At 72.5% G+C, this 56,933-nt stretch carries 49 protein-coding genes (2 of these 49 only partly in view); 22 read left to right on the top strand and 27 right to left on the bottom strand.

Features of this window, described 5'->3' with window-relative positions:
• The 6 genes from GTY47_RS13295 to GTY47_RS13320 all read right to left on the bottom strand — a co-directional run.
• On the bottom strand, positions 1-1,398 hold the 5' portion of the coding sequence (locus GTY47_RS13295) for a polysaccharide deacetylase family protein (protein WP_231911110.1). Its footprint begins 87 nt before the window's first position; 1,398 of the gene's 1,485 nt are visible here — the first part of the coding sequence; its start codon is at positions 1,396-1,398; its stop codon lies off the left edge, out of view.
• A complete protein-coding gene (locus GTY47_RS13300) occupies positions 1,395-2,846 on the bottom strand; it encodes a cellulose binding domain-containing protein (RefSeq protein ID WP_010033992.1) in 1,452 nt (483 codons plus the stop codon). The genes GTY47_RS13295 and GTY47_RS13300 overlap by 4 nt, the downstream gene beginning before the upstream one ends.
• A gap of 162 nt (positions 2,847-3,008) precedes the next feature.
• Positions 3,009-5,138 carry a 3-hydroxyacyl-CoA dehydrogenase NAD-binding domain-containing protein gene (locus tag GTY47_RS13305; RefSeq protein ID WP_010033994.1) on the bottom strand — a complete coding sequence of 710 codons (2,130 nt, stop codon included), beginning with the start codon at positions 5,136-5,138 and terminating at the stop codon, positions 3,009-3,011.
• Positions 5,135-6,352, bottom strand: a complete 1,218-nt coding sequence (locus GTY47_RS13310) for an acetyl-CoA C-acyltransferase (protein ID WP_010033996.1) — start codon at positions 6,350-6,352, stop codon at positions 5,135-5,137. The genes GTY47_RS13305 and GTY47_RS13310 overlap by 4 nt, the downstream gene beginning before the upstream one ends.
• Before the next feature lie 107 nt (positions 6,353-6,459).
• On the bottom strand, positions 6,460-7,497 hold the full coding sequence (locus GTY47_RS13315) for a LacI family DNA-binding transcriptional regulator (protein WP_010033998.1): 1,038 nt from the start codon (positions 7,495-7,497) through the stop codon (positions 6,460-6,462).
• Positions 7,494-10,157, bottom strand: coding sequence for a glycoside hydrolase family 2 protein (locus tag GTY47_RS13320; RefSeq protein WP_010034002.1), 2,664 nt, complete (start codon positions 10,155-10,157; stop codon positions 7,494-7,496). Before GTY47_RS13320 ends, GTY47_RS13315 begins: the two co-directional genes overlap by 4 nt.
• 163 nt (positions 10,158-10,320) lie before the next feature.
• Here GTY47_RS13320 and GTY47_RS13325 point away from each other — a divergent pair, with 163 nt between their 5' ends.
• From GTY47_RS13325 to GTY47_RS13335, 3 genes are read left to right on the top strand one after another with little or no spacing between them, the layout of a single operon-like run.
• Complete coding sequence (locus tag GTY47_RS13325; protein WP_029180756.1) at positions 10,321-11,634, top strand: ABC transporter substrate-binding protein; 1,314 nt, start codon at positions 10,321-10,323, stop codon at positions 11,632-11,634.
• The gene (locus tag GTY47_RS13330) at positions 11,634-12,584 is read left to right on the top strand and encodes a sugar ABC transporter permease (RefSeq protein WP_010034008.1); all 951 of its coding nucleotides are present in this window, start codon (positions 11,634-11,636) and stop codon (positions 12,582-12,584) included. The genes GTY47_RS13325 and GTY47_RS13330 overlap by 1 nt, the downstream gene beginning before the upstream one ends.
• On the top strand, positions 12,581-13,411 hold the full coding sequence (locus GTY47_RS13335; RefSeq protein WP_010034010.1) for a carbohydrate ABC transporter permease: 831 nt from the start codon (positions 12,581-12,583) through the stop codon (positions 13,409-13,411). The genes GTY47_RS13330 and GTY47_RS13335 overlap by 4 nt, the downstream gene beginning before the upstream one ends.
• A 42-nt stretch (positions 13,412-13,453) precedes the next feature.
• Here GTY47_RS13335 and GTY47_RS13340 read toward each other — a convergent pair whose 3' ends face one another.
• From GTY47_RS13340 to GTY47_RS13350, 3 genes are all read right to left on the bottom strand, one after another.
• Positions 13,454-14,743 (bottom strand): ribonuclease D, encoded by a 1,290-nt coding sequence (locus GTY47_RS13340; protein ID WP_078602734.1) that lies wholly within the window; start codon positions 14,741-14,743, stop codon positions 13,454-13,456.
• Positions 14,744-14,929: 186 nt separating this feature from the next.
• Complete coding sequence (locus GTY47_RS13345) at positions 14,930-15,592, bottom strand: response regulator transcription factor (protein WP_003993737.1); 663 nt, start codon at positions 15,590-15,592, stop codon at positions 14,930-14,932.
• 323 nt (positions 15,593-15,915) lie between these two features.
• On the bottom strand, positions 15,916-16,590 hold the full coding sequence (locus GTY47_RS13350) for a DUF3000 domain-containing protein (protein WP_063738884.1): 675 nt from the start codon (positions 16,588-16,590) through the stop codon (positions 15,916-15,918).
• Between the two features lie 101 nt (positions 16,591-16,691).
• On the opposite strand from GTY47_RS13350, the gene hemE reads away from it, so the two are divergent.
• Together hemE and GTY47_RS13360 are read left to right on the top strand one after the other, a co-directional pair.
• Positions 16,692-17,759: a uroporphyrinogen decarboxylase gene (hemE, locus tag GTY47_RS13355; protein WP_010034024.1), complete on the top strand. Its 1,068-nt coding sequence runs from the start codon at positions 16,692-16,694 to the stop codon at positions 17,757-17,759.
• A 124-nt stretch (positions 17,760-17,883) separates the two neighbouring features.
• Entirely contained in the window at positions 17,884-18,213 is a 330-nt protein-coding gene (locus GTY47_RS13360) for a hypothetical protein (protein WP_029180757.1), read from the top strand.
• A 44-nt stretch (positions 18,214-18,257) separates the two neighbouring features.
• Here the strand turns inward: GTY47_RS13360 and GTY47_RS13365 are convergent, their stop codons facing one another.
• Positions 18,258-19,649, bottom strand: coding sequence for an FAD-dependent oxidoreductase (locus GTY47_RS13365; protein ID WP_029180758.1), 1,392 nt, complete (start codon positions 19,647-19,649; stop codon positions 18,258-18,260).
• A 27-nt stretch (positions 19,650-19,676) separates the two neighbouring features.
• Positions 19,677-20,669, bottom strand: coding sequence for a DUF4349 domain-containing protein (locus GTY47_RS13370; protein WP_010034031.1), 993 nt, complete (start codon positions 20,667-20,669; stop codon positions 19,677-19,679).
• A gap of 158 nt (positions 20,670-20,827) precedes the next feature.
• Here GTY47_RS13370 and hemG point away from each other — a divergent pair, with 158 nt between their 5' ends.
• The gene (hemG, locus tag GTY47_RS13375; RefSeq protein ID WP_010034034.1) at positions 20,828-22,294 is read left to right on the top strand and encodes a protoporphyrinogen oxidase; all 1,467 of its coding nucleotides are present in this window, start codon (positions 20,828-20,830) and stop codon (positions 22,292-22,294) included.
• Between the two features lie 5 nt (positions 22,295-22,299).
• Complete coding sequence (gene hemQ, locus GTY47_RS13380) at positions 22,300-23,043, top strand: hydrogen peroxide-dependent heme synthase (RefSeq protein WP_010034036.1); 744 nt, start codon at positions 22,300-22,302, stop codon at positions 23,041-23,043.
• Here hemQ and GTY47_RS13385 read toward each other — a convergent pair whose 3' ends face one another.
• From GTY47_RS13385 to GTY47_RS13395, 3 genes are all read right to left on the bottom strand, one after another.
• Positions 23,044-24,660: an alpha/beta hydrolase gene (locus GTY47_RS13385; RefSeq protein ID WP_010034041.1), complete on the bottom strand. Its 1,617-nt coding sequence runs from the start codon at positions 24,658-24,660 to the stop codon at positions 23,044-23,046.
• 118 nt (positions 24,661-24,778) lie between these two features.
• Positions 24,779-25,549, bottom strand: a complete 771-nt coding sequence (locus GTY47_RS13390) for a TIGR04222 domain-containing membrane protein (RefSeq protein ID WP_010034043.1) — start codon at positions 25,547-25,549, stop codon at positions 24,779-24,781.
• An 86-nt stretch (positions 25,550-25,635) separates the two neighbouring features.
• Entirely contained in the window at positions 25,636-26,376 is a 741-nt protein-coding gene (locus GTY47_RS13395; RefSeq protein WP_010034045.1) for a DUF4142 domain-containing protein, read from the bottom strand.
• 382 nt (positions 26,377-26,758) lie between these two features.
• Between GTY47_RS13395 and GTY47_RS13400 the strand changes: the two genes are divergently transcribed.
• The 3 genes from GTY47_RS13400 (at position 26,759) to GTY47_RS13410 (ending at position 31,357) form a co-directional block, all read left to right on the top strand.
• Positions 26,759-28,225 carry an aldehyde dehydrogenase family protein gene (locus GTY47_RS13400; protein ID WP_010034047.1) on the top strand — a complete coding sequence of 489 codons (1,467 nt, stop codon included), beginning with the start codon at positions 26,759-26,761 and terminating at the stop codon, positions 28,223-28,225.
• Positions 28,226-28,307: 82 nt separating this feature from the next.
• Positions 28,308-29,879 (top strand): GMC oxidoreductase, encoded by a 1,572-nt coding sequence (locus GTY47_RS13405; RefSeq protein ID WP_010034049.1) that lies wholly within the window; start codon positions 28,308-28,310, stop codon positions 29,877-29,879.
• On the top strand, positions 29,876-31,357 hold the full coding sequence (locus tag GTY47_RS13410) for an amino acid permease (RefSeq protein ID WP_029180759.1): 1,482 nt from the start codon (positions 29,876-29,878) through the stop codon (positions 31,355-31,357). Before GTY47_RS13405 ends, GTY47_RS13410 begins: the two co-directional genes overlap by 4 nt.
• 23 nt (positions 31,358-31,380) lie before the next feature.
• Here the strand turns inward: GTY47_RS13410 and GTY47_RS13415 are convergent, their stop codons facing one another.
• Complete coding sequence (locus tag GTY47_RS13415; RefSeq protein ID WP_010034053.1) at positions 31,381-32,820, bottom strand: DUF692 domain-containing protein; 1,440 nt, start codon at positions 32,818-32,820, stop codon at positions 31,381-31,383.
• A gap of 201 nt (positions 32,821-33,021) precedes the next feature.
• Here GTY47_RS13415 and GTY47_RS13420 point away from each other — a divergent pair, with 201 nt between their 5' ends.
• Positions 33,022-33,609, top strand: coding sequence for a potassium channel family protein (locus GTY47_RS13420; protein ID WP_010034054.1), 588 nt, complete (start codon positions 33,022-33,024; stop codon positions 33,607-33,609).
• Between the two features lie 13 nt (positions 33,610-33,622).
• Here GTY47_RS13420 and GTY47_RS13425 read toward each other — a convergent pair whose 3' ends face one another.
• A complete protein-coding gene (locus GTY47_RS13425; protein ID WP_010034057.1) occupies positions 33,623-34,081 on the bottom strand; it encodes a hypothetical protein in 459 nt (152 codons plus the stop codon).
• Between the two features lie 68 nt (positions 34,082-34,149).
• Entirely contained in the window at positions 34,150-34,911 is a 762-nt protein-coding gene (locus GTY47_RS13430) for an aminoacyl-tRNA hydrolase (RefSeq protein WP_050810166.1), read from the bottom strand.
• A gap of 43 nt (positions 34,912-34,954) precedes the next feature.
• On the opposite strand from GTY47_RS13430, the gene GTY47_RS13435 reads away from it, so the two are divergent.
• Together GTY47_RS13435 and GTY47_RS13440 are read left to right on the top strand one after the other, a co-directional pair.
• The gene (locus GTY47_RS13435) at positions 34,955-35,821 is read left to right on the top strand and encodes an ATP-binding cassette domain-containing protein (protein ID WP_010034060.1); all 867 of its coding nucleotides are present in this window, start codon (positions 34,955-34,957) and stop codon (positions 35,819-35,821) included.
• A complete protein-coding gene (locus tag GTY47_RS13440) occupies positions 35,818-36,489 on the top strand; it encodes a hypothetical protein (RefSeq protein WP_010034061.1) in 672 nt (223 codons plus the stop codon). The genes GTY47_RS13435 and GTY47_RS13440 overlap by 4 nt, the downstream gene beginning before the upstream one ends.
• Here the strand turns inward: GTY47_RS13440 and GTY47_RS13445 are convergent.
• From GTY47_RS13445 to GTY47_RS13455, 3 genes are all read right to left on the bottom strand, one after another.
• Positions 36,481-36,660 (bottom strand): hypothetical protein, encoded by a 180-nt coding sequence (locus tag GTY47_RS13445; RefSeq protein ID WP_010034064.1) that lies wholly within the window; start codon positions 36,658-36,660, stop codon positions 36,481-36,483. The genes GTY47_RS13440 and GTY47_RS13445 overlap by 9 nt on opposite strands.
• A gap of 18 nt (positions 36,661-36,678) precedes the next feature.
• On the bottom strand, positions 36,679-37,533 hold the full coding sequence (locus GTY47_RS13450; RefSeq protein WP_010034067.1) for a polysaccharide deacetylase family protein: 855 nt from the start codon (positions 37,531-37,533) through the stop codon (positions 36,679-36,681).
• 62 nt (positions 37,534-37,595) lie between these two features.
• Positions 37,596-39,116, bottom strand: coding sequence for an FAD-dependent oxidoreductase (locus tag GTY47_RS13455; RefSeq protein ID WP_010034069.1), 1,521 nt, complete (start codon positions 39,114-39,116; stop codon positions 37,596-37,598).
• Positions 39,117-39,202: 86 nt separating this feature from the next.
• On the opposite strand from GTY47_RS13455, the gene GTY47_RS13460 reads away from it, so the two are divergent.
• Both GTY47_RS13460 and GTY47_RS13465 read left to right on the top strand, forming a co-directional pair.
• A complete protein-coding gene (locus GTY47_RS13460) occupies positions 39,203-39,577 on the top strand; it encodes a metalloregulator ArsR/SmtB family transcription factor (RefSeq protein ID WP_010034071.1) in 375 nt (124 codons plus the stop codon).
• Positions 39,574-40,059 (top strand): SRPBCC domain-containing protein, encoded by a 486-nt coding sequence (locus GTY47_RS13465; RefSeq protein WP_010034074.1) that lies wholly within the window; start codon positions 39,574-39,576, stop codon positions 40,057-40,059. The genes GTY47_RS13460 and GTY47_RS13465 overlap by 4 nt, the downstream gene beginning before the upstream one ends.
• 9 nt (positions 40,060-40,068) lie before the next feature.
• On the opposite strand, the gene GTY47_RS13470 is transcribed toward GTY47_RS13465, so the two are convergent.
• The 6 genes from GTY47_RS13470 to zapE all read right to left on the bottom strand — a co-directional run bounded on the left by GTY47_RS13470 (position 40,069) and on the right by zapE (position 47,463).
• A complete protein-coding gene (locus tag GTY47_RS13470; protein WP_050810167.1) occupies positions 40,069-40,959 on the bottom strand; it encodes a PPK2 family polyphosphate kinase in 891 nt (296 codons plus the stop codon).
• A 94-nt stretch (positions 40,960-41,053) separates the two neighbouring features.
• Positions 41,054-42,439, bottom strand: coding sequence for a PhoX family protein (locus GTY47_RS13475; RefSeq protein ID WP_010034081.1), 1,386 nt, complete (start codon positions 42,437-42,439; stop codon positions 41,054-41,056).
• 90 nt (positions 42,440-42,529) lie between these two features.
• A complete protein-coding gene (locus tag GTY47_RS13480) occupies positions 42,530-43,411 on the bottom strand; it encodes a slipin family protein (RefSeq protein ID WP_010034084.1) in 882 nt (293 codons plus the stop codon).
• Between the two features lie 164 nt (positions 43,412-43,575).
• Complete coding sequence (locus tag GTY47_RS13485; RefSeq protein ID WP_010034086.1) at positions 43,576-45,066, bottom strand: SulP family inorganic anion transporter; 1,491 nt, start codon at positions 45,064-45,066, stop codon at positions 43,576-43,578.
• 8 nt (positions 45,067-45,074) lie between these two features.
• The gene (locus GTY47_RS13490) at positions 45,075-45,656 is read right to left on the bottom strand and encodes a carbonic anhydrase (protein WP_010034087.1); all 582 of its coding nucleotides are present in this window, start codon (positions 45,654-45,656) and stop codon (positions 45,075-45,077) included.
• A 709-nt stretch (positions 45,657-46,365) separates the two neighbouring features.
• A complete protein-coding gene (zapE, locus tag GTY47_RS13495; protein WP_029180760.1) occupies positions 46,366-47,463 on the bottom strand; it encodes a cell division protein ZapE in 1,098 nt (365 codons plus the stop codon).
• Between the two features lie 37 nt (positions 47,464-47,500).
• Between zapE and GTY47_RS13500 the strand changes: the two genes are divergently transcribed.
• The 5 genes from GTY47_RS13500 to GTY47_RS13520 all read left to right on the top strand — a co-directional run bounded on the left by GTY47_RS13500 (position 47,501) and on the right by GTY47_RS13520 (position 52,492).
• On the top strand, positions 47,501-48,316 hold the full coding sequence (locus GTY47_RS13500) for a pyrimidine reductase family protein (protein WP_029180761.1): 816 nt from the start codon (positions 47,501-47,503) through the stop codon (positions 48,314-48,316).
• 251 nt (positions 48,317-48,567) lie between these two features.
• Positions 48,568-49,041: a hypothetical protein gene (locus GTY47_RS13505; protein ID WP_010034099.1), complete on the top strand. Its 474-nt coding sequence runs from the start codon at positions 48,568-48,570 to the stop codon at positions 49,039-49,041.
• Positions 49,042-49,122: 81 nt separating this feature from the next.
• Positions 49,123-50,514 carry a UDP-N-acetylmuramate--L-alanine ligase gene (murC, locus tag GTY47_RS13510; protein ID WP_010034101.1) on the top strand — a complete coding sequence of 464 codons (1,392 nt, stop codon included), beginning with the start codon at positions 49,123-49,125 and terminating at the stop codon, positions 50,512-50,514.
• 14 nt (positions 50,515-50,528) lie between these two features.
• On the top strand, positions 50,529-50,936 hold the full coding sequence (gene msrB, locus GTY47_RS13515; protein WP_010034103.1) for a peptide-methionine (R)-S-oxide reductase MsrB: 408 nt from the start codon (positions 50,529-50,531) through the stop codon (positions 50,934-50,936).
• A gap of 89 nt (positions 50,937-51,025) precedes the next feature.
• Positions 51,026-52,492: a glycoside hydrolase family 3 N-terminal domain-containing protein gene (locus GTY47_RS13520; protein WP_086012464.1), complete on the top strand. Its 1,467-nt coding sequence runs from the start codon at positions 51,026-51,028 to the stop codon at positions 52,490-52,492.
• 4 nt (positions 52,493-52,496) lie between these two features.
• Here GTY47_RS13520 and GTY47_RS13525 read toward each other — a convergent pair whose 3' ends face one another.
• On the bottom strand, positions 52,497-53,765 hold the full coding sequence (locus GTY47_RS13525; RefSeq protein WP_010034106.1) for a cellulase family glycosylhydrolase: 1,269 nt from the start codon (positions 53,763-53,765) through the stop codon (positions 52,497-52,499).
• 8 nt (positions 53,766-53,773) lie between these two features.
• Between GTY47_RS13525 and GTY47_RS41840 the strand changes: the two genes are divergently transcribed.
• Positions 53,774-55,546 (top strand): BadF/BadG/BcrA/BcrD ATPase family protein, encoded by a 1,773-nt coding sequence (locus GTY47_RS41840; RefSeq protein WP_324604435.1) that lies wholly within the window; start codon positions 53,774-53,776, stop codon positions 55,544-55,546.
• An 80-nt stretch (positions 55,547-55,626) separates the two neighbouring features.
• Positions 55,627-56,933: the 5' portion of a glycoside hydrolase family 3 N-terminal domain-containing protein gene (locus tag GTY47_RS13540; protein ID WP_078602737.1), read on the top strand. 874 nt of this gene lie beyond the right edge of the window; only the first 1,307 of its 2,181 coding nucleotides appear in the window; the start codon lies at positions 55,627-55,629; its stop codon lies off the right edge, out of view.

A 56,933-nucleotide genomic window follows, 5' to 3' on the forward strand; every position in this document is an offset into this window, starting at 1 on the left:
CTTGCCGATCTCGGTGCTCGTCGCCGGGGCGCCCTCGGTGACCTTGTGCAGGCAGAGGATCAGCCAGTCACCGCTGTTCACGCAGCGGTCGAGCCGGCCGCCCGCGCCGGTCAGCTTCGGCAGCGCCGTACCGCCGATGCCGGTGCCGTCGTTGATGCCGGTCAGCGCCTTGAGGCGGTACGGCATCGCCGGCGCGAACGACTCGATCGTCTCGGAGATGATCGACCGGGCCGTGGTGAAGTGCCGGCTCGCGATCTGGTCGACCGGGACACCGTCGGTCGTCTTCTGGAACGCGCCGTGCGGATACGCGAAGTGCTCGCTGGTGAAGCCGTTGGACACCAGCCACTCGCGCAGCTTCCGGAAGTCGGTGTCGGCCTCCTCGGCGGTGAGCTTGGGATAGCTCGCCGTGTGGACGGCGTTCGCGTACGAGTGGCCGGCCATCTCCCAGCCGGAGAAGTCCTGCATCGAGCGCATCTGGTTGAGGGTCAGGAAGCTGCCGGTGCCGATGGCGTCGGCGATGTTGTAGACCGTGCCGGGGAAGCCGTAGCGGTCCATGACCGGGCGGGCCAGGTCGTGGATCGACTTGTGGGAGTCGTCGAAGGTGATGGAGACGACGCCCTTGGGGAAGACCGAGACGGTGTCCGGTATCAGCTCCACGGCCTGGAGCCGGTACGTCACCGGGCCGCCCGCGTCGTCGTAGACGGCGAACGACATGTCGGTGAAGCCGGTCCTGGTGGACGGCTTGCCGTCGGCACCGATGGAGTACGTGCCGGCCGCCGCGTTGACGTCCGCCCACTGGAGGTGGACCGTCACCCACTCCCCGGACTGGACGTAGTTGGCCGATGTCTTGGAGTGGGCGTGGAAGGTCCAGGCGAAGTGGTTCGCGAGGGAGCCGCTGCCCAGGTAGAAGACGAGCTTGGCCAGGTTCGTCACGTCGTCGACGCGGAAGACGAGCCGGATCATCTTGCCGGTCAGGCTCACCGCGGGCATGCCGGTCTTGCGAACGTACGACTGCTTGCCGGTGCCGTTCGTGGTCACCCGGACCGACTGGGTGCCGCGCACGAAGGCGGACTTGTCGTTCGCCTCGGCCGACGCGGTGCCCGCGCCCCCGGGCGTCCAGCCGTGGGAGGCCTGGAACTGCTGGGACCAGCTGGCCCGGCGGTACTTCGGGCGGCGGCCGGAGGGGGCGTAGAGAGGAGGCGTGGCGAGGCCTCCGATGGCTCCCTCGGCGGCCGGCGCGGCGGGCTGGGCCACCACCTGGCCCAGCCAGGCGCCACCGCCGGCCATCGCGACGCCTCCGGCGCCGCCCATGAACAGTGCGGAACGCCGGCTCACCACCGGCTTGTTCTCCGCAGCCTGGGCAGCGTGCCTGTGGGCGTTGGACCGCCTTTTGCTCACCGGGACTCCCGAACCGTGTCGAAGTAGTTCATTCCCTCGTCGGTGAAGCCCTCGACCGCGGACTGGACTTGCTTCGCCGACAGGGTTTCGTTCGCGTTGTAGTAGAGCCAGTCCACCTTCATGTCCCAGGCGCGGTCGCCCTTGAAGGGCAGGTCGATGAACCAGTGGTTGAAGTTCACGGACATGTCCGCGCGCGGGGCGTACTTGCCGTTGCTGAGGAAGAGCTTCTTGCCGTCGAGCCAGTAGGCGACGACGCCGTCCTTCACCCTGATCAGCACGGTGTGCCAGGCGGCGAGGCTCTTGTTCGTGGTCTCGTAGACCCGGTCGTTCGTCTTGTGGTCGTACCAGGTCACGGTGTCGAGCTTGGGGCCGGGCCGGCCCCAGCCGCCGTTCGGCATGTACTCGTTGTCCAGCTCGCTGTACTTCGAGCCCTTGCCGCCGATGGTGTAGAAGGTCTGGTTGACGTGGTCGCCGGTGTCTCCGGTGGTCGGATCGTCGCTGAAGTGGATCCGGGCCGCGTAGGTGCCGTCGCGGAACTTGCTCGCGGCGGTGCCGAGGCTCGCCTGCTTCGTCCCGGCCTCGGTGCCGTCCGTGCCGGCGCGCAGGTTGAGGACCTGGCCGTCCGCGTGGGCGCCCTCGGCGGTGGGGAAGGTGACGCCGTCCGCCGACCAGGTGCTCTCGATGCCGGGGCCGCCCTTGCTGGTGCGGACCAGCCAGCCGTGCTTGAACAGGGCCGGGTCCTTGGCGCCCTGGTAGGTGAAGTCGTCGAACAGCACCCCGTCCGGGGGAGCCGGCAGCGGGTCGGGTGCGCCGGCCTTCGCCGAGGCCTTCTTCTCGTCGCTCGCCTTGGTGCCGTCCGGCTCCTCACCCCAGGCGAGGACGCCCCGCTTGTACGCGGTGACCTTCTCCGCCTCCTTGTACGACGTCATCTCGGCGTCGAAGGAGCGGTCGTCGGACTGCTTCAGCCGCTTGTGGTCGGTGCGGAAGAGCTGGAGGTCGATGCCCTTGCTGTTGGCGCCGGGCTTCAGGCTGCCCGCGCCGGCCGTGAACCTGACCTCCAGGTAGTGGTCGGCGGTGTCGGTGGCCTTGTCCATCGCGACGACCCGGCCGGCGACGTTCGAGCAGCCGAAGACGGCGTTGACACAGTTGAAGGCGTACGACGAGGGACCCGGGGCGCCGTCGGCCGTGAAGTAGTACCGGAGCGTCACATCGCTCAACGGCAGTGCCTTCCCGGTGTCGTTGAAGACCTCGAACGACGGCTTGGCCGCCGCGGCCGTGGCCGGAGTGTCGGTCCGGTAGCGGACCTTCAGTTCGGGCGGGTCCGGGTTCGCGGCCTTCCACACGGGATAGAGCGCGGTGCCACCGGCGGCGACCACGGCCACGAGGAGCAGGAGCCTGATCTTGGGCCAGACCCGGCGTCCGGGTGTTCGGCGACGGGAGGACGCCACGAAAGACTCCTTCGAGGACACCCGGCGCTCTCTGGTGGAGACCGTCAGGGCACGGTAAACAATGGTCGGATTGTGTGAGGATCCTATCTGTGGCGGTATGCAGAAGGGGGGCGGGGCGTCCGGATCGTTACCGTACGCCCCACCCCCCTCAGGGGTTACGCGTTACGCGGGCACGCTCGCCACGCCCTGCGCCAGGAACCTCTTGCCGTTGACCCGCTCGGAGACGCCCTCGCGGTCCAGGTACGGCGTGATGCCGCCCAGGTGGAACGGCCAGCCGGCGCCCGTGATGAGGCACAGGTCGATGTCCTGGGCCTCGGCGACGACGCCCTCGTCGAGCATGAGCCCGATCTCCTGCGCCACCGCGTCGAGCACGCGCTCGCGGACCTGCTCCTCCGTCAGGACGGTGTCGCCCTGCTTGAGCAGCGCCGCGACCTCGGGGTCGAGCTCGGGCTTGCCGCTGTCGTAGACGTAGAAGCCGCGCTTGCCCGCCTCGACGACCGCCTTGAGGTTCGGGGAGACCGTGAAGCGGTCCGGGAACGCCCTGTTGAGCGTCTCGGAGACGTGCAGGCCGATCGCCGGGCCGACCAGCTCCAGCAGGACCAGCGGCGACATCGGCAGACCCAGCGGCTCGACCGCCTTCTCGGCGACCTCGACCGGGGTGCCCTCGTCGATGACGTTCTGGATCTCGCCCATGAAGCGGGTCAGGATGCGGTTCACCACGAACGCCGGGGCGTCCTTCACCAGCACCGCGGTCTTCTTCAGCTTCTTGGCGACGCCGAACGCCGTGGCCAGCGAGGCCTCGTCGGTCTGCTCGCCGCGGACGATCTCCAGCAGCGGCAGCACGGCGACCGGGTTGAAGAAGTGGAAGCCGACGACCCGCTCGGGGTGCTTCAGCTTCGACGCCATCTCCGACACCGACAGCGAGGAGGTGTTGGTGGCCAGGATCGCGTGCGCCGGGGCGACCGCCTCGACCTCCGCGAACACCTTCTGCTTGACGCCCATCTCCTCGAACACGGCCTCGATGATGAAGTCCGCGTCCGCGAAGCCCTCGGCCTTGTCCAGGACGCCGGTCACCAGCCCCTTGAGGCGGTTGGCCTTGTCCTGGTTGATCCGGCCCTTGCCGAGCAGCTTGTCGATCTCGGCGTGGACATAGCCCACACCCTTGTCGACGCGCTCCTGGTCGATGTCGGTCAGCACGACCGGCACCTCCAGACGGCGCAGGAACAGCAGCGCGAGCTGGCTGGCCATCAGACCGGCGCCGACGACACCGACCTTGGTGACCGGACGGGCCAGGTTCTTGTCCGGGGCACCGGCCGGGCGCTTGCCGCGCTTCTGCACCAGGTTGAAGGCGTAGATGCCGGCGCGCAGTTCGCCGCCCATGATCAGGTCGGCGAGCGCCTTGTCCTCGGCGTCGTAGCCCTGCTGGAGGTCGCCGTTCTTGGCGGCGGCGATGATGTCCAGGGCGCGGTAGGCGGCCGGGGCCGCGCCGTGCACCTTGGAGTCCGCGATGAAACGGCCCTTGGCGACGGCCTGGTCCCAGGCCTCGCCGCGGTCGATCACCGGGCGCTCGATCTCCAGCTCGCCCTTGAGGACGGACGCGGTCCAGATCAGCGACTGCTCCAGGAAGTCCGCGCCCTCGAAGATCGCGTCGGCGATCCCGAGTTCGTAGACCTGCTTGCCCTTGAGCTGCTTGTTCTGGTTGAGGCTGTTCTCGATGATCACCGAGACGGCCTTGTCGGCGCCGATCAGGTTCGGCAGCAGCGTGCAGCCGCCCCAGCCCGGGACCAGGCCGAGGAACACCTCGGGCAGCGAGAACGCCGGCAGGGCCGCGGAGACGGTCCGGTAGCTGCAGTGCAGACCGACCTCGACACCGCCGCCCATCGCGGCGCCGTTGTAGTACGCGAAGGTCGGCACGGCCAGCTTGGACAGCCGCTTGAAGACCTCGTGGCCGCCCTTGCCGATGGCGAGCGCGTGCTCGTACTCCTTGAGGATCTCCACGCCCTTGAGGTCGGCGCCGACCGCGAAGATGAACGGCTTGCCGGTGATGCCGACGCCGACGATCTCGCCGTCCGCCGCCTCCTTCTGGACCTGGTCGATCGCGGCGTTCAGGTTCGCCAGCGAGGCCGGGCCGAAGGTGGTCGGCTTGGTGTGGTCCAGGCCGTTGTCCAGGGTGATCAGGGCGAAGCGCCCGGCACCCAGGGGGAGGTCGAAGTGGCGTACGTGCGCACTGGTGACGACCTCGTCCGGGAACAGTTCGGAAGCCTGCTTCAGAAGCTCGGCGGTGGTGCTCACTTGTCCCCCTCGAAGTGCGGGTTCTCCCAGATGACCGTCGCGCCCATGCCGAAGCCGACGCACATGGTGGTCAGGCCGTAGCGGACGTGCGGCTGCTCCTCGAACTGGCGGGCCAGCTGCGTCATCAGACGGACGCCGGAGGAGGCCAGCGGGTGGCCGAAGGCGATGGCGCCGCCGTACTGGTTGACGCGCTCGTCGTCGTCGGCGATGCCGTAGTGGTCGAGGAAGGCCAGGACCTGGACGGCGAAGGCCTCGTTGATCTCGAACAGGCCGATGTCGGAGATCGACAGGCCCGCCTGGGCCAGTGCCTTCTCCGTCGCCGGGATCGGGCCGTAGCCCATGACCTCCGGCTCGACGCCCGCGAAGGAGTAGGAGACCAGGCGCATCTTGACGGGAAGGTCGTTCTCCCGCGCGAAGTCCTCGGAGGCGATGACCGAGGCGGTGGCGCCGTCGTTCAGACCGGCGGCGTTACCGGCGGTGACCCGGCCGTGGACGCGGAACGGGGTCTTCAGGCCCTGGAGGTTCTCCAGGGTCGTGCCCGGGCGCATCGGCTCGTCGGCGGTGACCAGGCCCCAGCCCGTCTCACCGGCCTCGGGGGAGGTGCGGCGTACCGAGATCGGCACCAGGTCGGCCTGGATCTTGCCGTTGGCGTACGCCTTGGCGGCCTTCTCCTGGGAGCGCACCGCGTACTCGTCGGCGCGCAGCTTGGTGATCTGCGGGTAGCGGTCGTGCAGGTTCTCCGCGGTCATGCCCATGAACAGGGCCGACTCGTCGACCAGCTTCTCGCTGACGAACCGCGGGTTCGGGTCGACGCCCTCGCCCATCGGGTGGCGGCCCATGTGCTCGACACCACCGGCGATCGCCACGTCGTAGGCACCGAAGGCCACGGAACCGGCGACCGTGGTCACGGCCGTCAGGGCGCCCGCGCACATGCGGTCGATGGAGTAGCCCGGGACCGACTGCGGCAGACCGGCGAGGATCCCGGCCGTGCGGCCGATGGTGAGGCCCTGGTCACCGATCTGCGTGGTGGCGGCGATGGCGACCTCGTCGATCTTCTTCGGGTCGAGTCCGGGGTTGCGGCGCAGCAGCTCCCGGATCGCCTTCACGACGAGGTCGTCGGCACGGGTCTCGTGGTAGATGCCCTTCGGGCCCGCCTTGCCGAACGGGGTGCGGACGCCGTCTACGAAGACGACGTCCCTGACGGTACGAGGCACGATGGCTCTCCTCCAGGGTCCAGGACGCTGAGCGCTTGCTCATCCCATGCTACTTATGAGTAACGTAGCTGCCCAGTCCTGACATGGCGAGCGGTGAACGTCACATCTCACCGAGGCGGCGCAGTGGACCCTCTCGGCGTCAGCACCGGAGTCGGCACGGGATGCGAACAGGCCGCCCCGTCCCCGCTGATCACCCCGAACAACGTCCGGGCCACCTCCGCCCCGAAACCGTGTACGTCATGACTCATCGCGGACAACGTCGGGTGGGTGAGCCGGCACAGCTGCGAGTCGTCCCAGGCCAGCAGTGACACGTCCGCCGGCACCCGCAGTCCCATCTCCGCCGCCACCGACAGCCCGGCCACCGCCATGACGTCGTTGTCGTACACGATCGCCGTCGGCCGGTCCGGCGGCGCGGCCGTCAGCAAGGACCGGGTCGCCCGCGCCCCCGCGTCCCCGGAGAAGTCCGTCGCCACCTGCCACGCCCCGGCCAGCGCCAGCGCCGCCGCTGCCTCGTCGAACGCCGCCGTCCGGATGGCCGTGTGCCCGAGGTCCGCCGCCCCGCCCACCCGGGCGATCCGCCGGTGCCCCAGCGCGGCCAGATACCGCACCGCCTCCGTCACGGCCGTCGCGTCGTCGGTCCACACCGAGGTGAGCCCACCGGTCAGCGAGGGATGCCCCACCGCGACCACCGGCAGCCCGAGCCGCTCCACCAGGCCCACCCGGGGATCGCCGGCCCGGAAGTCGACCAGGATCGACCCGCCGATCTGCCGCCCCCGCCACCATGACTCCTGGACCCCCACCTCCTCGTCCAGATTGCGTACGAGTCTCAGCAGCAGGGAGCAGGAGTGCTCGGCCAGGACGCTCTCCACGCCCGAGACGAACTCCATGTACCAGGGTTCGAGCCCGAGCATCCGCGCCGGCCGGCACACCGCGAGCCCGACCACGTCCACGCGCGAACCGGCCAGCGTCCGCGCCGTGAGGTTCGGCGCCCAGCCCAGCTCCCGAGCCGCCCGGAAGATCCGGTCCCGGGTCGCCTCCGACAGCCCGGGCTTGTGGTTGAACGCGAGCGACACGGCACCCTTGGACACGCCGGCGCGCGCGGCGACGTCCTTGATGGTGACGCGGGGGGTCGGCGTTGCCGTCATCGGGTGGGCTCCACGCAGTACAGGGCCGAACGGGCACTCTCCGCGTCCGGAGTCTTCCAGCCGCGCACCCCGATGGTCACCTCTTCCCCCGGCAGCAGCGTGACCAGCCCCCGATCGGCCCGCGCCTGCGGATCCAGCCGGTCGGCCTGCAGCAGCAGGTCCCGGACCAGGGTGCGGGCGGTGACGGTGATGCCGCCGGGCGCGAGCGCGACATCGAACCGGGGGGTGGGATACAGGACTTCACGATCCGGCACGGGGAAGTACAACGCCCGCAACCCACCTGCGCCCGGACCACCGCCTGCGTTCGGGCTGCCGCCTGTGTTCGGGCTGTCGCCTGCGTCCGGGCCACCGTCCGCGTCCGCTGTCGCGTTCCCGCCCGCGCTTGGGTCGCTACCCGCGCCCGCTCTCCCGCTCCCGTCCGCGCCCGGGTCGCCGTGCGCGTTCGGATCACTGGCGGTGCCCGGGCCGCTGCCCGTGCCCGGGTCGCCGTTCCCGCCCGCTCTCGCGGTCCCGCCCGCGCCTCCAGCCACACCCCCGCCCGCGCCTCCAGCCACACCCCCGCCCCCGTACCCGCCCGCATCCGCGACAAGGAACTCATCGGGGCCGGTCGGCGTGAGCTCGCGCGGGACCTCCACACACGCCACGCTCCGCTTCCGTGCCGTCACCTCCACGGCCACCTGCCCCAGTACCTCGCCCCGGACGGACATCCGCCGCAGGGCCAGGGTCGGCGTCCAGTCCGCGGCCGCCTGGTTGACGGCGGCCAGCACCAGCCCGCCGTCCCGCTCCTGGAGCGTCAGCAACCGGTCCGCGTACAGCCGCCTCAGCTCGTGGTAGAGCGGCTTCTCCCGCCCGTCCCCGTCGATCGCCGCCCAGGACGTCACCGGCCAGCAGTCGTTGAGCTGCCAGACGACCGTGCCCGCGCACACCGGCCAGTGCGACCGCCAGTGCTCGATGCCGGCGGCGACCGCCCGTGCCTGGTTGACCTGCATCAGGTAGTGCCAGCGGTCGAAGTCCCCCTTCGGCACGGTGAAATGCCGGGCCAGCCCCCGCTCCAGCTTGCCGTTGCCGTCGTCGGCCTTCTGGTGGTGCAGCATGCCGGGGGAGTCCGGCGCGAGCTCCTCCCCGGGCAGCGCCCGCCGCAGCGTGGCGTACGCGGGCGGCGCCTGCCAGCCGAACTCGGCGACGAACCGGGGCACGCATCGCCGGTAGTCGGCGTAGTCCTCCCGGTTCCACACCTCCCAGGAGTGGTGCGTGCCGTGCGCCGGATCGTTCGGATGCCGGTCCCATGACCCGGACCAGGGGCTCCCCGCCGTGTACGGCCGCGTCGGATCCAACTCGGCCACCACACGCGGCAGTACGCCCAGGTAGTACCCCTCGCCCCAGGAGTCCCCGGCCAGCCGCGGCTCCCATCCCCAGTCCCGGAAGCCCCACAGGTTCTCGTTGTTGCCGTTCCACAGCACCAGCGACGGATGCGGCATCAGCCGGACGACGTTCTCCCGGGCCTCCGCCTCCACCTCGCCCCGCAGCGGCTGCTCCTCCGGGTAGGCCGCGCACGCGAACGGGAAGTCCTGCCAGACCAGCAGCCCGAGCTCGTCGCAGGCGTCGTAGAAGTCCTCGCTCTCGTAGATACCGCCGCCCCAGATCCGCACGAGGTCCACGCCCGCCCCGGCGGCCTGCTCCAGCCGCTCCCGGTACCGTTCGCGGGTGATCCGGGAGGGGAAGACGTCGTCGGGGATCCAGTTGACGCCCCGTGCGAAGAGCCGCTCGCCGTTGACGACGAGCGTGAAGCCGGTGCCGTGCGCGTCGGGCCGCCGGTCCAGCTCCACCGTCCGGAAGCCGATCCGCCGCCGCCACCCGTCCAGCGGGTCGTCGCCGTGCAGCAGCCGCAACCGGACGTCGTACAGCGGCTGTTCGCCGTAGCCGCGCGGCCACCACAGCCGGACGTCCGGTACCCGCAGCCGTACGACCCCGCCCGCCCCCTCGATCTCCGCGCGCGCCCGCACCCCGCCCACCGTCGCCTCCAGGGCGAGCGGTGCCTCGACCCGGGTCCGCTCGACGTCCACGGCCAACTCGACGACGCCCACCCCCTCGTCGACGGTGACCAGCGGACGCACCCGGGCGATCCGGGCCGTCGACCAGTGCTCCAGGCGCACCGGCCGCCAGATCCCGGCCGTCACCAGGGTCGGCCCCCAGTCCCAGCCGAAGGAGCAGGCCATCTTGCGCAGGTACTGGTAGGGCTCGGCGTATGCGGCGGGCCGCTCGCCCAGCCGTCCCCGCACGGCCTCGGCCTCGGCGTAGGCGGAGACGAACCGCACGGACAGCCGCCCGGACAGCCCCGTCACGTCGAACCGGTACGAGCGGTGCATGTTCCGCACCTTGCCCAGCAGCCGCCCGTCCAGGGAGATCTCGGCGACGGTGTCGAGCCCGTCGAAGACCAGGTCGGTCTGCTCCTGCGCGGACGCGCTCGTCAGCTCGCGCTCGTACGTCCAGTCCCGGCGCCCCACCCACGCCACCTCGGACTCGCCCAGACCCAGGAACGGGTCCGGGATCACCCCGGCCGCCATCAGGTCGGTGTGCACGCAGCCCGGCACGGAGGCCGGGAGCGGCTCCGGCTCGTGGCGCAGGATCCATCCGTCGCCGAGCGGTGTGGCCTCCAGCATGCGCACTCCCTTAACCGGTCCAGTGAAGAGTCGTGTACAGGTTTCGCAGCCTTGGCGGGAATGGGACTTTACCGGTTGAGAAAGCGCTGTCAGAGTGCCGAACCAGCCATACCGCACGTGCTCTTCCGTCCCGAGTTCCTCTCCGCGAACGGAGCTGATGCACATGAACCGCCGTACCGTCCTCGCCCTCGCCGTGGGCGCAGCCCTGCTGGCCTCGGGCTGTACCGGCACCGGAGGCACCTCCAAGGGCGCGGATGCAAAGGCGCCCGACGACCCCGCCGAGGTCCAGGGGACCATCACCGTCCTCACCCACCGGACCGACCTCGTGCAGGACGGGACGATGAAGAAGTACGCCGCCGAGTTCAACAAGACCTACCCGAAGGTGAAGGTCGAGTTCGACGGCCTCACCGACTACGAGGGCGAGGTCAAGATCCGTATGAACACGGAGAACTACGGCGACGTCCTGATGATCCCGGCCGTGATCGAGAAGAAGGACTACCCGAAGTTCTTCGCGTCCCTGGGCACCCGGGCCGAGCGGAGCAAGAAGTACCGCTTCACCGACTACTCCACGGTCCAGGGCAAGGTCTACGGGCAGAGCCCGATCGGCGTGGTCCCGGGCTTCATCTACAACAAGAAGGTCTGGAAGGCGGCCGGCATCACCGACTGGCCCACAACCCCGGCCGAGTTCCTCGACGACCTCAAGGCCGTCAAGGCCAAGTCCGACGCGGTCCCGTACTACACCAACTTCAAGGACATGTGGCCGCTGACCCAGTGGACGAACGTCAACGGCTCGGTCGGCTGCGACACCCAGGCCACCACCCGGCTCGCCGAGGGAAACCCCTGGGCGGAGGGCGCCGACCTCCGCGTCGGTGACACGCTGCTCCACGACATCGTGCGCGCGGGACTCATCGAGAAGGACCCGACGACCACCAACTGGGAGGCGTCCAAGCCCCGCCTGGCGAAGGGCCGGATCGCCACGATGTGGCTCGGCTCCTGGGCGATCGTGCAGATGCAGGACGCGGCGAAGCAGGCGGGCACCGACCCCGCAGACATCGGCCTGATGCCGTTCCCCGCCCAGGAGAACGGCACGTTCTGCGCGGTGACGTCCCCCGACTACCAGCAGGCCGTCAACGTCCACTCCGAGCACAAGGCCGCCGCCCGCGCCTGGATCGACTGGTTCACCGACAAGTCCGGCTACGCGGACGCCAACCTCGCGCTCTCGCCCCTCAAGGACGCCCCGCTGCCGGCGATTCTGAAGCCGTACGAGGAGGCGGGCGTCAAGCTCCTGGACCTCGACGACGCCAAGGGCGCCGAGGTCAAGTCCATCGACAACCAGTCCGAGGTCGGCATCTACAAGCCCGACTACCGCCAGGAACTCGTCGACCTCGCCCGCGGTGCCCGCAAGGGCGGCCTGGACGACTTCCTGACCGGGCTGGGCGAGAAGTGGACCGAGGCGCGGAAGAACCTGGGGTCCTGATGGCCGACACCACCCGGAAGGCGACGCGGCCGGTGCCGCCGGCCGCGCCCGCCGGGCCGCCACCGCCGACCGCCGCGCGCCGGTCCCGGCGGCGGCGGGGCGTGACCCCCTGGCTGTTCCTGATCGCCCCGCTCGCCCTGCTGATCGCCTTCACCTACGCGCCGATCGTCAACATGGTCGCGTACAGCTTCACCGACTGGGACGGCGTCAGCCCCGAGCTGCACTACACGGGCGCCGAGAACTACGCCGAACTCTTCACCCGGCCCGAGCTGTTCGAGGTGTTCTTCGTCAGCGGCTACTACCTCGCCGCGTCCGTGGTGCAGATCGCCGCCGCCCTCTACTTCGCCACCGTCCTGAGCTTCAACGTCCGCTTCCGCAACTTCTTCAAGGGCGTGCTCTTCTTCCCGTACCTGATCAACGGCGTCGCGATCGGCTTCGTCTTCCTGTACTTCTTCCAGGACGGCGGCACCCTCGACGCGATCCTGAGCCTCTTCGGCCACGACGGCGACCGCGCCTGGCTCGGCACGCCGACATCGGCCAACGTCTCCCTGGCCGGCGTCTCCGTCTGGCGCTACCTGGGCCTGAACTTCGTCCTCTTCCTCGGCGCGATCCAGTCCATCCCGGGGGAGCTGTACGAGGCGGCCGAACTGGACGGGGCGAACCGCTGGCAGCAGTTCCGCCACATCATCGCGCCCGGCATCCGGCCCGTGCTGAGCCTGTCGGTGATCCTCTCCGTCTCCGGGTCGCTGTCCGTCTTCGAGATCCCGTACATCATGACCGGCGGCGCGACCGGCACCGAGACCTTCGTGATCCAGACCGTGAAGCTGGCCTTCCAGTTCAACAAGACGGGCCTCGCCTCGGCGGCGGCCGTCGTACTGCTGCTGATCATCCTGGCGGTGACCTGGGTGCAGCGGCGCCTCGTCCCGGACGACAAGGTGGACCTCGTATGACGCGCCGTGCCGTGGCCCGTGCCCTCGTGTACCTGTCCCTGGTCCTCGCGACGCTGGTCGTGCTCCTGCCGCTCACCGTGATCTTCCTGACCTCGCTGAAGACCTCCGGGGAAATGGCGGACGACAGCGGCGCCCTCACGCTGCCCGACGACCCGCTCAACTTCGACAACTACGTGACGGCGTTCCAGGACGGCCGGATGCTCTCGGCGTTCGGCAACACGGCGGTCGTCCTGGTCATCGCCATCGGGGGCACGGTCCTCATCGGCTCGATGACGGCGTACGCCATCGACCGCTTCCGGTTCCGCTTCCGGAAAGTGGTCCTGGCCCTGTTCCTGATCGCAGCGCTGGTCCCCGGGGTGACCACCCAGGTGGCCACCTTCCAGATCGTGAACAGCTTCGGGATGTTCGACAGCCTCTGGGCGCCCATCGCGCTCTACATGGGCACGGACATCGTGTCGATCTACATCTTCCTTCAGTTCGTACGGGCCATCCCCGTCTCACTGGACGAGTCGGCCCGCATCGACGGCGCCAACGCCTTCACGGTGTACCGGAAGGTCATCTTCCCGCTGCTCAAGCCCGCGATCGCGACGGTCGTGATCGTGAAGGGGATCAACGTCTACAACGACTTCTACATCCCCTTCCTCTACATGCCCTCCGAAGATCTTGGCGTGATCTCGACGTCCCTGTTCCGCTTCAAGGGCCCCTTCGGAGCCCACTGGGAGACCATCTCGGCAGGCGCGATCCTCGTCATCGCCCCGACGCTGATCGTCTTCCTGTTCCTCCAGCGGTTCATCTACAACGGTTTCACGCAGGGGGCCACGAAGTAGGAGACCTGTCTTGGGGGCGCGGGGCTGAATGCTCTACGGCGGCTAGGCCTCCTTGCCGGACAGAGCCTCCACCAACACGGGCGTCACCAGCTCCACCTGCCACGGCCGCGCGCCGTACCCCGCGAGCGCGGCCGCCACGGACTCGGCATCCACCACGGCCGGAGGCTCCCAGCACACCCGCCGAACCGTATCCGGCGTGATCAGATTCTCCTGCGGCATGGAGAGCTCCTCGGCGAGCGCCGAGACCCCGGCCCGGGCCGCACTGAGGCGGGCCGCGGCCGCGGGGTCCTTGTCGGCCCAAGCCCGCGGCGGAGGAGGCCCGGTCACCGGCTGTCCCGGCTGCGGCAGCTGCGCCTCGCTCAACGCCTTCGCCCGGTCCACGGCCGCCTGCCACTGCTCCAGCTGCCGCTTGCTCATCCGGTGTCCGAAACCGTTCAGCGCGGCCAGCGCGTGGACGTTGGCCGGAATCGCCAGCGCGGCCTCCACGATCGCCGCGTCCCCGAGCACCTTGCCCGGCGAGACGTCCCGCCGCTGCGCGATCCGGTCCCGGGTCTGCCACAGCTCCCGTACGACGGCCAGCTGCCGCCGCCGGCGCACCTTGTGCATCCCGGACGTACGCCGCCAGGGGTCCTTGCGCGGCTCGGGCGGCGGGGCGGAGGCGATCGCGTCGAACTCCTGGCGGGCCCACTCCAGCTTGCCCTGCCGGTCCAGCTCCTTCTCCAGCGCGTCGCGCAGGTCGACGAGCAGCTCGACGTCCAGCGCCGCGTAGCGCAGCCAGGGCTCGGGCAGCGGCCGGGTCGACCAGTCGACCGCGGAGTGCCCCTTCTCCAGGACGAAACCGAGGACGCCCTCGACCATCGCGCCGAGGCCGACCCGGGGGAACCCGGCGAGCCGCCCGGCCAGCTCCGTGTCGAACAGCCGCGTCGGCACCATGCCTATCTCACGCAGGCAGGGCAGGTCCTGGGTGGCGGCGTGCAGCACCCACTCGACGCCGGACAGGGCCTCGCCCAGGGCGGACAGGTCGGGGCAGGCGACGGGGTCGATGAGAGCCGTTCCGGCGCCCTGGCGGCGCAACTGGACCAGGTAGGCGCGCTGGCCGTAGCGGTAGCCGGACGCCCGCTCGGCGTCGACGGCGACCGGTCCGGAGCCGGCCTCGAAGGCGGCGATCACCCGGGCCAGGGCGGCCTCGTCCGCGATCACGGGCGGAATGCCCTCACGCGGTTCCAGCAAAGGGATCGGCGCCTCCGTAGCAGAAGATCCGCCGTCGTCCGGAGGGGCGCCTCCGGTGGTTCGCAGTGAGCTGTCTGCTGCGGTCTCGTGGGCGTCGGTCACCTGTCAAGGGTATCCGTGTATGGACAGCGCCCGTCGACGGAACGTTCCGTCGACGGGCGCCCGGGGGTCGCAAACCAGTCAGGTCGGGGAAGTGTCGGGTTCGCGAACCGTGAGTGACGGGAGCGGGACCCGCCGTCGGTCCCGTTCACGTGGGCGAATGATCACAAAGGGCCATCGTGGCGCAGGTCAGTGGATGATTCCGGTCCGCAGGGCCACCGCGACCATCCCGGCGCGGTCGCCCGTGCCGAGCTTGCGGGCGATGCGGGCGAGGTGGCTCTTGACGGTCAGTGCGGACAGGCCCATCGAGACGCCGATCGCCTTGTTCGACTGGCCCTCCGCGACCAGCCGCAGCACCTCGACCTCGCGGCCGGACAGTTCGCGGTAGCCGCCCGGGTGGCTCGGGGCACCCGGGGGGCGGCGGTGCAGGCGCGCGGCGGCGGCGCCGATGGGGGCGGCGCCCGGTCGGGTGGGGAGCCCGACGTTGGTACGGGTGCCGGTGACGACGTAACCCTTCACACCGCCGGCGAGCGCGTTGCGCACGGCGCCGATGTCGTCGGCGGCGGAGAGGGCGAGCCCGTTGGGCCAGCCCGCGGCGCGGGTCTCCGACAGCAGGGTGAGGCCGGAACCGTCCGGCAGGTGGACGTCGGCGACGCAGATGTCGCGGGGGTTGCCGATGCGGGGACGAGCCTCCGCGATGGACGAGGCCTCGATGACATCGCGCACACCGAGCGCCCACAGGTGGCGGGTGACGGTGGAGCGGACGCGCGGGTCGGCCACGACCACCATGGCGGTCGGCTTGTTCGGGCGGTAGGCGACCAGGCTTGCGGGCTGCTCGAGGAGAACGGACACCAGGCCTCCTGGGTGCGGGGACGGGGCCGGCTCGTGGGGTTCAAGCCGGGACGAACCGTGCTTTCAAGGTCACAGTCGTCTTCGGCACCCAACCCGTCCTCCTTTAGAGAATGATCACGAATCGGTGATAACAATCCGCACAATTCGGACACGCGGTCGATCATTCGAAGGCCGGACGGTTTCGGTCTGCGACGGTACGCGGTCGAAAGTGGCCGTATCGACAAAGTGATTCGGCCAAGAGGGGGACGCAGGTGTGATCGTCGGCAGGGCATGGTTGACCGCCCCGTACAGATTCGATCAGTACGGGGTCGGAACAGGGTCGATCAGCGGGACTGCGGTCCTCGCCGCTGAGGCAGCGTCACCACCGACGCGTCCCCCGGCACGGCCGGCGGCAGCCCCGCGACCTGGGCGAGCAGATCGCACCAGGACGCCAGGTGCGCGGCCGTGTCCGGGACCCCGCCCAGGCCCTCGCGCGGCGTCCAGGAGGCCCGGATCTCGATCTGCGAGGCGGCCGGGCGCTCGGACAGACCGCCGAAGTAGTGCGAACTCGCCCGCGTGACGGTGCCGCTCGGCTCCCCGTACGTCAGCCCGCGCGTCTGTAGCGCGCCGGTCAGCCAGGACCAGCACACCTCCGGCAGCAGCGGGTCCGCGGCCATCTCCGGCTCCAGTTCCGCGCGCACCAGCGTCACCAGCCGGAACGTGCCCTGCCAGGCGTCGTGACCCGCCGGATCGTGCAGCAGCACCAGCCGGCCGTCGGCCAGGTCCTGGTCACCGTCGACGACCGCGGCCTCCAGCGCGTAGGTGTGCGGAGCGAGCCGCCCCGGCGGGCGTGTCGGCTCGACCTCGATCTGGGGCCGCAACCGCGCAGACCTGAGCGCGTCGACGGCGGCCCGGAAGGGCAGTGGGGCGGTGTCCGCCTCCCGCCGGTCTTTCTCCGTGTCCTTCGCTTCGTCCATTCCGCCAGCGCCGTCCGACAGTCGTCCCTGAGCCGCAGCCATGCCGGAAGATTACGGGGACCGGAGCCCGGGTGCCGGGCTAGACACCCCGCGCCTGCCCAGGGGCTGAATCACGCCCATCGGGGGCGTGCGAAACTTGGCCCGTGAGTGCCAATGACGCCCCCCGGGCCCCGCAGCCGTCCGCCACGTACGACTCAGCCTTCCTCAAGGCCTGCCGGCGCGAGCCCGTGCCGCACACGCCGGTGTGGTTCATGCGGCAGGCCGGGCGCTCACTGCCGGAGTACCGCAAGGTGCGCGAGGGCGTTCCGATGCTCGAGTCCTGCACGCGGCCCGAGCTGGTCTGCGAGATCACCCTCCAGCCGGTGCGCCGGCACGGCGTGGACGCGGCGATCTACTACAGCGACATCGTCGTCCCGCTGAAGGCCATCGGCGTCGACCTCGACATCAAGCCCGGCGTCGGCCCGGTCGTCGGACACCCGATCCGCACCCGCGCCGACCTCGCGCAGCTGCGTGACCTGACCCCCGAGGACGTCTCCTACGTCACCGAGGCCATCGGCCTGCTCACCCGCGAACTCGGCGGCACGCCCCTGATCGGCTTCGCCGGCGCCCCGTTCACCCTCGCGAGCTACCTCGTCGAGGGCGGCCCGTCCCGCACGTACGAGAACGCCAAGGCGATGATGTACGGCGACCCCGAGCTGTGGGCCGACCTGCTCGACCGCCTCGCGGACATCACGGCCGCGTTCCTCAAGGTCCAGATCGAGGCGGGCGCCTCGGCCGTCCAGCTGTTCGACTCCTGGGCCGGGGCGCTGGCCCCCGTCGACTACCGGCGCTCGGTGCTGCCCGCGTCGGCGAAGGTGTTCGAGGCCGTGGCGGGTTACGGCGTCCCGCGCATCCACTTCGGCGTCGGCACCGGCGAGCTGCTGGGGCTGATGGGCGAGGCCGGCGCGGATGTCGTCGGCGTCGACTGGCGCGTCCCGCTCGACGAGGCAGCCCGCCGCGTCGGGCCCGGCAAGGCGCTCCAGGGCAACCTCGACCCGACGGTGCTGTTCGCCCCGACGGAGGCCGTCGAGGCGAAGACCAGGGAGGTCCTGGACTCGGCGGCGGGTCTGGAGGGCCATGTCTTCAACCTCGGTCACGGCGTCATGCCGTCCACGGACCCGGACGCGCTGACGCGGCTCGTGGAGTACGTGCACACGCGGACCACGCGCTGACGCAGGGCCGCCCGGGACCGAATCGGCCGGTTCGGTGAACGCGGCCGTACGGGCTTGCGTATGTGTCGGCAACCGCCCGCGGCGCGGGGAAGGCGGGTCGCGGGGCCGACGTGAGGAACAGGCGATGAACGACCGAGTTAGTCCTCCGATGCACGCACTGCCCGACGGCGAGGCGGAGCTGACGCTGGTGGTGCGGCTGCCGTGGGAGGACGTGGCCCGCCTCGGCCAGGAGGCCGGGCGGCTGGCGGCCCAGATGCGGCGGCCCGTGACGCTGGAGGAGGCGGTGAGCCACCGGTTGCGGTCGTCCAGGATCGCGGCGCACGCGAAGCCGGCGGGGGAGCAGCCGCCGGCTGTGACCTCTTCCGCGTCGGTTTCGTCCTTGCCGTCCCGGCCGCCGGCGGAGCAGGCGCGGCAGGCCATCGACCGGATCAACGGTACGGCCGGGACTGCCTAGGGTTTCGCCGTAGGGGTGTGGGTTCGCCGCCGAGCGCGGGTCCCCTACGAGGAACCGCGGACCTTTGCCGCCGCCTTGCGGGCCGCCACCAGGACCGGGTCCCAGACGGGGGAGAACGGCGGTGCGTAGCCCAGGTCCAGGGTCGTCATCTGTTCCGCCGTCATGCCGGCCGTGAGGGCGACCGCGGCGATGTCGACTCGTTTGCCCGCGCCCTCCCGGCCGACGATCTGGACGCCGAGGAGGCGGCCCGTGCGGAGTTCGGCGAGCATCTTGACCGTCATGGGGGAGGAGTCCGGGTAGTAGCCCGCGCGGCTGGTCGACTCGATGGTGACCGCCTCGAAGCGCAGGCCCACGCGGTGGGCGTCCTTCTCGCGCAGTCCCGTGCGCGCGATCTCCAGGTCGCAGACCTTGCTGACCGCCGTGCCGACCACGCCCGGGAAGGTGGCGTAGCCGCCGCCCGCGTTGGTGCCGATGACCTGGCCGTGCTTGTTGGCGTGGGTGCCGAGCGCGATGTGCCGTTCCTGGCCGGAGACCAGGTCGAGGACCTCGACGCAGTCGCCACCCGCCCAGATGTTCTCGTGGCCGCGCACCCGCATCGAGCGGTCCGTGAGAAGGCCGTCGTGGGTACCGAGGGGGAGGCCGGCCGCCTTCGCGAGCGCCGTCTCGGGGCGGACACCGATGCCGAGCACGACGACGTCCGCCGGGAACTCGCGGTCCTGGGTGGCCACCGACCGGACCCGGCCGTCGTCGCCCGTGAGGATCTTGGTGACCTCGGCGTCGTTCACCATCGTGATGCCCAGGCCCTCCATGGCCTTGTGCACCAGGCGGCCCATGTCGGGGTCGAGGGTCGACATGGGCTCGCTGCCGCGGTTGACGACCGTCACCTCGTAGCCGCGGTTGATGAGCGCCTCGGCCATCTCCACGCCGATGTAGCCGGCCCCGACGACCACCGCGCGGCGGCCACGCGTGCGTGCCAGCGTGTCGAGCAGCGCCTGGCCGTCGTCCAGCGTCTGCACGCCGTGCACCCCGGGGGCGTCCATGCCCGGCAGGTCCGGCCGGATCGGCCGGGCGCCGGTCGCGATCACGAGTTTGTCGTACGACGTCCAGGACTCGGCGCCGGAGTCCACGTCACGCGCGCGTACGCGCTGCCCGTCGGGGTCGATGTCCGTGACCTCGGTGCGCAGGCGCAGATCGATGTCCCGCGCCCGGTGCTCCTCGGGGGTGCGGGCGATGAGCTGGTCCCGGTCCGTGACGTCGCCGCCCACCCAGTACGGGATGCCGCACGCCGAGTACGACGTGAAGTGGCCCCGTTCGAACGCCACGATCTCCAGCTCGTCGGGGCCCTTCAGGCGGCGGGCCTGCGACGCCGCGGACATCCCCGCGGCGTCGCCGCCGATCACGATCAGTCGCTCCCTGCGCGTACGGCTCATGTTCATGCGAACACGCTACGGGCGCAGGGCATTTCAGTCCTGCTCGTCAGGAGTTCGCGCGGGCGCGGACTGCGGGGCCGGCCGGGCCGTCGGCAGCGGGCCCAGGGCGCTCGTGGCGGGCGCCGGGCGCGGGCGGCGCGGGAGGCGGGGGCGTACGACGCGCAGCCAGAGCAGCGCGAGCAGGGCGGCCACCGCCGCGAACGGCAGGACCGCGCCGAGTGCCACCGCGAGCCAGCGCAGCATCGTCACGAACGCGTTCCAGCCGCCCGCGAGCGCGTCCACGAACCCCGGGTCGTCGTCCTTCGCCTCCTTCTTCACCGGGGTCTCGGACAGCGACAGGGTGATGGTGGCCAGGCTCGTGCGGTCCTTCAGGGACTCCTGGCGCGCGAGCAGCGCCTCCAGGTCGGCCTGGCGGGTGCTCAGCTGGCCCTCCAGGGTCACCACGTCGCCGAGCTTCGTGGCCCGGTCCATCAGCTCGCGGATCCGGGCCACACTCGCGCGCTGCGACTTGATGCGGCTCTCCACGTCCACCACCTGGTCGGTGACGTCCTCCGCCTTGGCGCTGCGGTCGAGGAGCTTGCCCGCACCTTCCAGCTCGGTGAGGACCGCGTCGTACTTCTCGACGGGTACGCGCAGCACGACCCGGGTGCGCTCGCGGCCTTCCTCGTCCCGGGTGGTGGTCTCGTTGCCGACGTAGCCGCCCGCGTTCTCGGTACCGGTGCGGGCCTCCTCCAGGGCCTTCGGCACGTCCTTGACCTGCACGGTCAGCGCGGCCGTGCGGATGATGTGGCTCGTGGGGAGCTGCGGCGGGGCGGTCGCCCTGGCTCCGCTCCCGGCGCCGCCGGGGGCGGCCTCGTTCGCGCCGGCCTTCTCGTCCGACTGCGGGGCGGCGGCCCCGTGGTCGGCGGCGGTGCTGCCGGCGGAGTCCTCGCCCGCACCGCTGCATCCGGCGAGCGCGAGGGCCGCGGCCAGCAGGAGCGCGGCCAGGGCCGGGGCGGGGCGGCGGGCGGGTCGTCGTGTGCGCATGTGGGCATCCCCCGAGGATCGGTTGGGCTGACGTTTCTTCGACGCCCGGGCGGTGCCGGACGTTTGGTCCGGGACGGTTCCGATGCGGTCACGGTCGGGACTCGTGAAGGACACCGGGGCGCGGGAGCGCTGTCAGCGGGGTCTGAGAGGCTGGGGGCATGCGCGAAGTTCAAGCCGGTGCGGGCACCGGGCAGGTCGTCGTCATCGGGGCGGGAATCGCGGGACTGGCCGCGGCCCACCGGCTGCTGGAGCGCGGGGCGCGGGTCACCGTGCTGGAGTCTTCCGGCCGGGTCGGCGGCAAGCTGCTGCCCGGGGAGATCGCGGGCGCGCGCGTGGACCTCGGCGCCGAGTCGATGCTTGCCCGCCGCCCCGAGGCGGTGGCGCTCGCCCGGGAGGCCGGCCTCGCCGACCGGCTCCAGCCGCCCGCGACCGCGACGGCCTCGATCTGGACCCGGGGCGCGCTGCGTCCGATGCCCAAGGGACACGTGATGGGCGTGCCCGGCACCGCCGCGGCCCTGTCCGGGGTGCTGTCCGACGAGGGCCTCGCCCGTATCGACCGCGACGCCGAGCTGCCCCGCACGGAGGTCGGCGACGACGTGGCCGTCGGGGAGTACGTGGCGGCGCGCCTCGGCCGCGAGGTCGTCGACCGCCTGGTGGAACCCCTGCTGGGGGGCGTGTACGCGGGCGACGCGTACCGCATCTCGATGCGGTCGGCCGTCCCGCAGCTCTTCCAGGCGGCCCGCAGCCACGCCTCCCTGACCGAGGGGGTCCGCGAGATCCAGGCGAAGGCGGCCGCCGCCCAGCAGACCGGCCCGGTGTTCATGGGCATCCAGGGCGGCGTCGGCACACTGCCCCTCGCGGTGGCGGAGTCGGTGCGGGCACGCGGGGGCGAGATCCTCACGGGGACGCCGGTGACCGAGCTGGACCACAGCGCCGCGGACGGCGGCGGATGGCGCGTGGTCGCGGGTGAGCGGGTGCTGCACGCCGACGCGGTGGTGCTCGCCGTCCCCGCCCCCGCCGCCGCCCGCCTCCTGCGCACGGCGTCCCCCGGGGCCGCCGCCGAGCTCGGCGGCGTCGAGTACGCCTCCATGGCCCTGGTCACCCTCGCCTACCGCCGCGCCGAGGCGGGCCTGCCCGAGGGCAGCGGCTTTCTCGTGCCGCCGGTGGACGGGCGCACCATCAAGGCGTCGACCTTCGCCTCGCAGAAGTGGGGCTGGATCGCCGACGAGAACCCCGACCTCGTCGTCCTGCGCACCTCCGTCGGACGGTACGGCGAGACGGAGATCCTCCGGCGCGACGACAGCGAGCTCGTGGCGGTCTCCCGGCACGACCTGAAGGCGGCGACCGGCCTCGACGCCACACCCGTCGCCACGCGCGTCACCCGCTGGGACGACGGCCTGCCCCAGTACCCCGTCGGCCACCACGCGCGCGTGGCCCGCATCCGCGAGCACGTGGCGAAGCTCCCGGGGCTCGCCGTGTGCGGCGCCCAGTACGACGGCGTCGGCATCCCGGCGTGCATCGCGAGCGCGTACGCCGCCGCCGACCAGATCCACGGTGACCTGCGGGGTGTGGAGGAGCTCACCGCCCACCCGGTGCAGAGCCTGCACGGCGGAGCGGGAGAATGAGGAGCATGAGTGACGACGCCTCCACCACGGCCTCCAGCACCGAGCCCGACCGCATCCCGAACAAGGGCAAGCTGGCCAAGGACCTCAACGAGGTCATCCGCTACACGCTCTGGTCCGTCTTCCGGCTGAAGGACGTCCTCCCCGAGGACCGCGCCGGGTACGCCGACGAGGTCCAGGAGCTGTTCGACCAGCTCGCCGCCAAGGACGTGACCATCCGCGGCACGTACGACGTCTCGGGCCTGCGCGCCGACGCCGACCTCATGATCTGGTGGCACGCGGAGACCAGCGACGCGCTGCAGGAGGCGTACAACCTCTTCCGCCGCACGAAGCTGGGCCGGGCGCTCACGCCGGTGTGGTCGAACATGGCGCTGCACCGCCCCGCCGAGTTCAACCGCTCGCACATCCCGGCGTTCCTCGCCGACGAGACGCCCCGCAACTACGTGAGCGTCTACCCCTTCGTGCGCTCCTACGACTGGTATCTGCTGCCCGACGAGGACCGCCGCCGCATGCTCGCCGACCACGGCAAGATGGCCCGCGGCTTCCCGGACGTGCGCGCCAACACGGTCGCCTCGTTCTCCCTCGGCGACTACGAGTGGATCCTCGCCTTCGAGGCCGACGAGCTGTACCGCATCGTCGACCTGATGCGTCACCTGCGGGCCTCGGAGGCCCGTCGGCACGTCCGCGAGGAGGTCCCGTTCTTCACGGGCCGCCGCAAGGACATCGCGGAGCTGGTCGCGGGCCTGGCCTGATCAGCCGAGCGGTCGGTCGGCCCCGGGCCGCTGCGGGGCCGCCGACCGCGACTGCGGCTTCGGTTCCGGATGCGCGGCGCAGTCCGTACGCCGTCCCGGCAGCCGGCCCTCCAGCAGGTACGCCTCCACATGGCCGTTGACGCAGGCGTTCGGCCCGCCCGCCAGGCCGTGCGAGCCGGCGTCCCGCTCCGTCACCAGCACCGAGCCCGCCAGGCGGCGGTGGAGTTCGAGGGCACCGTCGTACGGCGTCGCGGCGTCCCGCTCGGCGGCCAGGATCAGCGTCGGCGGCAGTTCGCCCGGCCCGGTGCCGACGTCGAGCGGCCGCTGCCGCGGCCCCTCCCAGTAGGCGCAGGGCAGGTTCATCCACACGTTGTCCCAGGTCTCGAAGGGCGCCAGCCGGGCGAGCCGGGTGTTGTCCCGGTTCCACACGTCCCAGTCCGTCGGCCAGGGGGCGTCGTTGCACTCGACGGCGACGTAGACCGCGCGTGCGTTCTCCGCCTCGACGGCGGCCTCCGCGCGCTGTTCCGCCTGTTCGACCAGTGGCTTGGGATCGCCCTTGAGGTACGCCGACAGCGCGTGGGCCCGGTGCGGCCACTGGTCGTCGTAGTACCCGGCCTGGAGGAACGCCCCCTGCAGCTGCCCGGGCCCGACCTTCCCGCCGGCCGGCTCGACGGCCAGCCGGGCGCTCGCCCGCTCGTAGCTGCGCCGCACCTCCCGCGCGGTCCTGCCCAGCCCGTACACCTCGTCGTGCCGGGCGACCCACGCCCGGAAGTCCGCCCAGCGGCCCTCGAACGCCGCCGACTGGGCGAGGTTGTTGCGGTACCAGATCCGCGCGGGGGCGGGGTCGACCGCCGAGTCGAACACCATCCGCCGTACGTGGGCGGGGAACAGCGTCGCGTACAGGGCGGCGAAGTACGTGCCGTACGACGAGCCCATGAAGGTCAGCCGCTCCTCGCCGAGCGCGGCGCGCAGGACGTCGAGGTCGCGGGCGTTGTTCAGCGAGTGGTAGTGCCGCAGCGCGCCGCCGGCCCGCTCCGCGCAGCCGCGCGCGTACGCCTTCGCCTGCGCGATGCGTTCCCTCTTGTACGACTCCGAGGGGTGTGTCGGCGCCTGGGTGGGCCCCTTGAAGAACCGCTTGGGGTCCGTGCAGGACAGCGGTGCGGAGCGGCCGACCCCGCGCGGGGCGTAGCCGACGAGGTCGTACGCGGCCGCGATCCGCTTCCACTCGGGGAGCAGGCCGACGAGGGGGAAGTACAGGCCGGAGGCGCCCGGGCCGCCCGGGTTGTAGACCAGGGCGCCCTGGCGGCGGACCGTGCGTTTGCTGTTGTGCGGGTCCTTGTGCGTGGCCCGGGCGCGGCCGACGGCGAGCTCGATCTGCCTGCCGTCGGGCCTGGCGTAGTCCAGCGGGACGGTGACGGTGCCGCACTGCATGGTGCCGGGGAGATCCTGCGCGTCGGGACACGGGCCGAAGTCGATGCCGGCCGCCTTGGCCCGCGCGGCGGCCACCGCGGTGCCGCGCAGCTCGGCCGCGGCCCTTGAGCCCTCGGTGTCCGGGGCGGTGGTGAGGGCGCTCAGCAGCAAGGATCCTGCGGCCGAGTAGAGCAGCGCGGCTCTCATTGCGTATCCCTTCGGTGCACGGTGGCGACAAAAGGGATGTTTGGTGCGGTGGTTGGGGAAGGCAAGCACCGTCCGCCGGTGTCGGCGCCAATGCCCCCTGTGCGCCCCCCGGGGTCTGTCAGTCGTGTGCCTCGCGGTGCGTGAAAGCGGCGCGCAGATCCGGTTCGCCGATCGCGCGGACACCGCGTACCGCCACGGACGTGAGGTACGTACGGTCGTCGGCGGTGCCGTCCGCGTTCCGGGTCAGGGCGCCGAGCAGCCGCTGGCCGGCCGGGGAGGCCCAGCGCGAGTACGGGTGGATCTCGATGCGGGCGACGGCGAGGCAACTCAGGGTCAGGGCGAGCGGCAGCGCGAACCACAGGGCGACCAGGTGACGTGGCAGGTCCGGCGGAACCGGCGTCAGCAGCGCGGCGAGGCCGAGGCCGAGTACGGCGACGGCCGCCGAGCGCACCTGCCGGACGGCCGCGGCGACCGTCGTACGGGAGCTGTCGGGCACCGCGAGTCCCGCGCGCACCAGCCGGTCGGCGATACCGTGTATCGCGTCCGCCGTGGCGGCGGTGGCCCGCACCGGCGCGATCCGGGACTGGCCCTCGGGGCCGATGGCCCCGATGACCGACCGCTCCATCTCGTCCCGCCCGCGCGGATCGACGACCGTCGCCCAGCCGGTGTGGGCCAGGAGCAGCCGGCGCTGGCGCGCCATGGCGACCAGGGTCACGTCGGCGACCCGCCGGGGCCCGCCGGAGAGGAACGCGGCCTCGTACAGCGTGAGTTCATGGATCCGGCCGGTGTCCGTGTCATCGGTCGCGGCGCGTACGGCGGCCAGGCACAGGCGTGTGCACGCCGTGCCGGCCACGGCCCAGGCCGCCAGCAGGAAAAGAACCCAGAGCATATGTTGTTTGTATGTGACACGGTCCCGAAAACACCATGCCTCGTTCACGATCCGGACGGAGTGTTGTCGGTATGTGACGTTCCGTTTCACGGCTCCGGCGGCGGGCGGAACGTGGGTGGCGGAAGCGTGAAGGCCGGGCCCGGGTCCGGGGCCGAGGCCGGAGGCGGGGCGGCCGTCGGGGGAGGGCCGGCGGTGGCCATGTCGCGGGCCACGGCGTCGAAGTCGACGTAGCCCGTGGCCTCCAGGACCTTGATGTGGTCGAGGACGGTCGTGTTGGCGTCGTCGGCGAGGTCGCGCACCAGCGAGTTGCGGGTGCTCGCACGGACCTGGGCGACGACCGAGAAGACCCTGCCGTGCGCCACGCGCAGGATGTTGGCGAACTGGCGGTCGTACTCGGCACCCTGTGCCGTGTCCAGGGTTCTGAGCCACTGCTTCTGCTGGTCGCTGGGCGCGTCCGGAAGCGCGAGGTTCAGCCGCGCGGCGACACCGCGGACCCGCTCGTCGAGGAACCTGTGCCCCTCGACGAGATGCCGGCCCGCCGTCCGGACGGCCGGCGTGGTTCCCTTCGTCCGGGCCTGCCGCCCCGCGGGCAGCTCCCACAGCCCGGCCAGCCGGACCTTGACGAGGAAGTCCTGGTCGAGCGCGGACAACGGGCCGTAGCTCGTGCGCAAGGTCTGGGCGTTCAGCGCGTCCGGTCCCGTCCCCGGCCGGTCGGTGAACGACCAGAGGGAGAAGACCAGCGCGGCGATCGTCGCCGTCAGACACGTGACGATGAGCCCCGTGCCACTGACGAGGCCTCGGCCCTTGACGGGGGGTCGCGGTCGCATGGTGGTGCCTCCTGGTACGGCACCGCACGCTAGTGCGCTTCGGGTGCGGAGTTGCATGTTACTGCGGCGTCTACGTCAACTGCCGTACAGGGACGAATGGTTGCAACGGGGGCAGCACGGGACGATTGGAGGAGGCGCGACGGGGGACTCGCCGGGGCAAAGAGGCGCAAAACAATCCATGGCTCCAGGCGGGCGGGACCCGGGTGTCAGGTCGGGCACACTCGCGCGCGGACGGGTGAGGCGGGGGACTAGCCCACCCGGGTCCTCTGGGTCACCGGGACGCCGTCGCGGCGGTGTGGCCCGTGGCCGCCGCCCGCCCGATGGGCCATGTTGCTGACCGTCGAGCCGATCGGCACCGGCCGGATGCGAAGGAGGCCCCGCGGTGGGCGAGCTGTACATCGACGGCGAGTGGACACAGGCGGCGGCCGGTGGCCGGCGGGAGGTGGTCAACCCCTACGACGCCTCCGTCGTCACCACCGTCGACGAGGCCGACGCCACCGACGTGGACCGCGCCGTACGCGCCGCCCGGCGCGCCTTCGTCGAGGAGGACTGGGCCAACGCCACCTCCCGCCGCCGGGCCGACCTCCTGCTGCGCGTGCGTGACCTGCTGCTGCGCGACCAGGAGGACATCGCCCGCACCGAGACCCTCGACACCGGCAAGACGCTGGCCGAGGCCCGCATCGACGTGAAGGACGTGGCGAACGCCTTCCGCTACTTCGCCGAACTCGCGGGCAAGGACGGCGGCCGGGTCGTGGACGTCGGCCCGGACGTCCTCAGCCGCGTCGTCTACCAGCCGGTCGGGGTCTGCGCGCTCATCGCCCCCTGGAACTACCCGCTGCTCCAGGCCTCCTGGAAGGTGGCTCCGGCGCTGGCCGCCGGCAACACCTTCGTCCTCAAGCCCAGCGAGACCACACCGCTCACCACGATCGCCATGATCCGGCTCATCGAGGAGGCCGGCGCGCCGCCCGGCGTCGCCAACCTGGTGCTGGGCTCCGGGGCGACCGTCGGCGCGGCCCTGACCAGCCACCCCGAGGTCGACCTGGTGTCCTTCACCGGCGGTCTGACCACCGGGCGCTCCATCATGGCCAGCGCAGCCGAGGGACCGCGCAACATCGCCCTCGAACTCGGCGGCAAGAACCCCAACATCGTCTTCGCGGACGCCGACTTCGACGCCGCCGTGGACTACGCGCTGGACGCCGCCTTCCTGCACTCCGGGCAGGTCTGCTCGGCCGGTTCGCGCCTGCTGGTCCAGGACTCCCTGCACGACCGGTTCGTCGAGGCCCTCGCCCGCCGCGCGGCGGCGATCCGGCTCGGCAACGGCCTGGAGGAGGGCACCGAGAGCGGCCCGCTCAGCTCCGCCGAGCACCGCGAGAAGGTCGAGCGCTACATCGCCGTCGCCCAGGAGGAGGGCGCCCGGCTCGTGACCGGCGGCACCCGCCCCGACGACCCCGCCCTGAGCCGCGGCTTCTTCCTGCTGCCGACGATCTTCGCCGACTGCGACCGGTCGATGCGGATCGTCCAGGAGGAGGTCTTCGGCCCGGTGGTCACCGTCGAGCGCTTCGGCACCGAGGACGAGGCGGTGGAACTGGCCAACGACACACGCTACGGCCTGGCCGGCGGGGTGTGGACCTCCGACGCCGGCCGCGCCCAGCGCGTCGCCCAGCGGCTGCGGCACGGCACCGTCTGGATCAACGACTTCCACCCCTACGTGCCGCAGGCCGAGTGGGGCGGCTTCGGCCGCTCCGGCGTCGGGCGCGAACTGGGTCCCACCGGGCTGCGGGAGTACCAGGAGGCCAAGCACATCTACCAGAACCTCGCCCCCGCCCCCTCGGGCTGGTTCAAGGGCTGAACCCCTCCGCGGCACACCGCCCGCCCGTGGCGCAGGGAACGACCCCGTGACGCAACGAACGACACAGAAAGCAGGGCACCGCATGGCCCCCACCATCGCGCACGGCGCCGAGTCGGCCTACGACTACGTCATCGTCGGCGGCGGCACCGCCGGCTGCGTGCTCGCCGCCCGCCTGAGCGAGGACCCCGACTGCCGCGTCTGCGTCGTCGAGGGCGGCCCCAGCGACATCGGCGACGAGCGCATCCTGCGCCTGCGCAACTGGATCAACCTGCTCGGCTCGGAGTTCGACTACGGCTACACCACCGTCGAACAGCCGCGTGGCAACTCCCACATCCTGCACTCACGGGCCCGAGTCCTCGGCGGCTGCTCCTCGCACAACACGCTGATCAGCTTCCTGCCGCTGCCTCAGGACCTCGACGACTGGGTGAGCCGGGGCTGCTCCGGCTGGGACCCGGCAACGATCCTCCCCTACCGCGACCGGCTGCTCACACAGATCGTCCCGGTCGCCGAGGCCGACCGCAATCCCATCGCCCAGGACTTCGTCACCGCGGCCTCCCGCGCCCTCGGCGTCCCCGTCGTCGACGACTTCAACGCCGAACCCTTCGCCGACGGCACCGGCTTCTTCTCGCTGGCCTACCAGCCGGAGGGCAACCTGCGCTCCTCCGCGTCCGTCGCCTACCTCCACCCCGTCCTGGACCGGCCCAACCTGACGCTCCTGCTGGAGACCTGGGCGCACCGGCTGCTCCCGGACGAGTCGGGCCGGCTGACCCGCGTCGCCGTCCGGGGCGCCGACGGCGAACCCGCCGCCGTGCGTGCCGAGCGCGAACTCCTGCTGTGCGCGGGCGCGATCGACACCCCGCGCCTGCTGCTGCTCTCCGGCCTCGGCCCGGCCGACGACCTGCGCGCCCTGGGCATCGGCGTACGGGCCGACCTGCCCGGCGTGGGCGAGAACCTGCTGGACCACCCCGAGTCCGTGATCGTCTGGGAGACCGCGGGGCCGCTGCCGCCCAACTCCGCGATGGACTCCGACGCCGGCCTGTTCCTGCGCCGCGACAAGGGCCAGCCGCGCCCCGACCTGATGTTCCACTTCTACCAGGTGCCGTTCACCGTCAACACCGAGCGCCTGGGCTACCCGGTGCCGGCCTACGGGGTGTGCATGACGCCGAACGTGCCGCGCGCCCGCTCCACCGGCCGCATGTGGCTGCGCAGCAACAACCCCGCCGAGCATCCCGCCCTGGACTTCAGGTACTTCACCGACGCCGAGGGGCACGACGAGCGCACCATCGTGGACGGGCTGAAGGTCGCCCGCGAGGTCGCCGCCACCGACCCGCTGCGCGACTGGCTCGTCCGCGAGGTCGCGCCCGGCCCGGACGTCGTCTCCGACGCCGACCTCTCCGAGTACGGCCGCCGCGTGGCGCACACCGTCTACCACCCGGCGGGCACCTGCCGCATGGGCGCCCCGGACGACCCGATGGCCGTCTGCGACCCGGAGTTGAGACTGCTCGGCGTCGAGGGCGTGCGGATCGTCGACGCGTCGGTGTTCCCGACGATGCCCACCATCAACCCGATGGTGACCGTCCTGCTCGCCGCCGAACGCGCCGCCGATCTGATCCTCGACCGCCCCGGCCCCGCGGAACAGGAGGCCCGACAGTGACCAGTCCGCAGCCCCCCGCTCCGGCGGCCGGGGCTCCCTCGGCAGAGCCCGGCTCGGAGTTCCGCAAGGACATGGGCCCCTGGGCCAACTTCGCCCTCGGCTTCACCTACCTGTCCCCGGTGGTGAGCACCTACACCCTCTTCGGCACCGCGATCGTCGACGGCGGACCGCCGATGATCTGGGCGTTCGTGCTGGCCGGCTGCGGACAGTTCCTCGTCGCGCTGATCTTCGGCGAGATCGTCGCCCAGTACCCCATCGCGGGCGGCGTCTACCCCTGGGCCCGGCGCCTGTGGGGCAAGCGCTGGGCGTGGATGACCGGCTGGGTGTACATGTGGGCGCTGCTGGTGACCATCACCTCCGTCGCCTACGGCGCCGGCCCCTACATCGCCATCCTCTTCGGCTTCGACACCACCGTGCACACCACCGTGCTGTGCACCGCAGTGCTGATCGTCATCGCCGTCCTCATCAACTACATGGGGACCAAGGCGCTGTCGGCGGCGGCCGTCATCGGCTTCGCCGGTGAGCTCATCGGCGCCCTCGTCGTCGGCATCTACCTGCTGTCCACCCACCGGCACCACGGCCTCGGCGTCATCTTCGACACGTACGGCGCCGAGGGGGACGGCTCCTACCTGCCCGCGTTCCTCGCCGCCGCGATCATCGGCTTCTACCAGTACTACGGCTTCGAGGCGTGCGGCGACACGGCCGAGGAGGTCGCCCACCCGGGCCGTGTCATCCCGCGCGCGATGCGCCGCACCATCTACATCGGCGGTGCCGCGGCCACGTTCACCTGCATGTCGCTGCTGCTGTCGGTCACGGACTTCAACGCGGTCATCTCGGGCGAGCAGGCCGACCCCGTGGTGGACGTGCTGTACGACGCCATGGGCGAGACCGGGGCGCGGATGGTGATGGCCGTGGTGCTGATCTCCTTCCTGTCCTGCACGATCAGCCTCCAGGCCGCGGCCGGGCGGCTCATCTACTCCTACGCCCGTGACGAGATGATCGCCGGGCACCGGCTGCTGCGGCGGTTCGCCCACGCCCGCGCGGTGCCCGGCTACGCGCTGTTCGTGTCCGCGGCGGTACCGCTGCTCATCGCCTTCGCCTCGCTGCTCTCCGAGGACGCCCTCACCAACATCGTGTCGTTCGCGATCCTCGGTATCTACGGCTCGTTCCAGATGGTGGTGCTGGCCGCGCTGCGCGCCCGGCTCAAGGGGTGGCGCCCGGCGGGGGAGTTCACCCTGGGCCGCTGGGGCCTCACGGTGAACGTCGGGGCGCTGGCCTACGGCATCTTCGCCATCGTCAACATCTGCTGGGCCCGCAGCCCGGAGAAGCCGTGGTACGAGAACTGGATCGTCCTGCTGTGCGGCGCGGTGGTGGTCGGTACCGGCGCGCTGTACATGTTCACCACTCACCACTACGGCCGCGGCGACGCACCCGCCGGTGACGCCGTGCCGAAGACCGGGGCCGTGTCGAAGGACTGACGAGCGGACGGGCGGCCCCCGCGTCAACGCCGCAGCAGCACCTTCCGGGTGGCGCGGGCCAGCCGGCGGACCGGGCGCCGCGATCGCGGCGCCGGCCCCGACCGCTCCAGCCACCACTCCCGCAGCTCCCGCCGCGCAGCGGCGTCCCCGGGCCGCCCGGCGGACAGCAGGTGCTCGGCGAAGGTGAGCGCGTCGCGCCGGTAGCCGCCGGTCATCGGCTGCGTCTGGGCGTACCCGAGGAAGGCCGTACGGTAGTCCGCCCCGAGGATCTCCGGCAGTTCCGGTGCGACCTTGCCCACGACGTCCGCCCGCTTCGCGGCGAGCGCCCGTGCCTGTACGCCGACCCGCACCCGGTCGAACCCCTCGGGCACGGGCGTCCCCGCGACCAGCGCCGACAGCAGCGCGGCCTGCGCGACCCCGAGCCGCTGCCGGGCCTCGTCGACGCTCCGGTGTTCGGGCCGGCCGAAGGCGCCCCGTGTCGCCTCGGCCGTCCCGGTCCGATGGCACCGCGGCGCCCCGGCCTCGCCGCGCACGGGGGCCTCGGCGCGGACCTCGCGCCGGCCTCCGGGCGCGGCCGCCTGCCGCCGCGCCGCGACCGCGTTGCCCGCCGCGCGCACCTCGGCCTTCACCCGCTCGACGGCCCCCGCCTCCACAGCCCGCCGGATGGAGGCCAACTCGGCCTCCAGCTCCGCCGGTTCCGGGAAGTTCTCGTCGCGTTCCAGCAGGACCCCCGGAGGGGACACGCGGGACGCGAGGTCGCTCAGGATGTCGAGGACCGGCCGGGGGACGGGGTGGGCGTGGCTGTCGTGCCAGACGCCGTCGCGTTCGAAACCGCCGGCGACATGGACGTAGGCGATGGCCTCCAGGGGCAGCTCGGCGAGGGCCTTGGCCGGGTCCTCGGCGCGGTTGACGTGGTTGGTGTGCAGGTTGGCCACGTCGATGAGGAGCCGGACGCCCGTGCGGTCGGCGAGCTCGTAGAGGAACTGGCCCTCCGTCATCTCCTCGCCCGGCCAGGCGATCAGTGCGGCGATGTTCTCGACGGCCAGCGGCACCGGAAGCGCCTCCTGCGCGATGCGCACGTTCTCGCACAGCACGTCGAGCGCGTCCCGGGTCCGGGGGACGGGCAGCAGATGGCCCGCCTCCAGGTGCGGAGTCGCCGTCAGCGAACCACCGGCCCGGACGAACGCGATGTGCTCGGTGACCAGCGGTGAGCCGAGTGCCTCCACCCGCTCGGCCAGCGCGGCCAGACGGCCGTCGTCGGGCCGGTCCGCACCCCCGAGGCCGAGCGAGACGCCGTGCGGCACCACGGTGACGCCGCGCTCGCGCAGCCGCCGCAGCGACTCGGGCAGATGCCCGGGGCAGACGTTCTCGGCCACGGTCTCGACCCAGTCGATGCCCGGCATGCGCTCCACGGCGTCCGCGATCTCCGGTCGCCACCCGATGCCCGTCCCCAGTCGCTTCATCGTCCCCTCCTCCGCACAGCCGGTTCCTCGAACGTGAGGGGGGTATGGCCCAGCCGCCCGCCCCCGAACCCCGCCACGGACGCCTTCAGAGGAACATTTGAGGTTCGGCCCCCGGCGGCCCGGGCTCCCGACCGACGTCCCGGGCCCACCGACGGAGGCACCAGGGTCGCGCCACCTCCCGATACGTCGTAGACCGGACGTATGCGCGATGGCAGCGAGCAGGCGCACGGCCCCGCGCGGAAGCGGGAACAGGAGCCACAGGCCCCGGCCCCCGCCCCGGCGGCCTCCCGGCGGTTGTGGGCCGCCGCCGGGGGACTCGTGGTCGCCGTCGGCACGGCCTATTTCCTGCTGCCGCTGGAGGGGTTCGGCGACGACCGCTCCTGGCTGGGCTGGCCGCTTTTCGTCCTGTGTCTGGGGCTGCTGGGCGTGCTGCTGCTGCGCCAGGTGCGCGACGTCGTGCTGGAGAAGCCGCACACCCGGCCCGGCGTCATGATCCCGCTGCTGATGTGCCTGGCCGTGCTGGTCTTCTCGTCGGGGTACTACACCCTCGCCCAGCGGCCGGGCCAGTTCACCGGCCTGAGCACCCGCGTCGACGCGCTGTACTTCACCGTCGTCACGCTCGCGACCGTCGGCTACGGCGACATCACCCCGAGCGGGCAGGAGGCCCGCCTGGTGACCGTCGCCCAGATCCTGTACACGTTCGTCTTCCTCACGGCGGGTGCCACCGCGCTCTCGCGCCGTCTGCACACGGTGGTCGCCGCGCGCGACCGGCACCCGCCGCCCTCCTGAACCGGGTCGGCCTCTACGCCGCGCGGGTGGAGCGGTAGTTGAACACCGACCACAGCACGAAGAGGCCGGTCACGATCATGATGATCGACCAGAACGGCTGGTACGGCAGCCACATGAAGTTCGCGATCAGCGCCAGCCCGACCACGACCGCGCCCACGACCCGGGCCCAGGCGGCCCCGGTGAACAGGCCGAGCCCGGCCGCCACCGCGAGCACCCCGACGATCAGGTGGATCCAGCCCCACGCGGTCAGGTCGAACTCGAAGACGTACTCGCCGAAGCTCGTGTACACCTCGTCGTCGGCGATCGCCGTGATGCCCTGGAGCACCGCGAACACGCCGTAGACGACCATCAGGGTGCCGCCGAGAGCGAGACCCCTGGTCGCCCAGGGATCGCCCGTACCGCCGGAGCCGGACCCGCCGGGCGTCCGGTCGGGGGCGGGCGGGGCGGGGGGAGGGGGCGCGGCGCTGGTCATGGCTGCCTCCTGGTGGGGTTGTCCGGTAACCCCACTGGAGCACCCGCCCAGGAGCGGCGCGCCTGCGGCTACTCCGAACGGGTGAGCGCCGGGCCGCCCGGCGCGTAGGGCTCCCGGCGCAGCGCCGGGTGGTCCGCGACCACGGTGCACGAGCCGGGCGCGATCTCCGTGAACCCCGCGTCGCGGACCACCGGCAGGCCGCTGCCCGTCAGCCCGGGCCAGCGCGCCGGGTCGGCCGGCCGCACGGCGAGCCGGAAGCCCGCGTCGTGCCAGGCGGCCCGCTCCCCGTCGGTCAGCTCCCACCAGGCCAGTTGCGCGGCGTGGCCGGCCTGGGCCATCGCCTTGCCGGCCGACATGCCGAGGTCGGGGTTCAGCCACAGCACGGGGGCGGCCGGGTCCGCGTCCACCGGCGGTTCCGGGTCGTCCAGGTCGGTGCCGGAGACCTGGAGCCGGGCCAGGTCCTTGGGCCAGCCGTCGAGCGGGACCGGCGGGAAGACCCGCACCTCGGCCGACTTGCCGGTGACGGTGATGCCGGGCAGCGCCTCCGCCCGCCGCCACTCGGCGCCGCGCGCCCGCCGCACGACCTTGCGGATCCTGGCGTCCTGCCAGTCCCGCACGGCCTGCGCCCACGGGCCGTCGCCGGCCGACCGCTCGTCGCTGAGGATCGTCAGCACGGCGCGCGCGGCCGTCTCCAGCGCGTCCGTCCGCGCCGGCGGGTCCGCCCGCTCGATCCGCACGACCAGCGGCAGCACGAACTGCGGTGCCGTGTCGCGGGCCGAGGGTCCGGACCGGAAGGGGCTGTCACTCACGGGCGTCGGGTCTTCGCTCACGAATCCCAGTGTGCCAGCCGGAAGATCGTGGAGGATGGGGCCCATGCGACCCGACCTGTGCCTGCAGAACGCGGGCCGCCGCTACGGCCTGCGCGGCCCCTGGGTGCTGCGCGGCGTCGACCTGACGGTGGCCCCGGGCCGGCTCGTCCGCGTCGAGGGCGCCAACGGCACCGGCAAGTCGACCCTCCTGCGGCTGCTCGCCGGCATCGACGCCCCCAGCGAGGGCCGGATCACCGGCCGCCCGCGCACCGCCTACGTCCCCGAGCGGTTCCCGCCGGCCCTGCCGTTCACCGCCGTCGGCTATCTCACCCACCTCGGCGCCGTGCACGGCCTGACCCGTACGGCGGCCGCCCGCGCCGCCGGCGAGTGGCTGGAGCGCCTCGGCGCCGCCGCGTACGCCGGGACGCCGATGGCGCGGCTGTCGAAGGGCACCAGCCAGAAGATCGCGGTCGCCCAGGCCCTGCTGGCGGAGCCCGAGCTGCTGGTGCTGGACGAGGCGTGGACGGGCCTCGACACCGACGCCCGCGCCGAGTTGGAGCGGGCGGTCGCCGAGCGCACGGCGGCCGGCGGGTCCGTGGTGTTCGTCGACCACGACCCGCGCCGCCTCGCGGGCCTGCCCGACGCGACGTACGCCGTACGCGACGGGAGCCTCGTCCCGTGTGCGGCGCCGGGGTCCGGCCCGTCCGGCCCGCACGTCACCGTCGTGGCGCAGGGCCCGCCGGACGGGCGGCTGCCCGAGGACGCGCACCGGGCGGTCGCCTCGGCCGAGGAGACCACGCCGGGCACCTACCGCCTCGCCGTCCCCGCCTCCCGCTCCGACGTCCTGCTCCGCGCCCTGCTGACGGCCCGCCCGCCCTGGCACGTGGTGAGCGTGGAGCAGCGGGCGGACACCCCGGGGAGCCCCCGATGACCGCCCTGATGGGCTACCACGCCGCCCTGCTGCTGCGCTCCCAGCGCTGGCTCCCGCCGTTCCTGCTGTACGCCGCCTTCCTCGCGATCAGCGTCCAGGCCGGGCAGCCGGTGCTCGACTCGCTCGGCTACGCGGCCGCCGCGCTGCTGCCCGTCGCCGCCTGGCTGGCACGGATCTGTGTCACGGCGGAGCCGCAGGCCGCGCGGGGCTGTGTGGCGGCCGCGGTCGGGCCCGCCCGTGCCCATGTGGCCTGCCTGCTGGTGGCGTTGTCCGGCGCGGTGACGCTCGGCACGGTCGCGGCCCTCGGCGTGACGCTGCTGAGCGCTCCGGTCGCCTCGGACCACCGCACCCCGGTCCCGCTCGCCCCCGCGTGCGGGGCCGGACTGCTCGCCGCGCTGGCCTGTGCCCTGCTCGGCACGGCGGTCGGCGCGCTCACCAGCCGGCCGCTGCTGCGGTCGCGGGCCCGTGCCGTCCTGGCTCTGCTGCTCGCGGCGCTGCTGTCCCTCGTGGCCACCGGCTCCCCGGCCCAGGCGGCGGTGCAGGGGCTGGTGACCGGCTCCCGGTCGGGCACCGTCCCGCTGCCGCTGCTGCCCCTGGCCGCGGCGGTCCTGGTCACGGCCGCCGCGCTGGCCCTGGCCGGTGCGCTCGCCGCCCGCAGATCAACCTGAGCAGGCGGTGCGCTGCGCCTCCTGCCACTCACAGACGGGGCAGAGGGTGATGCCCTTGTAGGACTCCGGATACTCCGTCGGCTCCCGGCACAGCACGCACTCCGCGTACGGCGGTCCGTCCGCCCGGGGCGGCCTGGTCGCGTCGATCAGGCAGTAGTCGTCCTCGCTCATACGTCCAGCGTAGGCCGGTCAGCGTCCCTCCGGGCGGGTCCGCGCACCGCTGCCGGCCGCCCCGATCAGCTCGGACACCTTCACGAACCGGAAGCCCTCGCGGCGCAGCCCCGGCACGATCGAGCGCACCGCCCGTTCGGTCGCCGGGGCGGCGCTGCGCGTGCAGTGCAGCACGACCACCGACCCCGGCCGCACGCCGTCCAGCACCTGCCGGGCGACCACCTCCGGGTCCGTCTCGAACGCGTCGCCGCCGACCACGTCCCACTGCACGGCGGTCACACCGGCCGGTGTCAGCGCCTTCAGCGCCCGCCGGTCGTAACAGCCGCCGGGGAAGCGGAAGTACGGCATCGGATCCGTCACACCGGCCTTCCGGAGGGCGGCGTACGCCCGCTCCACGTCCGACCGCATGCGCTTTTCGGGCACGGTGGGCAGGCCGTAGCAGTCCGGCGTGTACGCGTAGTGGCTGTAGGAGTGGTTGGCGACCTCGAACAGCGGGTCCCGGCCGATGGAACGGGCCTGGTCCGGGTACTGCTCGGCCCACCGCCCGGTCATGAACACGGTGGCGGGCACCTGCAGCGCGCGCAGCGTCGAGATCAGCCGCGGATGGTCGAACCGCTCACCCGCCGCCGCCCGGGCCCCCTGCCCGGCGGTCATGTCGGCGTCGAAGGTGAGGGCGACGGTCCTGCCGCGGGTGCGGGGGCCGTGCTCGAAGACCGGGGTCAGGCCGGTGGGGCCGGGGGCGAGGGTCGGAGGGCGCGACGGCGGTGCGGACACCGGCGGCGAGGGCGGCTGCGGGGGACGGCCGGCCCCGCACGCCGCGAGGGCCGTGCTCAGGGCGCACACCGCGGTGGCACGGCGGAGAAGGGTGATCACCGTATGAAGATATGAGCGGGATCGTCCTCTTATGCGTATCGGATGCGGGCATCACCCGGCCGTCAGATGTCCCGCTGCTCCAGCGGTTTGGTCGCCGGGCCCTGGATCACCTTGCCGTCCGTGTCGAAGCGGGAGCCGTGGCAGGGGCACTCCCAGGCGCGTTCGGCCGAGTTGAAGGCGACCAGGCAGCCCAGGTGGGTGCAGCGGGCGGAGACGCTGTGCAGATTGCCGTCGTCGTCCCGGTAGACGGCGAGGCGGTGGTGCCCGTCGGCGCGGACCACGGCGCCCTCGCCGGGCGGCAGGGACTCCACCGGCGGCGAGGGCCGCAGCCGGTCCCCGACGAAGTGGCCGGCGACCTTGGCCTGGGTCTTGAGGAACGCCGGCGCCTCCCGGACGGCGGGCTTCAGCCGGCGCGGGTCGTACAGCCCGCTCCACTCGCGCTCCTCGCCGGTGATCTGCGCCGCGAGCAGGCTGCCCGCCATGATGCCGCCGGTCATGCCCCAGCCGCCGAAGCCGGTCGCCACGTACGCGTGCCGGGCGCCCGGGTGCAGCGGGCCGACCATCGGCACGGTGTCGGTGGGGCTGTTGTCCTGCGTGGCCCACCGGTGGGTGACGTCCAGGTCCGGGAAGTGCTCGGTGGCCCAGGCGGTGAGGCGTTCGAAACCGGCCCGCGGGTCACCCGTGCCGGGCGTGAAGTGCTCACCGGTGACGATGAGCAGACGCCGGTCCCCGTCGTGCGGTGCCGTGCGCACCGAGCGGGTGTTCTCGTCGGGCGTGATGAACATTCCGTCCGGGTCCTGATCCGCGGGGATCGTCCCGGCGACGACCAGTTCGCGCTTCGGCGTCAGCCGGGTGAAGAGCAGGGCTCGGTCGAAGATCGGGTAGTGCGTCGCGACGACGACGTCCCGGGCCCGCACCGTCGCCCCGGTCGTGGTCGACAGCCGGCACGGCTCGCCCTCGTCCAGGCCGAGCACCGTGGTGCCCTCGAAGATCCGCCCGCCGTGTTCGACGAGGTCGGCGGCGAGGGCCAGCAGGTACTTGCGGGGGTGGAACTGGGCCTGGCCGGTGACCCGGACCGCGCCCGCCACCGGGAAGGGCAGCCCGGTCTCCGTCACGAAGGACGCGGGCAGCCCGGCCTCGGCGGCCGCCCGCGCCTCGGCGCGCAGCTCATCCACCCGTGCTGCGTCGCGGGCGTACGTGTAGGCGCTCCTGCTCTCCCAGGCGCAGTCGACGCCCAGTTCCCCGGCGATGCCGGCCGCGCGCTCGATCGCCTCGGACTGGGAGCGGGCGTACAGCCGCGCGCCCTCGGGGCCGCGGGTGCGGCGCAGCTTGTCGTAGACGAGCGTGTGCAGGGCCGTGACCTTGGCGGTGGTGTGCCCGGTGACCCCGGCCGCGACCCGCCCGGCCTCCAGCACCGCCACGCTCCGCCCGGCCCGCGTCAGCTCCCACGCCGTGCTCAGTCCGGCGATCCCGGCGCCGATCACCGCCACGTCGACGTCCAGGTCCTCCGTCAGGGCCGGATGGTGGCCGTCCGGTGCCGTCTCGATCCAGTACGAGCTGCTGACCTGCTGCTTCTCGCTCATGAGCCACCGGGTACCCCCGACTGCCCGCTTCAGTGGCCGGCGTGCCGCTTTACAGAAGGGGACCGACAGGGCTAACGTACAACCAAATGGTTGTAGATGAGCTGAACGACGAGACGGTGGACCGGCTGTTCCACGCCCTGGCCGACACCACGCGCCGGGACATACTGCGCCGCTGCGTGCGCGGGGAGCTGTCGGTCTCGCGGCTGGCCGAGGCCTATCCGATGAGCTTCGCGGCGGTGCAGAAGCACGTCGCCGTGCTGGAACGGGCCGGGCTCGTAGCCAAGCAGCGCAGCGGACGGGAGCAGCTCGTGCGCACCGACCCCGACGCGGTGGGCCGTGCCCGCCAGGCCCTCGACGAACTCGAGTCGGCGTGGCGCGGGCGCGTGGACCGGATGGCCCGGCTGCTCGCGGAGGACCCCGGTACCGAAGAGAACGACACCCCGGAAGGACCCGAGAGATGAGCGTCACCAGTGTCGACAAGGACCTCGACCACCTCACCCTCACCCTGATCGCCGACTTCGCCGCACCGGTGGAGCGGGTGTGGCGGCTGTGGGCCGACCCCCGGCAGCTGGAGCGCTGGTGGGGCCCGCCGTCCTACCCGGCGACCGTGGAGGAGCACGACCTGACCCCCGGCGGAGAGGTCACGTACTTCATGATCGGGCCGGAGGGCGACCGGCACCGCGGCTGGTGGCGCGTCACCTCGGTCACCGAGCCGACGGCCCTGGAGTTCACCGACGGCTTCGCCGACGACGACGGAAAGCCCAAGGACGACATGCCGACCACGTCCGTGACGGTGCGGCTCACCGAGCACGGCGGTGGCACCCGGATGGAGATGCGCTCCCTCTTCGACTCCCGTGAGCAGATGGAGCAGATGGTCTCCATGGGCATGGAGGAGGGCCTGAAGGAGGCCGTCGGCCAGATCGACGCCCTGCTGGCCGCCTGACCGCCCGGGTCAGGACTGCCGCAGCAGCCGCTTCCGGCACTCCGCCACGTCGAAGTCCGCCTCCGGGTACCGCGGATCCAGCTCCCGCAGGTGCTCCAGGAGCAGCGTGCTGACCGCCCAGTTGCGATACCACTTGTGGTCGGCCGGGACCAGGTACCAGGGCGCGTACGAGGTGCCGCAGCGCTCCAGGGCCCGCTCGTAGGCGTCCTGGTACGCGGGCCACAGGGCGCGGTCGTCGATGTCGGACGGGGCGAACTTCCAGCGCTTCTCGGGCTTGTCGAGGCGCCTGAGCAGGCGGCGGCGCTGCTCGTCGTAGGAGATGTGCAGGAAGCACTTGACCAGGGTCACGCCGTCGTCGGCGAGGGACCGCTCGAAACGGTTGATCCGCTCGTAGCGGCTTTCGATCACGGCGCGTGGCGCGAGGTTCCGGACGCGGGCGATCAGGACGTCCTCGTAGTGCGAGCGGTCGAAGATGCCCAGTTCGCCGGGGAGCGGGAGGGCCTTCTCCACGCGCCACAGGAAGGGGTGCGCGCGCTCCTCGGCGGTCGGTGCCCTGAACGCCGTGATCCGGCAGCCGGCCGGGTTGAGCAGGCCGATGACGTGCTTGACCGTGCCGCCCTTGCCGCTGGTGTCCATGCCCTGGAGGACCAGCAGGACGCGGCGCCGGTCGCCCGCGGTGCTCGCCGCCCACAGCCGTTCCTGGAGCCCGGCGAGCTGCTCGCCGATCCGGGCCGTGGCGGCCTTGCCCGCGGCCTTGCCGTCCGGGCCGCCGGGGGTGGCGGCAGCGTCGTGACGGGCCAGGTCGACCGGCTCGCCGCCGGGCAGACGCAGCCGCTCCCACAGCGAGGTCCCGCGCTCGTGGCCGTCCTCGTCCGCCCCGTCCGTCTCCGCCTCGTCCATCTCCGTCACCGGCCCCTTTCCGGTCCTGTGCCTCGATCGTCCGCCGGGGCGCCGGGTTCCGCACCCGGCGCCCCGGACGGGGGCAGAGCCGTGCCTACCGGCGCCAGGGGCCCGTCACCGCGAACGTGGTGCCGGGGGTGTAGCAGTTGACGTACATCGTCTCGCCGTCGGGCGAGAAGGTCACCCCGGCGAACTCACCCCACTCGGGCTCCTCCGGGGTGCCGATGGTCTGCCGGTTGCGGGCCATCGGGTACACCTCGCCGCGCCGGGTCACGCCGAAGACGTGCTGGGCGCCGTTGCCGTCCTCGCAGACCATGAGGCCGCCGCTGGGCGCCAGGCAGATGTTGTCCGGCGACTCTCCCGGCATCTGCACGTCGGTGTCCGGACCGAAGACGATCACCAGGGTGAGCCGTCGCCGGTCCGGGTCGTAGCGCCAGATCTGCCCGAAGTGGTCGGCCGCCGACCCCTCCGCGCTGCGGGCGAACGACGACACGAAGTACACCGACCGGCCGCCCCAGTAGCAGCCCTCCAGCTTCTGCGCGTGTGTGATGCCGCCCCGGCCGAAGTCCTGGAGCCGGACCGGCGTCTGCGCCGCCTGCGGATCCGGTACGTCCACCCACTCGATGCCGTCGAACTCCGCGCCGATGTCCTGGATCGAGGACAGGTCCGGCACGCCGGGCACGCGCATGGCCTGGAGCCGCCCGCCCGCGCGCAGCGAACCACGTCCGCCCAGCGGCCTGTCCGGCAGGAAGCGGTAGAACAGGCCGAAGGGCTTCTGGAAGGCGTCCTCGGTCTCGTACACCACGCCCCGCCGGGGGTCGATGGCGATCGCCTCGTGCTGGAAGCGGCCCATCGCGGTCAGCGGTACGGCTCCCGTGCGGTGCGGATCGACCGGGTCGACCTCGAAGATGAAGCCGTGGTCCTTGGCGTAGCCGTTGGTGCCGGCCTTGTCCTCGGTCTCCTCGCAGGTCAGCCACGTGCCCCACGGGGTGGGGCCGCCCGCGCAGTTCACGGCCGTGCCGGCGATCGCGACGCGTTCCGACAGGACGTTGTCGCGGGAGTCCAGGGTGAGGGCCGTGCAGCCGCCCTTGCCCGCCGGGTCGTAGGTGAGCCCCTGGACCGTCGGGACCGGGACCCTGCCGTCGGCGCGGTTCTCGTGGTTGCGGACCAGATGGACCCGGCCGCCTCTGCCCGCGAAGGCCGACATGCCGTCGTGGTTGGAGGGGACCTTGCCCTCGCCGGAGCGGAGCGGGTCTCCCTCGCGGGAGAGGACCCGGTAGCGGAAACCTTCCGGCAGGTCGAGCAGGCCCTTCGGGTCGGGGACGAGCGGACCGTAGCCGCCGCCGTGGCCGAGGGTCTGGGCGGCGGCGGTGCCGGCGAAGAGTTCGGACAGGGCACCGGAGAACGCGATCCCGACGCCCAAGGCGCCCGTCCCGGCGAGCACCTGACGTCGTGTGGCGATACGACCGGATTCGGTCATGGGGAAACCTTCCTGCTGGCGGACAGGAACTGTGATCCCGCTGTGTCTATCACCTGCTGCGGGTCGCGGGAACCACGCGCGTAGCGTGGCTCACTGCTCGACCGCGCGCCGCAGCTCGTCGATGGCCTGTTCTGTCGTGTCGACGGGGTGTTCCACCGGCGCCGGTGCCTGCCGGCTTCCCTCCTGGCGGGCCCCTTCCTCGGGGGCTCCCTCCTGGTGGCCCCGCTCCAGGAACCGCAGGAGCTCCACCGGGATGGGCAGTACCAGCGTGGAGTTCTTCTCCGCCGCCACCGCCATGACCGTCTGGAGCAGGCGGAGCTGGAGCGCGGAGGGCGTGTCGGCCATCTGGTGGGCGGCCTGGGCCAGTTTCTTCGAGGCCTGGTACTCGGCGTCGGCGTTGATCACCCGGGCGCGCCGCTCGCGGTCGGCCTCGGCCTGGCGGGCCATGGAGCGCTTCATCGTGTCGGGCAGGGACACGTCCTTGATCTCCACCCGGTCGATGGTCACCCCCCATTCCACGGCCGGGCTGTCGATCATCAGCTCCAGGCCCTGGTTGAGCTTCTCGCGGTTGGACAGGAGGTCGTCCAGTTCGCTCTTGCCGATGATCGAGCGCAGGGAGGTCTGTGCCATCTGGGAGACGGCGAAACGGTAGTCCTCGACGTTGACGACCGCGGCCGCGGGGTCCACGACCTTGAAGTACACGACCGCGTCGACCCGCACGGTCACGTTGTCGCGGGTGATGCCCTCCTGGGCGGGCACCGGCATGGTCACGATCTGCAGGTTGACCTTACGCATCCGGTCCACCGCGGGGACGATGAGATTGAACCCCGGCCGCCGCACCTCCCCGTGCAGCCGCCCGAGCCGGAACACGACCCCGCGCTCGTACTGCTTGACGACCCGCGCCGCCGAGGCCAGATAGACCAGCCCTCCGGCTCCGGCCGCCGCCACCGCCCCGATCAGCTCTTCGACCATGCCGACCTCCCCGTCCAGAGGTCCCGATTCGTCCGTTGCTGTAACGATATGCCTGGACTCGGGGTCGGGGCCATGCCTCGGGGCCGGGGCCGCACACGCGAAGGTCCGGGGCGCGCCCCTGGGGCACGCCCCGGACCAGGGGTGTGGGAGTTCCGGCTACGTCGCTACGCGGCCGTGACCTTCTCGGCCTCCGGTGACGGCTCCGGCTCGTGGACCTTCACCGGCTCCGTGCCCGTCGCGCTGTGGCGTTCGGCCCAGCTCTCCAGGGCCGTGCGGCAGGCGTGGTCGAGGTGGTGCAGACCCGAGAGGTCGAGCTCGACCGGGCGGTCCTGGGGCAGTGCCTCCAGGCTGTCGAGGATCTTCGGCAGCCGCAGGAAGGTCGCGTTGCCCGACAGGTACGCCTGGATCGGACCGGCGCCCTTGTCGATGACCTCGAGCTTGACGTGCGAGGCCTCCCAGGCGGTCTTGACGACCGACAGGGCCAGACCGATGAGCACGCCCTCGAACATGTTCACCGCGACGATCGACACGGCGGTGACGACGAGGATCAGCGCCTCACCCTTGTGCGCCCGCCACAGCGCCGCGACCTGGCGGAACGGGATCAGCTTCCAGCCCGCGTGCACCAGGATGCCGGCCAGGGCGGGGAGCGGGATCAGGGCCAGGGCCCACGGCATCGCGGCGGCGAACAGCAGCAGCCACACGCCGTGCAGCACACGGGACGCCTTGGTCTTCGCACCCGCGTTGACGTTCGCCGAGCTGCGTACGATCACCGCGGTCATGGGCAGCGCGCCGAGCAGACCGCACACGGTGTTGCCCGCGCCCTGGGCGATCATCTCCTTGTTGTACTGGGTGCGCGGACCGTCGTGCAGCCGGTCCACGGCCGCCGCGCTGAACAGGCTCTCCGCGGAGGCGATCAGCGTGAACGCGATGATGGTGCCCCAGATGGCCGGGCCGGCCAGCTCGCCGAAGGCCCCGGCCCCGGGCGGCTGGATGACGCCGAGCAGGCCCTCCACCTCGACCGTGGCGACCGGCAGGCTGAAGGCGAGCGTGGCGAGCGTGGCCAGGACCACCGCCGCGAGGGCGCCCGGCACCGACTGCACGGCCTTCGGCAGCTTCTTCCACAGCACGATGACGGCGATCGTGCCCGCGCCGATCGCGAGCGAGATCATGGCCTCGGTGCTGCCCAGGGCGTCGGCGAACGCCCCCGGCAGCCCCACGATCTTGCCGATGCCGGTCTCCGGCGCCTTCAGGCCCGCCGCCGCGTAGATCTGCCCGGCGATGATGACCAGACCGATACCGCAGAGCATGCCCTCGACGACGGAGACGGATATCGCCCTGAACCAGCGGCCTATCCCGAGGAAGCCCATGGCGAGTTGGAGCAGACCGGCGAGCAGCACGATCACACCGAGTGCGGCCACCCCGAACTCGCTGACGGCCTCGAAGACCAGCACGGTCATGCCGGCGGCGGGCCCGGACACCTGGAGGCTGCTGCCGGGCATCAAACCGGTGACGAGGCCGCCCACGATGCCGGTGATCAGGCCGAGTTCGGCCGGGACACCGGAGGCGACGGCGACGCCGACGCAGAGCGGCACGGCGACGAGGAAGACGACGATGGAGGCGAGGAAGTCCTGCCTCAGGTAAGGGAACTTGGTCATGGTGTCCCTCACAGGGTCTCGAAGGTGTCGGTCTCCGCGTGGTGCTGCCACACGGTTCCGGTGTGCACTTCGTAGAACCATGCGTGCAGGCCGAGTCGGCCCTCCGCCAGCCGGCGCTCGATGCACGGGTACGACCGCAGTCGCAGCACCTGGGTGAGGACGTGGTTCTGCACGGCTTCGGCGACCGTCGGGTCGGCCGGGTCCTCGCACTTGGGCTGTTCGGCGGCGTGCGCGAGCCAGTCGCGCACCGCCGGTACGGCGGCGAGGTCGTCGCCCCGTACCACCGCGCCCACGGCACCGCAGTGCGAGTGGCCGCAGACCACGATGTCCTTGACGCCGAGCACTTCCACGGCGTACTCGATGGTGGCCGCCTCGGAGGTGGGGTGCTCCAAGGCGTACGGGGGGACGATGTTGCCCGCGGTGCGCAGCTCGAAGAGCTCGCCGGGCCGGGCGCCCGTGATCAGGGCCGGTACGACCCTGGAGTCGGAGCAGGTGATGAACAGGACGTCGGGGGACTGGCCCTCGGCGAGGCGGGCGAACTCCTCAGGGCGCTGTCCGAACATGCGGGCGTTGTCGATGAGGGGTTGCATGAGTGTGGTGACTCCTCCTGGCGCGCAGTGGGGGCGCGTCGGACGGGCATGACAGAGGTGGGGGATGGAACTGCTCAGTTCCTCAGCAGCGGAAGACCTGAAGCGCTGCCGGAGTGTGCGACGCCGAGGATCTCGACGTGCGTTCGTGCGCGACGCCGGGTCTGTCCCGGTCCGGTGCTGTCGGCGTCATGTGCCTCAGCGGGGTCCGCTCGGGCGCCGAGGGCGCGGAGTCGGTGCTGTGGAACCGGTCGCGGGTCCGCAGGGGGCCGGTCGGGCCCCCGTGGTGTCCGGCGCGGCAGGTCGCGATCTCGTCGCGCAGAGCCTTCCCGGAAGATTTGGTTCCGGGGCGCGAAGACATGCCGGAGGGTTCAGTTCCGGGCTGAGCCTTGGCCTCGACTTCACTGGGCGTGTGCGCGGATGCGAAGGATGCCGTCGGTGCGAAGAACTGAAGGGCGAGCAGGACGGCGGCGAGGAGCGACACCACGGTCCGTGCCGTCGTACCTCGGTACATGCGCCCCCCTTCAGGTGATTCGCACATCTAGCGATGACCAACACTTGGTCAATGGCTGGTCAAGAAACACGTTAACCCTGCAAAGTCGTTTGCAGGGTTAACTTAACGTTTCAAGCTGAAGAGAGCCTGAAAACCGTGGGTGGGTTGGCTTGAACCAACCCTTGCCGCACGGCGGTTGGCGCGATATTGGGGCTGTGGTTACCGGGAGTTCGCCAGCTTGGCCGCGTCGCGGGCCAGGGCGGTGAGCCGGGAGATGGCCCGGAAGTACTTCTTGCGGTAGCCGCCGTTCAGCATCTCCTCGCTGAAGAGCTGGTCGAAGGGCAGGCCGGAGGCCAGCACGGGCACTTCACGGTCGTAGAGCCGGTCCGCGAGGACGACGAGCCGGAGTGCCGTCGACTGGTCGGGAACCGGCCGCACGCCGGTGAGGCAGACGGCCTTGATTCCGTCGGTCAGGGCGCCGTACCGGCTGGGGTGCACCCGGGCCAGGTGTTCCAGGAGGGGCGAGAACGCGTCGAGTGAGGCGCCCTCGGTGGCGTGCGCCGCGGTGGTCACCTGTTCGTCGGAGTACGGCGGCGGCGCCTCGGGCAGGCCGCGGTGGCGGTAGTCCTCGCCGTCGATGCGCAGGGCGCGGAAGTGGGCCGACAGGCCCTGGATCTCGCGCAGGAAGTCGGCCGCGGCGAACCGGCCCTCACCGAGCTTGCCGGGCAGCGTGTTGGAGGTGGCGGCGAGCGCGACGCCCGCGTCGACGAGCTTGCCGAGCAGGGTGGAGACCAGGACGGTGTCGCCGGGGTCGTCGAGCTCGAACTCGTCGATGCAGAGCAGGCGGTGGCCGGACAGGGTCTGGACGGTCTGCTGGAACCCGAGGGCGCCGACCAGGTTGGTCAGCTCCACGAAGGTGCCGAACGCCTTGCGGGCGGGCTCGGCCGGGGTGGCGTGCCAGAGGGACGCCAGCAGGTGGGTCTTGCCGACGCCGTAACCGCCGTCGAGGTAGACGCCGCGCGGGCCGGCCGGGGCCTTCTTCGGCGCCCTGCCGAAGCCGAACAGCCGCCGCCTGCCCGAGTCGGCCGTCCCGCCCAGACCCGCCGCGAAGCCCTCCAGGACCCGGACGGCCTCCGTCTGGCTCGGCTGGTTCGGGTCGGGGATGTACGTGCTGAAACGCACCGAGTCGAACCGCGGCGGCGGCACCATCTCGGCGACCAGCCGATCCGCGGGTACGTGCGGCTCACGCGCGCACAGGGAGAGCGGGGCCGCGTCGGTCATGGGGCCGGTTCCGGAGGGGGCAGGGGAGGAGGACACGGTTCACCATGCTACGGGGCGTGGAACACTGCACGGCATGCGACGTCTGTTCCCTGTGACCGATGAAACAGCAGCTCCGGACCCGGGCGGGAGGCCCGCGGAGGCGGCTCGTGACGGGGCCGGACGGGAGTGGAGTCTGGCCGAGCTGGCCGCCGCGTACGCCTATCCCGCGGCGGGGCCCGGCGGGCCGCTGCCGTGGCTGCGCGCCAACATGGTGTGCACGCTGGACGGGGCCGCCCAGCACGACGGCCGTTCGCAGCCCATCTCCAGCGCGACCGACATGCGGATCTTCGGCACACTGCGGGCGCTGGCGGACGTCGTGGTCGTCGGCGCGCAGACGGTGCGCCAGGAGGGGTACCGGCCGGCACGCGCGCGTGCCGAGTTCGCGGAGGCGAGGGAGGCGGCCGGGCAGGGCCCCGCACCCGCGATCGCGGTGGTCTCCGCCAGCCTGGACCTGGACTTCTCGCTTCCACTGTTCACCTCGCCCCTGGTGCCCACCCTGATCCTCACGGGGGCCTCGGCCGCCCCGGACCGGGTCGCCGCCGCCGAGAAGGCGGGCGCCCGGGTGGTCACCGCCGGGGACGGCATCGGCGTGGATCCGGCCCGGGCCGTCCAGGCCCTCGCCGCCCTCGGCCACACCCGGCTGCTGACCGAGGGCGGCCCGCGGCTGCTCGGGCAGCTGGTGGCGGCCGGTGTGCTCGACGAGCTGTGCCTGACCGTCTCCCCGATGCTCACCGCCGGCGACGCGCAGCGCATCGCAGGGGGGCCCGCCGTCACGGTGCCGCAGCGCTTCAGGCTGGTGTCGATGCTGGAGGAGGACGGCTTCCTGTACACGCGGTACGGGCGGTCCTGACGTACTGAACCGCCCGGCACGGGGTACAGGTGTCGGCGGCCGCACAGCCGAACCGGTCGGTAGGCCCGGAATCGGGGCGGTGGTCGTCGCCGGTCCGGTCATCGACGGAATGTGCCGTTCCGTTTGGTTTCCTGAAGGCACACTGGATCCGGCAGTGCCCGTGCGAACACGGGGCAGGATGGTTTCCGCAGGGCCCGGCACGGCCTACGGAGGAGTGGGGCCGCGGGCCCCGGGAGCAGAAGGGGCGCCTGGTGTTCACAAGCGTATTGATGATCGAGAAGGCCCTGACGTCCGCCGACGTGGAGTTCGTCACGACCTTGCACGGGGAGGAGCCGGTCTCCTTCCAGGTGCTGCTCCAGCCGCGCGGCGAGCAGGCGGACCGGCTGCTGCGGGCCATCGACGACGTCGCGCTCGGCGAGCTCGACGAGGCCGTCCGCGAGGGGGAGACGCCGGAGGGCGAGGAGGCGCTGAGCGTCGGGCAGCGGGCGCTGGAGGTCTCACTCGCGGCGTTGCGGGCGTCCGGGAGCGGGGCCGAGGGGCGGCTGATCGAGGATCATCCGCTGGACGCGCTGAAGTCCCTGGTGGAGGAGGTCGGCGCGGATGAGGTCATCGTGCTGACCGACCCCCACTACGTGGAGGAGTTCTTCCACCGGGACTGGGCTTCCCGGGCCCGGCACAAGGTGGGCGTGCCGGTGCTGAAGCTGTTCTCGCACAGCAAGGCGTAGCCGTCGGCGGTGTCAACGGCTGTGAACGCTTCGGCATAGGCTGTGCCGCTGAACGTTCCGCACACGTACAGGGAGACACGCATGGCACCCGGCCTTCCCACCGCCATGGACCGACCGCACTTCATCGGCATCGGTGGGGCCGGGATGTCGGGGATCGCGAAGATCCTCGCGCAGCGCGGGGCCGTCGTGGCGGGCAGTGACGCCAAGGAGTCGGCGACGGCCGAGGCGCTGCGGGCGCTGGGCGTGACGGTGCGCATCGGGCACGCCGCGGAGCACCTGGCCGACGATGCCAGCTGTGTGGTCGTGTCGTCGGCGATCCGGCAGGACAACCCCGAGCTGGCCCGCGCGGCCGAGCTCGGCATCCCCGTCGTGCACCGCTCCGACGCGCTCGCCGCCCTGATGGAGGGGCTGCGCCCGATCGCGGTCGCCGGTACGCACGGCAAGACGACCACGACCTCGATGCTGGCGGTGTCGCTGAGCGAACTGGGCCTGAAGCCGTCGTACGCGATCGGCGGGGACCTGGACGCGCCCGGCTCCAACGCGCAGCACGGCGAGGGCGAGATCTTCGTCGCCGAGGCGGACGAGTCGGACCGCAGCTTCCACAAGTACGCGCCCGAGGTCGCGATCGTCCTCAACGTCGAACTCGACCACCACGCCAACTACGCGTCGATGGACGAGATCTACGAGTCGTTCGAGACGTTCGTGGACCGCGTCACCGAGGGCGGCACGCTGGTGATCGCGGCCGATCACGAGGGCGCGCGGGAGCTGACCCGCCGGGTCGCGGGACGCGGCGTGCGGGTGGTGACGTACGGCGAGTCGCAGGACGCCGGCGTGCGCATCCTGTCGGTCGTGCCGCAGGGCCTGAAGAGCCAGGTCACCGTGGTGCTGGAGGGCGAGGAGCTGACCTTCACGGTCTCCGTGCCCGGCCGCCACTACGCGCACAACGCGGTGGCCGCGCTCGCGGCGGGTGTGGCGCTCGGCGTCCCCGCCGAGGAGCTGGCTCCCGCGCTGGCGGCGTACACGGGCGTGAAGCGGCGGCTCCAGCTCAAGGGCGAGGCCGCGGGTGTGCAGGTCATCGACTCCTACGCGCACCACCCCACCGAGATGACCGCCGACCTGGAAGCCATGCGCGGCGCGGCGGGCGACGCCCGGATCCTGGTCGTCTTCCAGCCGCACCTCTTCTCGCGGACGCAGGAGCTGGGCAAGGAGATGGGCCAGTCCCTGGCCCTGGCGGACGCCTCGGTCGTGCTGGACATCTACCCGGCCCGTGAGGACCCGGTCCCCGGCGTGACCAGCGAGCTGATCATCGAGGCGGCCCGGGCGGCGGGCGCGGACGTGACGCCGGTGCACGACAAGGCGGACGTGCCCGCCGTGGTCGCGGGAATGGCGAAGCCGGGGGATCTCGTTCTCACCATGGGAGCGGGCGACGTCACCGACCTCGGCCCGCGCATCCTGGACCGTCTGTCGAACTGAGGGGCTGGAGGCTCATGCCGTACGACGTCGAGAAGCCGGACGAGCAGTGGCGCGCGGAGCTGACGCCGGGCGAGTACGCGGTCCTGCGCCAGGCGGCCACGGAGCCCGCCTTCACCGGTGAGTACACCGACACCAAGACGCGGGGCGTCTACTCCTGCCGCGCCTGCGGGGCGGAGCTGTTCACCTCGGACACGAAGTTCGAGTCGCACTGCGGCTGGCCGTCCTTCTTCGACCCGAAGGACACCGACGCGGTGGAACTGATCGAGGACCGTTCCCACGGCATGGTCCGCACGGAGGTGCGCTGTGCGCGCTGCGGCTCCCACCTCGGACACGTGTTCGAGGGTGAGGGATATCCGACGCCCACCGACCAGCGGTACTGCATCAACAGCATCGCGCTGCGACTGGCGCCCGAGGAGGCCTGAGCCAGCCGCCGGTGAATCGGTGAACCACAGGGCCGTTGACTAATGGCTCAGTGAGCCAGAGGATGTCCGGGGTGACCTCCTCCGCGCACATGTCCGCAGATCCCGCCGGCCTTCCCGTCGACCTCGACGAGGCCGCCCACCGCTGTCTCGTCGCGGGCTTCGACGGGACGACGGGTGTCCCGGACGAGCTCAAGCGGCTCGTCGACCGGGGGCTCGGCGGGGTCATCCTCTTCACCCGCAACGTGCGGGACGCGGAGCAGGTGCGGCGGCTCACCGGGGAGCTGCGCGCCCTGCGGCCGGATCTGCTCGTGGGCATCGACAACGAGGGCGGCGGGATCGGGCACCTGGTGGGTGCCGGCGCTCCCGAGGTGCCCGGGTCCTTCGCGCTCGGTGTCGCCGACGACCCCGGACTGACCGCCCGGTGCGCCGACGCCCTCGCCGGGCATCTGGCCTCGCTCGGCATCACGGTCTCCTACGCGCCGGTCGCCGACCTCCAGCACCATCCGCGCAACCCGATCGTGCGCACCCGCTCCTTCGGTGCCGAGCCGGTGCTCGCCGCCCGGCATCTGCGGGCCTGGATCGCCGCCACCGAGCGGCGGGGCGTCGCCTCCTGCGCCAAGCACTTCCCCGGCCACGGCGGCACCGAGACCGACAGCCATCACGGCATCGCGGTCGACCCGCGGCCGTACGACGAACTGCGGGCCGACCTGGAACCGTTCCGGGCGGCCGTCGGCGCGGGCGTGCCGATGCTCATGAGCGCGCACGTCGTCTTCCCGGCGCTGGACCCCGAGCGGCCCGCCACCCTGAGCCGGCGCATCCTGGGCGATCTGCTCCGCCACGAGCTGGACTTCGACGGGGTCCTGGTCAGTGACGCGCTGGAGATGAAGGCCATAGCCGACCGCTACGGCGAGGCCGCCGGGGCGCGGATCGCCCTCGCGGCGGGGGCCGACCAGGTCATCGTGGCCGTGCCGGACCTGGAGGTCACCCTGGCCTGCCGGGACGCGGTGCTCGGCGCGCTGGGCTCCGGCGTGCTGCCCGAGGAGCGGCTCCGGGAGGCCGCCGGGCGGGTGCGGCGGCTCGCAGAGCGGTACGCGGCTCCGGCCGGGGCGGTCGGCGGCTGGGACGCGGGGGCCGGGCTGGAGGCGGCCCGCCGGGCCGTCCGCGGCGGCCCGGTGCCGGCGGCCGTGCGGGGCGCCCACGTCGTCGACCTGTTCCCGCCGCCGCACCCCGCGCTCAACTGGGGCGGCGAGGACCTGCTGACGGCAGTGCGCGCCGTCGATCCCGCGGCCACGGGCACCGCGGTCAGCGGGGAGCCGGCGGACCCGGCCGCCCTGGTGGCGGAGATCCTCGGCACGGCCGGTGACGCGCCGCTGGTCGTCGCCACCTGCGATGCCGGGCTGCACCCCTGGCAGGAACGGCTGCGCGCCGCCCTGCTGGCCCGGCGGCCCGATGCCGTACGGGTCGACACCGGGCTGCCGGAGGGCGGCGCGCTGTGCTCCTACGGGCGCGGGCGGGTGAATCTGCGGGCCGTCTCCGAGGTGCTGGCGGGCGGCTGAGCCCCTACGGCACCCGTACGACCTCCTTGATGCCGCGCGCCGCCAGGTACGCGGCGTCGTCCACCCGGGCCGCCAGGACCACCGCCGGGCGGACGCCCTCGGTGCGCAGGGCCATCCACGCGTCGAAGTACGCGCCTCCCGGCCCGGACACGGAACGCGTGGACGGTGTGCAGTCGAGGACGAGGGCCGTGTCGCGGGGGCGGGCCGGATGGTGCCCCGCGCGGACCTCGGCGACCGTCTCGGCGAGGGCGGTCGCGATCGGCTTGGCGCCGCCCCGCGCGTCGAACAGGCCCAGCGTGTACTCCAGTTCCGGGTAGTCGGCCAGCGAGCGGTCCACGTCGTGGGAGCACCACCACGTCACGCCCCACAGGCCCTCGCACCCGGCCGCGTTCCGTACGGTCGCCCGGGCGAACTCGGGCGCGTCGGCCGCCGGGACGTGCGGTTCCGGGGCGCCGGTCTCCTGGACCCAGACCGGGCGGGCCGGGTCCTCGGCGTAGGCCTTGGCGAGTTCCGTGCCGTACTCGGCGAGGTGCAGCACCTGCGGGGAACGGGGGCCGTAGCGGCGGGCGCAGTCGCCGGAGAACACCCAGGGGTGGACGGTGGTGACGTCACCCTTGCGGGCCGATGCCTGAGGAGTGAAGGGGTGGTCGTCGCCGTACCAGGCGGCGTCGTAGGCGGAGTGGGTCGCGAGCCGGCCCCGGGGCAGGTGCTCGCGGGTGGCGGCCAGCAGGGTGTCGAGGTAGTGGTCCACCTCGTCCGGGGTCACCGGGTTGTGCTCGACCAGGTTGTTGAGCTCGTTGCCGAGCTGGAGGCCGATGAGGTTGGGGCGGTCGGCGAGGGCGCGGCCGAGGGTCCGCATGAGCTCGGCCTGGGCGGCGACGGCCTCCGGGTCGGTGAAGACGTTGCGGTGGTGCCAGCTGCGGGTCCACTCCGGGTAGAAGTCGAAGCTGGACAGATGGCCCTGCACGCCGTCCACCAGGACGTCGAGACCTGCCTCGGCCGCCAGGTCGACCAGGTGCGCCAGCTGGTCCACGGCGGCGGTGCGGATGAGTGTGCGGTTGGGCTGGAGGAGCGGCCAGAGATGGAAGACCCGGACGTGGTCGAGGCCGAGCGCGGCGATCTGGTCCAGGTCCTCGCGGGCGTGCTTCGGGTCGAAGTCGTGCCAGGAGTGGAACCAGCCGCGGCGGGGCGTGTAGTTGACGCCGAAGCGGAGCGTAGGGATGGGATCCTCCTCGGGTCGAGGCTTGCCCTGGGTGAATGCATCAATCACCATAGTCGGCGATGGGTAATGAATTGAACCAGGAGCGTCAAGGCGCCTCGTCTCTGGTGATCGGTATCGACGCGGGCGGCACACGGACCCGTGCGGTGCTGGCGGCGGCGGACGACGGACGCCCGGTGGGCGAGGGCGCCGCCGGGCCGGGCAACGCCCTGACCGTGCCGCTGCCGCAGCTCACCGAGCACCTCGCCGAGGCCATCGGGCGGGCCGTGCCGGAGCCGGTCCGGGGCCGGGTCGTGGCCGTGGCCGGCGGTTTCGCGGGCGCGACGGACGCCGCCGCCGACGAGCCGGGGCGGCGCAACGCCCTGGCCGCCCTCACCGCCGCCCTGTGCAGCCTGGGCATCGACGCCGGCCCGCCGGTCATCGGCAGCGACATCGAGGCGGCCTTCGCCTCCGCCCCGGGCACACCGGCCGACGGTCTCGCCCTGGTGGCCGGTACGGGCGCGGTCGCCATGCGCATCACCGGACGCCGTGGCACCGCCACCGTGGACGGCGACGGCTGGCTCCTCGGCGACGACGGCAGCGGTTTCTGGATCGGCCGCGCGGCGGTACGGGCCGCGCTGCGCATGGCCGACGGCCGGGGCGCGCCGACCGCGCTGGCGGAGAAGGTGGGGCGAGAACTCGGAGTCCCGGCCGACGCGCTGCCCGGCGGGGCGTCCGGCGGCGTGGCCGGTGGCGCGGTACGCAGACTGTCCCCCGACGTGGTCCCGGGCACCGGGGAGAGCGCCTCGGGGGACGGGCAGCACGAGGCGGTGCCGCCGGTGGCCGGGCCGACCGCCGCGGGTGGGCGGTCGGCGGGCCCCGGGCGATCCGGAGGGGGCGGGGTCGCGGGTGGGCGGCCGGCTGGTCCGGGGGAGACCCCGGTGGCTGGGGTCGCTACCGGTGGCGCCGGGTCTGGGGAGGGCGCGCCGCGTGACGGGGGGCATGAGGCGGTGCCGCCGGTGGCCGGGCCGACCCCCGCGGGGGAGCGGCCGACGGGTTCGGGGCAGACCGGAGCAAGTCGGGCCGCAGGCGGAGGGTCGGCGGGCCCGGGGCGGGCCGATGTGGCCGGGGCTGCCGGTGAGCGGTCGGCTGGGCCGGGGGAGTCCGGTGTGGCCGGGGCTGCGGGCGGGCGGTCGGCCGGGCCGGGGGAGACCCCGGCGGCCGGGGGCGTGAGCGGCGCGGCCGGGTCTGTGGAGGGCGCGTCGCGTGATGGGCGGCCTGAGGGTGTGCCGCCGGTGGACGGCTCGGCCACTGGGGGTGAGCGGCCGGCGGGGACCCCGCAGGCCGGAGTGGCCGGAGGTGCGGGCGGAGGGTCGGTGGACCCGAGGCAGACCGGTGTGTCCGGGGGCCCCGTGCAGACCGGCGTGGGCGGAGGTGTGGCCGGTTCTCCGGCCGTGGGGCGGCGGCCCCTTCCGCCCCACGATCACGTCCACTGGTCCCGCCCGCACCGCGAGGCCTACCGCAGGCATGTGCTGCCCGCCGTCATGGCCGAGGCCCCGATCCGGCTGGCACGGCTCGCGCCGCTGGTCGTCGCGGCGGCCCGGGACGCCGAGGACCCGGTCGCCCTGGCGATCCTCGACGAGGCGGCGGACCACCTCACGGAGACCGTGCGGGCGTTGGAGCCGAGTCCCGGGGAGCGGGTGGTCGCCACCGGCGGGCTGCTCGGACCCGACGGGCCCCTCACCGACCGCCTCGCAGCCCGCCTCCACGCCCTCGGCCTGACCCTCGACTGGGTCCCCGACGGCTGCCGGGGCGCCGTCGCCCTGGCCCGTCTCGCCCACGGCGGCCGTACGTGACCGCCACCCGGCAGGGCACGCCCCTGTACCGCGATCCCACCGCCCCGGTCGACGTGCGTGTCCGTGACCTGCTCTCCCGTATGACTCTGCGCGAGAAGGCCGGCCAGCTCAACCAGCGGATGTACGGCTGGGACGCCTATCGCCGCACTCCCGACGGCGGCTTCGAGCTCACCGACGCCCTGTACGCCGAGACCGAGCGCTTCGCCGGACTCGGTGCGCTGTACGGACTGCTGCGTGCCGACGCCTGGTCCGGGGTCGGCCACGCCACCGGATCCGGCGCCGAGGACGGCGCCGAACTGGCCCACCTCGTCCAGCGCCACGTCGTCGAGCGCAGCCGGCTCGGCATCCCGGCCCTGTTCGTCGAGGAGGTGCCGCACGGGCACATGGCCCTCGACGGCACGGTCCTGCCCGTCAACCTGGCGGTCGGCGCCACCTGGGACCCCGGGCTGTACGAGCGGGCCGCCGCCCATGCCGCCGCCGAACTGCGCGCCCGCGGCGGGCATGTCGCCCTGGTCTCGGCCCTCGACATCGCCCGTGACCCGCGCTGGGGGCGGACCGAGGAGTGCTTCGGCGAGGATCCGTACCTGGCCGCCCGGCTGACCGAGGCGCTGGTGCGCGGCATGCAGGGCGCACCCGCCGAGTACGTCCCCGCCGACAAGGCCCCCGTCGTCCTCAAGCACTTCGCCGGGCAGGGCGCCACCGTCGGCGGCCGCAACTCCGCCGAGTCCGAGCTCGGGCTCAGGGAGCTGCACGAGATCCACCTCCCCGCCGCCCGTGCCGGGGTCCGGGCCGGAGCCGCCGCCGTCATGGCCGCCTACAACGAGGTCGACGGCCTGCCCTGCTCCGGGAACCGTGCCCTGCTCCACGAACTGCTCCGAGAACGCTGGGGCTTCCAGGGGCTCGTCATGGCGGACGGACTGGCCGTGGACCGGCTGGCCCGGATCACCGGGGACAAGGTCTCGGCAGGAGCCCTCGCGCTCAACTCCGGTGTGGATCTGAGCCTGTGGGACGAGGGCTTCACGCATCTGGAGACGGCGGTCGAGCGGGGTCTGGTGAGTGAGGCCGCTCTCGACGAGGCCGTGGCGCGCGTCCTGCGGCTGAAATTCCGCCTGGGACTGTTCGAAGATCCCTACCGCACCTGCCCGTTGCCGCCCCCGGCCGTCGGGCGGCACGTGAGCACCGCCGTCGCCCGCGCCGCCGTCACCCTCCTCCGCAACGACGACGGCGTGCTGCCCCTGTCCACGGCGACCGTCTCCCGTATCGCCGTCCTGGGCCCGCACGCCGACACCGTCGCCCACCAACTGGGCGACTACACCGCCCCGCAACGGCCCGGCACCGGCACCAGCGTCCTCGACGGGCTGCGGGGGCTCGCCCCGGCCGGGATCGA

It is taken from the genome of Streptomyces sp. SID5464 (genome assembly GCF_009862985.1).
In the GTDB taxonomy this organism is placed as follows: Bacteria; Actinomycetota; Actinomycetes; order Streptomycetales; family Streptomycetaceae; genus Streptomyces; species Streptomyces chartreusis_D.

Excerpts from the sequence above, each read along its gene's own strand:
- GTY47_RS13465 (WP_010034074.1), top strand. The coding sequence starts at position 39,574 with ATGAGCGTCACCAGTGTCGACAAGGACCTCGACCACCTCACCCTCACC.
- murC (WP_010034101.1), top strand. The coding sequence starts at position 49,123 with ATGGCACCCGGCCTTCCCACCGCCATGGACCGACCGCACTTCATCGGC.
- GTY47_RS13445 (WP_010034064.1), bottom strand. The coding sequence starts at position 36,660 with ATGAGCGAGGACGACTACTGCCTGATCGACGCGACCAGGCCGCCCCGG.
- GTY47_RS13485 (WP_010034086.1), bottom strand. The coding sequence starts at position 45,066 with ATGACCAAGTTCCCTTACCTGAGGCAGGACTTCCTCGCCTCCATCGTC.
- GTY47_RS13390 (WP_010034043.1), bottom strand. The coding sequence starts at position 25,549 with ATGCTCTGGGTTCTTTTCCTGCTGGCGGCCTGGGCCGTGGCCGGCACG.
- GTY47_RS13490 (WP_010034087.1), bottom strand. The coding sequence starts at position 45,656 with ATGCAACCCCTCATCGACAACGCCCGCATGTTCGGACAGCGCCCTGAG.
- GTY47_RS13420 (WP_010034054.1), top strand. The coding sequence starts at position 33,022 with ATGCGCGATGGCAGCGAGCAGGCGCACGGCCCCGCGCGGAAGCGGGAA.
- GTY47_RS13325 (WP_029180756.1), top strand. The coding sequence starts at position 10,321 with ATGAACCGCCGTACCGTCCTCGCCCTCGCCGTGGGCGCAGCCCTGCTG.
- GTY47_RS13360 (WP_029180757.1), top strand. The coding sequence starts at position 17,884 with ATGAACGACCGAGTTAGTCCTCCGATGCACGCACTGCCCGACGGCGAG.
- GTY47_RS41840 (WP_324604435.1), top strand. The coding sequence starts at position 53,774 with ATGGGTAATGAATTGAACCAGGAGCGTCAAGGCGCCTCGTCTCTGGTG.
- GTY47_RS13335 (WP_010034010.1), top strand. The coding sequence starts at position 12,581 with ATGACGCGCCGTGCCGTGGCCCGTGCCCTCGTGTACCTGTCCCTGGTC.
- hemG (WP_010034034.1), top strand. The coding sequence starts at position 20,828 with ATGCGCGAAGTTCAAGCCGGTGCGGGCACCGGGCAGGTCGTCGTCATC.
- GTY47_RS13405 (WP_010034049.1), top strand. The coding sequence starts at position 28,308 with ATGGCCCCCACCATCGCGCACGGCGCCGAGTCGGCCTACGACTACGTC.
- GTY47_RS13330 (WP_010034008.1), top strand. The coding sequence starts at position 11,634 with ATGGCCGACACCACCCGGAAGGCGACGCGGCCGGTGCCGCCGGCCGCG.
- GTY47_RS13365 (WP_029180758.1), bottom strand. The coding sequence starts at position 19,649 with ATGAACATGAGCCGTACGCGCAGGGAGCGACTGATCGTGATCGGCGGC.
- GTY47_RS13500 (WP_029180761.1), top strand. The coding sequence starts at position 47,501 with ATGCGACGTCTGTTCCCTGTGACCGATGAAACAGCAGCTCCGGACCCG.
- GTY47_RS13460 (WP_010034071.1), top strand. The coding sequence starts at position 39,203 with ATGGTTGTAGATGAGCTGAACGACGAGACGGTGGACCGGCTGTTCCAC.
- GTY47_RS13350 (WP_063738884.1), bottom strand. The coding sequence starts at position 16,590 with ATGGCTGCGGCTCAGGGACGACTGTCGGACGGCGCTGGCGGAATGGAC.
- GTY47_RS13320 (WP_010034002.1), bottom strand. The coding sequence starts at position 10,157 with ATGCTGGAGGCCACACCGCTCGGCGACGGATGGATCCTGCGCCACGAG.
- GTY47_RS13480 (WP_010034084.1), bottom strand. The coding sequence starts at position 43,411 with ATGGTCGAAGAGCTGATCGGGGCGGTGGCGGCGGCCGGAGCCGGAGGG.
- GTY47_RS13525 (WP_010034106.1), bottom strand. The coding sequence starts at position 53,765 with ATGGTGATTGATGCATTCACCCAGGGCAAGCCTCGACCCGAGGAGGAT.
- GTY47_RS13435 (WP_010034060.1), top strand. The coding sequence starts at position 34,955 with ATGCGACCCGACCTGTGCCTGCAGAACGCGGGCCGCCGCTACGGCCTG.
- GTY47_RS13415 (WP_010034053.1), bottom strand. The coding sequence starts at position 32,820 with ATGAAGCGACTGGGGACGGGCATCGGGTGGCGACCGGAGATCGCGGAC.
- GTY47_RS13520 (WP_086012464.1), top strand. The coding sequence starts at position 51,026 with ATGTCCGCAGATCCCGCCGGCCTTCCCGTCGACCTCGACGAGGCCGCC.
- GTY47_RS13475 (WP_010034081.1), bottom strand. The coding sequence starts at position 42,439 with ATGACCGAATCCGGTCGTATCGCCACACGACGTCAGGTGCTCGCCGGG.
- GTY47_RS13315 (WP_010033998.1), bottom strand. The coding sequence starts at position 7,497 with ATGACGGCAACGCCGACCCCCCGCGTCACCATCAAGGACGTCGCCGCG.
- GTY47_RS13455 (WP_010034069.1), bottom strand. The coding sequence starts at position 39,116 with ATGAGCGAGAAGCAGCAGGTCAGCAGCTCGTACTGGATCGAGACGGCA.
- GTY47_RS13385 (WP_010034041.1), bottom strand. The coding sequence starts at position 24,660 with ATGAGAGCCGCGCTGCTCTACTCGGCCGCAGGATCCTTGCTGCTGAGC.
- GTY47_RS13370 (WP_010034031.1), bottom strand. The coding sequence starts at position 20,669 with ATGCGCACACGACGACCCGCCCGCCGCCCCGCCCCGGCCCTGGCCGCG.
- GTY47_RS13470 (WP_050810167.1), bottom strand. The coding sequence starts at position 40,959 with ATGGACGAGGCGGAGACGGACGGGGCGGACGAGGACGGCCACGAGCGC.
- GTY47_RS13440 (WP_010034061.1), top strand. The coding sequence starts at position 35,818 with ATGACCGCCCTGATGGGCTACCACGCCGCCCTGCTGCTGCGCTCCCAG.
- GTY47_RS13395 (WP_010034045.1), bottom strand. The coding sequence starts at position 26,376 with ATGCGACCGCGACCCCCCGTCAAGGGCCGAGGCCTCGTCAGTGGCACG.
- msrB (WP_010034103.1), top strand. The coding sequence starts at position 50,529 with ATGCCGTACGACGTCGAGAAGCCGGACGAGCAGTGGCGCGCGGAGCTG.
- GTY47_RS13425 (WP_010034057.1), bottom strand. The coding sequence starts at position 34,081 with ATGACCAGCGCCGCGCCCCCTCCCCCCGCCCCGCCCGCCCCCGACCGG.
- hemQ (WP_010034036.1), top strand. The coding sequence starts at position 22,300 with ATGAGTGACGACGCCTCCACCACGGCCTCCAGCACCGAGCCCGACCGC.